The organism is Streptomyces xingningensis (assembly GCF_054957865.1).
In genome coordinates this window covers 1-56382 of the sequence record NZ_JBDJPF010000044.1, presented here as the reverse complement: position 1 = coordinate 56382, position 56382 = coordinate 1, and the positions used below count along the sequence as shown (strand labels likewise).

53 protein-coding genes and 1 riboswitch (1 of these 54 only partly in view) are annotated in these 56382 nt (G+C 71.8%); of the genes, 27 read left to right on the top strand and 26 right to left on the bottom strand.

Features of this window, described 5'->3' with window-relative positions; translation table 11 throughout:
- Together lipA and lipB are read right to left on the bottom strand one after the other, a co-directional pair.
- Nucleotides 1–341 carry the start of a lipoyl synthase gene (gene lipA, locus ABCR83_RS22145; protein WP_462696863.1) on the bottom strand. It extends 598 nt beyond the left edge of the window, so only the first 341 of its 939 coding nucleotides appear in the window; the start codon lies at nucleotides 339–341; its stop codon lies beyond the left edge, outside the window.
- A gap of 123 nt (nucleotides 342–464) precedes the next feature.
- Nucleotides 465–1247 (bottom strand): lipoyl(octanoyl) transferase LipB, encoded by a 783-nt coding sequence (gene lipB / locus ABCR83_RS22140; RefSeq protein ID WP_462696862.1) that lies wholly within the window; start codon nucleotides 1245–1247, stop codon nucleotides 465–467.
- Nucleotides 1248–1493: 246 nt separating this feature from the next.
- Here lipB and ABCR83_RS22135 point away from each other — a divergent pair, with 246 nt between their 5' ends.
- Nucleotides 1494–2945 (top strand): regulator, encoded by a 1452-nt coding sequence (locus ABCR83_RS22135; RefSeq protein ID WP_462696861.1) that lies wholly within the window; start codon nucleotides 1494–1496, stop codon nucleotides 2943–2945.
- Nucleotides 2946–3009: 64 nt separating this feature from the next.
- On the opposite strand, the gene ABCR83_RS22130 is transcribed toward ABCR83_RS22135, so the two are convergent.
- Both ABCR83_RS22130 and ABCR83_RS22125 read right to left on the bottom strand, forming a co-directional pair.
- A complete protein-coding gene (locus ABCR83_RS22130) occupies nucleotides 3010–4323 on the bottom strand; it encodes an NAD(P)/FAD-dependent oxidoreductase (RefSeq protein WP_462696860.1) in 1314 nt (437 codons plus the stop codon).
- Between the two features lie 153 nt (nucleotides 4324–4476).
- Entirely contained in the window at nucleotides 4477–5394 is a 918-nt protein-coding gene (locus ABCR83_RS22125) for a TIGR01777 family oxidoreductase (RefSeq protein ID WP_462696859.1), read from the bottom strand.
- A 43-nt stretch (nucleotides 5395–5437) separates the two neighbouring features.
- Between ABCR83_RS22125 and ABCR83_RS22120 the strand changes: the two genes are divergently transcribed.
- Complete coding sequence (locus tag ABCR83_RS22120; RefSeq protein WP_462696858.1) at nucleotides 5438–5929, top strand: N-acetyltransferase family protein; 492 nt, start codon at nucleotides 5438–5440, stop codon at nucleotides 5927–5929.
- On the opposite strand, the gene ABCR83_RS22115 is transcribed toward ABCR83_RS22120, so the two are convergent.
- Nucleotides 5919–6437, bottom strand: coding sequence for a DUF4240 domain-containing protein (locus ABCR83_RS22115; RefSeq protein WP_462696870.1), 519 nt, complete (start codon nucleotides 6435–6437; stop codon nucleotides 5919–5921). The two genes, ABCR83_RS22120 and ABCR83_RS22115, sit on opposite strands and share 11 nt — an antisense overlap.
- Nucleotides 6438–6593: 156 nt before the next feature.
- Here ABCR83_RS22115 and ABCR83_RS22110 point away from each other — a divergent pair, with 156 nt between their 5' ends.
- On the top strand, nucleotides 6594–7505 hold the full coding sequence (locus tag ABCR83_RS22110; protein ID WP_462696857.1) for an SDR family oxidoreductase: 912 nt from the start codon (nucleotides 6594–6596) through the stop codon (nucleotides 7503–7505).
- Here the strand turns inward: ABCR83_RS22110 and ABCR83_RS22105 are convergent.
- The 6 genes from ABCR83_RS22105 to ABCR83_RS22080 form a co-directional block, all read right to left on the bottom strand.
- Nucleotides 7496–8464 carry a helix-turn-helix transcriptional regulator gene (locus tag ABCR83_RS22105; protein ID WP_462696856.1) on the bottom strand — a complete coding sequence of 323 codons (969 nt, stop codon included), beginning with the start codon at nucleotides 8462–8464 and terminating at the stop codon, nucleotides 7496–7498. The genes ABCR83_RS22110 and ABCR83_RS22105 overlap by 10 nt on opposite strands.
- Before the next feature lie 253 nt (nucleotides 8465–8717).
- On the bottom strand, nucleotides 8718–9341 hold the full coding sequence (locus tag ABCR83_RS22100) for a GntR family transcriptional regulator (protein ID WP_462696855.1): 624 nt from the start codon (nucleotides 9339–9341) through the stop codon (nucleotides 8718–8720).
- Nucleotides 9342–9468: 127 nt separating this feature from the next.
- Nucleotides 9469–11229 (bottom strand): 2-oxoglutarate dehydrogenase, E2 component, dihydrolipoamide succinyltransferase, encoded by a 1761-nt coding sequence (sucB, locus tag ABCR83_RS22095; RefSeq protein WP_462696854.1) that lies wholly within the window; start codon nucleotides 11227–11229, stop codon nucleotides 9469–9471.
- A 49-nt stretch (nucleotides 11230–11278) separates the two neighbouring features.
- Nucleotides 11279–12667 (bottom strand): dihydrolipoyl dehydrogenase, encoded by a 1389-nt coding sequence (gene lpdA, locus ABCR83_RS22090; protein ID WP_462696853.1) that lies wholly within the window; start codon nucleotides 12665–12667, stop codon nucleotides 11279–11281.
- Between the two features lie 512 nt (nucleotides 12668–13179).
- Nucleotides 13180–14694: a leucyl aminopeptidase gene (locus ABCR83_RS22085; protein ID WP_462696852.1), complete on the bottom strand. Its 1515-nt coding sequence runs from the start codon at nucleotides 14692–14694 to the stop codon at nucleotides 13180–13182.
- A 306-nt stretch (nucleotides 14695–15000) separates the two neighbouring features.
- On the bottom strand, nucleotides 15001–15807 hold the full coding sequence (locus tag ABCR83_RS22080; RefSeq protein WP_462696851.1) for an adenosylcobinamide-GDP ribazoletransferase: 807 nt from the start codon (nucleotides 15805–15807) through the stop codon (nucleotides 15001–15003).
- Between the two features lie 90 nt (nucleotides 15808–15897).
- On the opposite strand from ABCR83_RS22080, the gene ABCR83_RS22075 reads away from it, so the two are divergent.
- Complete coding sequence (locus ABCR83_RS22075; protein WP_462696850.1) at nucleotides 15898–16635, top strand: hypothetical protein; 738 nt, start codon at nucleotides 15898–15900, stop codon at nucleotides 16633–16635.
- Here the strand turns inward: ABCR83_RS22075 and ABCR83_RS22070 are convergent.
- The 4 genes from ABCR83_RS22070 to ABCR83_RS22055 all read right to left on the bottom strand — a co-directional run bounded on the left by ABCR83_RS22070 (nucleotide 16602) and on the right by ABCR83_RS22055 (nucleotide 21466).
- Nucleotides 16602–17321, bottom strand: a complete 720-nt coding sequence (locus ABCR83_RS22070; RefSeq protein WP_462696849.1) for a hypothetical protein — start codon at nucleotides 17319–17321, stop codon at nucleotides 16602–16604. The genes ABCR83_RS22075 and ABCR83_RS22070 overlap by 34 nt on opposite strands.
- On the bottom strand, nucleotides 17318–19084 hold the full coding sequence (locus ABCR83_RS22065) for a phosphatidylglycerol lysyltransferase domain-containing protein (protein ID WP_462696848.1): 1767 nt from the start codon (nucleotides 19082–19084) through the stop codon (nucleotides 17318–17320). The genes ABCR83_RS22070 and ABCR83_RS22065 overlap by 4 nt, the downstream gene beginning before the upstream one ends.
- A gap of 51 nt (nucleotides 19085–19135) precedes the next feature.
- The gene (gene cobT / locus ABCR83_RS22060) at nucleotides 19136–20182 is read right to left on the bottom strand and encodes a nicotinate-nucleotide--dimethylbenzimidazole phosphoribosyltransferase (RefSeq protein WP_462696847.1); all 1047 of its coding nucleotides are present in this window, start codon (nucleotides 20180–20182) and stop codon (nucleotides 19136–19138) included.
- 84 nt (nucleotides 20183–20266) lie between these two features.
- Nucleotides 20267–21466, bottom strand: a complete 1200-nt coding sequence (locus ABCR83_RS22055; protein WP_462696846.1) for a bifunctional adenosylcobinamide kinase/adenosylcobinamide-phosphate guanylyltransferase — start codon at nucleotides 21464–21466, stop codon at nucleotides 20267–20269.
- Between the two features lie 114 nt (nucleotides 21467–21580).
- Here ABCR83_RS22055 and ABCR83_RS22050 point away from each other — a divergent pair, with 114 nt between their 5' ends.
- A complete protein-coding gene (locus ABCR83_RS22050; RefSeq protein WP_462696845.1) occupies nucleotides 21581–21790 on the top strand; it encodes a hypothetical protein in 210 nt (69 codons plus the stop codon).
- Between the two features lie 30 nt (nucleotides 21791–21820).
- Here ABCR83_RS22050 and ABCR83_RS22045 read toward each other — a convergent pair whose 3' ends face one another.
- The 3 genes from ABCR83_RS22045 to ABCR83_RS22035 all read right to left on the bottom strand — a co-directional run bounded on the left by ABCR83_RS22045 (nucleotide 21821) and on the right by ABCR83_RS22035 (nucleotide 24487).
- Nucleotides 21821–22906 (bottom strand): S1C family serine protease, encoded by a 1086-nt coding sequence (locus ABCR83_RS22045; protein ID WP_462696844.1) that lies wholly within the window; start codon nucleotides 22904–22906, stop codon nucleotides 21821–21823.
- 178 nt (nucleotides 22907–23084) lie between these two features.
- Entirely contained in the window at nucleotides 23085–23840 is a 756-nt protein-coding gene (locus tag ABCR83_RS22040; RefSeq protein WP_462696869.1) for a class I SAM-dependent methyltransferase, read from the bottom strand.
- Between the two features lie 41 nt (nucleotides 23841–23881).
- Entirely contained in the window at nucleotides 23882–24487 is a 606-nt protein-coding gene (locus ABCR83_RS22035) for a DUF3043 domain-containing protein (protein WP_462696843.1), read from the bottom strand.
- Nucleotides 24488–24782: 295 nt separating this feature from the next.
- Between ABCR83_RS22035 and ABCR83_RS22030 the strand changes: the two genes are divergently transcribed.
- From ABCR83_RS22030 to ABCR83_RS22015, 4 genes are all read left to right on the top strand, one after another.
- Nucleotides 24783–25577, top strand: coding sequence for a PspA/IM30 family protein (locus tag ABCR83_RS22030; RefSeq protein WP_462696842.1), 795 nt, complete (start codon nucleotides 24783–24785; stop codon nucleotides 25575–25577).
- A 76-nt stretch (nucleotides 25578–25653) separates the two neighbouring features.
- Complete coding sequence (pspAA, locus tag ABCR83_RS22025; RefSeq protein ID WP_462696841.1) at nucleotides 25654–25932, top strand: PspA-associated protein PspAA; 279 nt, start codon at nucleotides 25654–25656, stop codon at nucleotides 25930–25932.
- 80 nt (nucleotides 25933–26012) lie between these two features.
- On the top strand, nucleotides 26013–27290 hold the full coding sequence (locus ABCR83_RS22020; protein WP_462696840.1) for a sensor histidine kinase: 1278 nt from the start codon (nucleotides 26013–26015) through the stop codon (nucleotides 27288–27290).
- Nucleotides 27291–27353: 63 nt separating this feature from the next.
- Nucleotides 27354–28046, top strand: coding sequence for a response regulator (locus ABCR83_RS22015; RefSeq protein ID WP_462696839.1), 693 nt, complete (start codon nucleotides 27354–27356; stop codon nucleotides 28044–28046).
- Between the two features lie 69 nt (nucleotides 28047–28115).
- On the opposite strand, the gene nadA is transcribed toward ABCR83_RS22015, so the two are convergent.
- A complete protein-coding gene (gene nadA / locus ABCR83_RS22010; protein WP_462696838.1) occupies nucleotides 28116–29294 on the bottom strand; it encodes a quinolinate synthase NadA in 1179 nt (392 codons plus the stop codon).
- Between the two features lie 243 nt (nucleotides 29295–29537).
- On the opposite strand from nadA, the gene erpA reads away from it, so the two are divergent.
- Entirely contained in the window at nucleotides 29538–29894 is a 357-nt protein-coding gene (erpA, locus tag ABCR83_RS22005) for an iron-sulfur cluster insertion protein ErpA (protein WP_462696837.1), read from the top strand.
- A gap of 59 nt (nucleotides 29895–29953) precedes the next feature.
- On the opposite strand, the gene ABCR83_RS22000 is transcribed toward erpA, so the two are convergent.
- Both ABCR83_RS22000 and ABCR83_RS21995 read right to left on the bottom strand, forming a co-directional pair.
- Nucleotides 29954–31429: a hypothetical protein gene (locus ABCR83_RS22000; protein WP_462696836.1), complete on the bottom strand. Its 1476-nt coding sequence runs from the start codon at nucleotides 31427–31429 to the stop codon at nucleotides 29954–29956.
- 119 nt (nucleotides 31430–31548) lie between these two features.
- On the bottom strand, nucleotides 31549–31758 hold the full coding sequence (locus tag ABCR83_RS21995; RefSeq protein WP_462696835.1) for a hypothetical protein: 210 nt from the start codon (nucleotides 31756–31758) through the stop codon (nucleotides 31549–31551).
- A gap of 155 nt (nucleotides 31759–31913) precedes the next feature.
- On the opposite strand from ABCR83_RS21995, the gene ABCR83_RS21990 reads away from it, so the two are divergent.
- Entirely contained in the window at nucleotides 31914–32888 is a 975-nt protein-coding gene (locus ABCR83_RS21990) for a carbohydrate kinase family protein (RefSeq protein ID WP_462696834.1), read from the top strand.
- Nucleotides 32889–32936: 48 nt separating this feature from the next.
- On the opposite strand, the gene ABCR83_RS21985 is transcribed toward ABCR83_RS21990, so the two are convergent.
- Nucleotides 32937–34328 carry an aminotransferase class V-fold PLP-dependent enzyme gene (locus tag ABCR83_RS21985; protein WP_462696833.1) on the bottom strand — a complete coding sequence of 464 codons (1392 nt, stop codon included), beginning with the start codon at nucleotides 34326–34328 and terminating at the stop codon, nucleotides 32937–32939.
- A gap of 252 nt (nucleotides 34329–34580) precedes the next feature.
- On the opposite strand from ABCR83_RS21985, the gene ctaC reads away from it, so the two are divergent.
- The 4 genes from ctaC (at nucleotide 34581) to ABCR83_RS21965 (ending at nucleotide 39041) form a co-directional block, all read left to right on the top strand.
- Nucleotides 34581–35549, top strand: a complete 969-nt coding sequence (ctaC, locus tag ABCR83_RS21980) for an aa3-type cytochrome oxidase subunit II (protein ID WP_462696832.1) — start codon at nucleotides 34581–34583, stop codon at nucleotides 35547–35549.
- A complete protein-coding gene (gene ctaD / locus ABCR83_RS21975; RefSeq protein WP_462696831.1) occupies nucleotides 35546–37267 on the top strand; it encodes an aa3-type cytochrome oxidase subunit I in 1722 nt (573 codons plus the stop codon). Before ctaC ends, ctaD begins: the two co-directional genes overlap by 4 nt.
- Nucleotides 37264–37662 carry a cytochrome c oxidase subunit 4 gene (locus ABCR83_RS21970; RefSeq protein ID WP_462696830.1) on the top strand — a complete coding sequence of 133 codons (399 nt, stop codon included), beginning with the start codon at nucleotides 37264–37266 and terminating at the stop codon, nucleotides 37660–37662. Before ctaD ends, ABCR83_RS21970 begins: the two co-directional genes overlap by 4 nt.
- Before the next feature lie 137 nt (nucleotides 37663–37799).
- Entirely contained in the window at nucleotides 37800–39041 is a 1242-nt protein-coding gene (locus ABCR83_RS21965; RefSeq protein ID WP_462696829.1) for a L,D-transpeptidase, read from the top strand.
- Nucleotides 39042–39058: 17 nt separating this feature from the next.
- On the opposite strand, the gene ABCR83_RS21960 is transcribed toward ABCR83_RS21965, so the two are convergent.
- Nucleotides 39059–39460, bottom strand: coding sequence for a hypothetical protein (locus tag ABCR83_RS21960; protein ID WP_462696828.1), 402 nt, complete (start codon nucleotides 39458–39460; stop codon nucleotides 39059–39061).
- Between the two features lie 288 nt (nucleotides 39461–39748).
- Here ABCR83_RS21960 and ctaE point away from each other — a divergent pair, with 288 nt between their 5' ends.
- The 6 genes from ctaE to ABCR83_RS21930 all read left to right on the top strand — a co-directional run bounded on the left by ctaE (nucleotide 39749) and on the right by ABCR83_RS21930 (nucleotide 46847).
- Nucleotides 39749–40369 (top strand): aa3-type cytochrome oxidase subunit III, encoded by a 621-nt coding sequence (gene ctaE, locus ABCR83_RS21955; RefSeq protein WP_462696827.1) that lies wholly within the window; start codon nucleotides 39749–39751, stop codon nucleotides 40367–40369.
- Between the two features lie 68 nt (nucleotides 40370–40437).
- Nucleotides 40438–41247 (top strand): cytochrome bc1 complex diheme cytochrome c subunit, encoded by an 810-nt coding sequence (qcrC, locus tag ABCR83_RS21950; RefSeq protein WP_462696826.1) that lies wholly within the window; start codon nucleotides 40438–40440, stop codon nucleotides 41245–41247.
- Nucleotides 41244–42299 carry a cytochrome bc1 complex Rieske iron-sulfur subunit gene (gene qcrA / locus ABCR83_RS21945; RefSeq protein WP_462696825.1) on the top strand — a complete coding sequence of 352 codons (1056 nt, stop codon included), beginning with the start codon at nucleotides 41244–41246 and terminating at the stop codon, nucleotides 42297–42299. Before qcrC ends, qcrA begins: the two co-directional genes overlap by 4 nt.
- Entirely contained in the window at nucleotides 42296–43921 is a 1626-nt protein-coding gene (qcrB, locus tag ABCR83_RS21940) for a cytochrome bc1 complex cytochrome b subunit (RefSeq protein ID WP_462696824.1), read from the top strand. Before qcrA ends, qcrB begins: the two co-directional genes overlap by 4 nt.
- Before the next feature lie 136 nt (nucleotides 43922–44057).
- A complete protein-coding gene (trpD, locus tag ABCR83_RS21935) occupies nucleotides 44058–45122 on the top strand; it encodes an anthranilate phosphoribosyltransferase (RefSeq protein ID WP_462696823.1) in 1065 nt (354 codons plus the stop codon).
- An 81-nt stretch (nucleotides 45123–45203) separates the two neighbouring features.
- Nucleotides 45204–45321: riboswitch (SAM riboswitch) on the top strand.
- Nucleotides 45322–45479: 158 nt separating this feature from the next.
- Entirely contained in the window at nucleotides 45480–46847 is a 1368-nt protein-coding gene (locus tag ABCR83_RS21930) for an aminotransferase class V-fold PLP-dependent enzyme (RefSeq protein WP_462696822.1), read from the top strand.
- A gap of 5 nt (nucleotides 46848–46852) precedes the next feature.
- Here the strand turns inward: ABCR83_RS21930 and ABCR83_RS21925 are convergent, their stop codons facing one another.
- Together ABCR83_RS21925 and ABCR83_RS21920 are read right to left on the bottom strand one after the other, a co-directional pair.
- Nucleotides 46853–47134, bottom strand: coding sequence for an Lrp/AsnC ligand binding domain-containing protein (locus ABCR83_RS21925; protein WP_462696821.1), 282 nt, complete (start codon nucleotides 47132–47134; stop codon nucleotides 46853–46855).
- The gene (locus ABCR83_RS21920) at nucleotides 47131–47853 is read right to left on the bottom strand and encodes a rhomboid family intramembrane serine protease (protein ID WP_462696820.1); all 723 of its coding nucleotides are present in this window, start codon (nucleotides 47851–47853) and stop codon (nucleotides 47131–47133) included. Before ABCR83_RS21920 ends, ABCR83_RS21925 begins: the two co-directional genes overlap by 4 nt.
- A 146-nt stretch (nucleotides 47854–47999) precedes the next feature.
- On the opposite strand from ABCR83_RS21920, the gene ABCR83_RS21915 reads away from it, so the two are divergent.
- The 5 genes from ABCR83_RS21915 to ABCR83_RS21895 all read left to right on the top strand — a co-directional run bounded on the left by ABCR83_RS21915 (nucleotide 48000) and on the right by ABCR83_RS21895 (nucleotide 53586).
- Nucleotides 48000–48239 (top strand): hypothetical protein, encoded by a 240-nt coding sequence (locus tag ABCR83_RS21915; RefSeq protein WP_462696819.1) that lies wholly within the window; start codon nucleotides 48000–48002, stop codon nucleotides 48237–48239.
- Between the two features lie 22 nt (nucleotides 48240–48261).
- Nucleotides 48262–49629, top strand: coding sequence for an NYN domain-containing protein (locus tag ABCR83_RS21910; protein ID WP_462696868.1), 1368 nt, complete (start codon nucleotides 48262–48264; stop codon nucleotides 49627–49629).
- 212 nt (nucleotides 49630–49841) lie between these two features.
- Nucleotides 49842–50915, top strand: a complete 1074-nt coding sequence (locus ABCR83_RS21905) for a C40 family peptidase (protein WP_462696867.1) — start codon at nucleotides 49842–49844, stop codon at nucleotides 50913–50915.
- A 304-nt stretch (nucleotides 50916–51219) separates the two neighbouring features.
- On the top strand, nucleotides 51220–52293 hold the full coding sequence (locus tag ABCR83_RS21900) for a C40 family peptidase (RefSeq protein ID WP_462696818.1): 1074 nt from the start codon (nucleotides 51220–51222) through the stop codon (nucleotides 52291–52293).
- Between the two features lie 30 nt (nucleotides 52294–52323).
- The gene (locus ABCR83_RS21895) at nucleotides 52324–53586 is read left to right on the top strand and encodes a hypothetical protein (protein WP_462696817.1); all 1263 of its coding nucleotides are present in this window, start codon (nucleotides 52324–52326) and stop codon (nucleotides 53584–53586) included.
- 43 nt (nucleotides 53587–53629) lie between these two features.
- Here ABCR83_RS21895 and ABCR83_RS21890 read toward each other — a convergent pair whose 3' ends face one another.
- On the bottom strand, nucleotides 53630–54802 hold the full coding sequence (locus ABCR83_RS21890; protein ID WP_462696866.1) for a glycosyltransferase 87 family protein: 1173 nt from the start codon (nucleotides 54800–54802) through the stop codon (nucleotides 53630–53632).
- 278 nt (nucleotides 54803–55080) lie between these two features.
- On the opposite strand from ABCR83_RS21890, the gene ABCR83_RS21885 reads away from it, so the two are divergent.
- The gene (locus tag ABCR83_RS21885) at nucleotides 55081–56247 is read left to right on the top strand and encodes a glycosyltransferase family 4 protein (RefSeq protein WP_462696816.1); all 1167 of its coding nucleotides are present in this window, start codon (nucleotides 55081–55083) and stop codon (nucleotides 56245–56247) included.
- Nucleotides 56248–56382 lie beyond the last annotated feature (135 nt).

Below are 56382 nucleotides of genomic sequence, written 5' to 3'. Positions count from 1 at the left end.
ATGGCCTGGACGGACTCGGCCACCCGGCGGGGCTCGTCGCGGTCCAGCGCCTGCGGCTTGCCGGTGTCGATCTGGCAGAAGTCACAGCGCCGGGTGCACTGGTCGCCGCCGATCAGGAAGGTCGCCTCGCGGTCCTCCCAGCACTCGTAGATGTTGGGACAGCCCGCCTCCTGGCACACCGTGTGCAGGCCCTCGCGCTTCACCAGACCCTGGAGCTCGGTGTACTCGGGGCCCATCTTCGCCCGGGTCTTGATCCACTCGGGCTTGCGCTCGATGGGGGTCTGGGCGTTCCTGACCTCAAGGCGCAGCATCTTGCGTCCGTCGGGTGCGACAGCGGACACTCCGGCTCCCTATGGCTTCGATTCTTCGGCGGACACCAGGGTACGCCCGTTCGTTCACACGTTCTTACGCCCAGAGAACCTCTGAGGTCCGGGGCGCATTCCCGCCGCGCCGCCCGGGTCGTCCTAGCCGGCCCGGGGGAGCGGCTCCGCCGACTCCAGGACCGCCCGCAGGTGTTTCTCCACCAGGGGGAGCATTTCGGCGACGGGCACCCGGCGGCCCAGCTCATTGGAGAGCGAGGTCACTCCCGCGTCGCGGATGCCACAGGGCACGATCCGGTCGAACCAGGTGTTGTCGGGGTCGCAGTTGAGCGCGAAGCCGTGCATGGTCACGCCCTTGGCGATCCGGATGCCGATGGCGGCGAGCTTGCGGTCCTCGCGGCGCTGGCCCGCGTTGGAGGGGGCGTACTCCGGGCCGTTCAGCCGGGCGTCGAACTCCTCGTCCGCCAGCCGGGGGTCGAAGTCCAGGCCGAGCCCGCCAATGGCGGGACGTTCCGCCAGGGGGGCGCCCAGCACCCACACCCCGCTGCGGCCCTCCACCCGGGTGGTCTCCAGGCCGAGGTCCGCACAGGCGCGGATCAGGGCCTCCTCAAGGCGGCGGACATGCGCGATGACGTCCACCGGGCGTGGCAGCTTGAGGATCGGATAGCCGACGAGCTGGCCCGGGCCATGCCAGGTGATCTTGCCGCCGCGGTCCACGTCGACGACCGGGGTGCCGTCCAAGGGGCGCTCGCTGTCCTCAGTGCGCCGCCCCGCGGTGTAGACCGCCGGGTGCTCCAGCAGCAGGCAGGTGTCCGGGATCTCGTCCGCGAACCGCGCGGAGTGCACCCTTCGCTGCTCCTGCCAGGCCTCCTGGTACTCCACGGCGTCCGCTCCGAACCCCAGGTGGACAAAGCGCAGCTCACTCACGGCAGCTCCTCTTCGGACCTTCTCGAACCCTGCCACTGTACGGCGGTGCTCCGCGGGGGCTCCGGGCGAGGCCCAAGGCAAGATCGGAACAGTTGCCGGTGGTGCCGGTTTCCGTGCCTATTTGATCTGTCTTTGATCTGTCCTCACACGATCGGATGAATGCGGGGCGAAGGTCGCGTTCGGGGCGTTGGCTACCGCTAAATTCGCGCCGTTCCAGAATGGCGATCAGGGAGACCGGGCAGGTTGATGACGGAACGACCCCCACAGCGCATTCCCAACCGCCAGCTCGCCGCGCTCATCGCGGAGGCCGGCTTCTCCAACGCGGGGCTCGCACGTCGCGTCGATCAATTAGGGCTTGAGCACGGCCTCGACCTGCGCTACGACAAGACGTCCGTCACCCGGTGGCTGCGCGGCCAGCAGCCGCGCGGCACCACACCGGCGCTGATCGCGGAGGTCTTCACCCGGCGGCTGGGGCGGCGGCTGTCGGCGCAGGACCTGGGCCTCGACGCATGTGCGCCGGTGTATGCCGGGCTGGAATTCGCCGCTTCGCCGGCGGAGGCCATTGACATCGTCAGCGGGCTGTGGCGCAAGGACTCCGGCAGCCACACCGAGCTGCGGAAGATCGCGTTCACTCCGGCGGGACTGGTGGTGCCCAGCCGCGACTGGCTGATCGGGCGGGCGGACGACCGGGTGGCGCGCAGTGCCGGGCCCGGGCCGGAGCGCCCCGCGGGTCCGGCGGCCGCCGCCGGGCAGGCGCGGGGCACGGTGCCGCGGCAGCGTGCCGAGCGTGCGCCGGGCGGGCGGGTCTCGATGGGGGACATCGCGGCCCTGCGATCGGTGGGCGAGCTCTTCCGCACGCTCGACCACGCCTATGGCGGCGGGCACGCACGGCAGGCCCTGGTGCGCTATCTCGAGCACGAGGCCGAGCCGATGCTGCGCGGCACCTATGGCGAGGCCACCGGGCGGCGGCTGTTCGGCGCGGCCGCCGACCTGACCCGGCTGGCCGGGTGGACGTCGTACGACATCGCCGCGCACGGTCTCGCCCAGCGGTACTACGTGCAGGCCCTGCGGCTCGCCCAGGCGGCCGGGGACCGGGCGTACGGCAGCTATGTGCTGGTGACGATGAGCCGGCAGGCCGTCTACCTCGGGCACGGCCGGGAGGCGGTGCAACTGGCCCGGGTCGCCCAGCAGGGCGTCGGTTCGGGCGCCGCGCCCGTGGTGCAGTCGCTGCTGCACGCGGTGGAGGCGCGCGGGCACGGCGTGCTCGGCGAGGTACGGGCGTGCTCGGCCTCGCTCGCCCGCGCCGAGCGGGCGCTGGAGGCCGCGCGGCCGGGTGATGAAGTGCCGTACTGGATCCGCTACTTCGACGAGGCGCAGCTGGCCGACGAGTTCGGGCACTGCCATCGCGATCTGCAGCAGTGGCGGGCGGCGGCGCAGCACGCGGAGCGGTCGCTGCAGCTGCGGAGCGCGGGGTATGCGCGGAGCCGGCTGTTCTGCCGGGTGGTGCTGGCCTGTGCCCGGCTGGGGCTGGGCGAGTTGGAGCAGGCCTGTGCGCTGGGTGTGGAGGCGGCGCAGGCGGCGGTGGAGATGCGCTCGGTCCGGGCGGTGGAGTATGTCCGGGATTTCGAGCGGAGGCTGGAGCCGTACCGGGACGCGGGGCCCGTCCGGGTGTACCGGGAGAAGGTGGCGGCGCTGTAGGGGCCGGTGCCGCGTCGGGTGGACGGTCCTGGTGCCCCGTCCACCCGCCGGCCGAGCGCAGCGGTCATGCGGCGCGCAGCGCCGGTGCGCCGTAGCCCGGCCTGATGCCCAGGTCGCGCAGGAGCGCTTGGGCGGCCCGGCGGCCGGAGAACAGGGCCCCCTGGACCGTGCTGGTGTCCCGGTGGTCACCGCAGACATACAGCCCGGACAGCAGCCGCACCGGCCGTCGCACATCGTGCGGCGCCGGCATGGCCGGGACCGCGTCGGGGTCGTGATGCGCGGCGAGCAGGGAGAAGTCGCCGGGCTGCAGGTCGTAGACGCGCGCGAGCTGGGCCCGGGCCGCGCGGTCCAGCTCCGCGACCGGCGTGGCCGCCTCGGCGCCGAGGACGGTGGAGGTCACCAAGGCCCGCCCGGCGGGCGCTCGTTCGGGGTCCACCTCGCTGGCGACGGTGGTGTGCGCCACCGGACCGCCGCGGCCGGCGGTCAGGATCAGCGAGGCGTCCCGGGGCGGCGGTGCGTCCGTGGTGTGGTGCAGGACGGTCACCGGGTGGAAGCCGGGCAGCCGGAGCCCGGGGAGCAGTTCGGCCGCGGCCCGGGCGCCGGTGGCCACCACCACCGAGCGGCACCGGAACTCGCCGTGTGCGGCGGTGCTGACGGAGGTGGTGCACGCGGCGGTGGCGTGCACCCCGCTGCGGACCGTCTCCGGTGGCAGCAGGGCCGCCAGCAGGGCCGGGATGGTGCCCGCGCCGCCCGCCGGGATGCAGAGCCGGCCCCGGGCGAAGCCGCGCAGGACCAGGTCCGCGCACCGGCTGGAGGTGGTGAGTTCCGGGTCGGAGAGCAGCGAGGCGAGGAGGGGGCGGAGGAAGCCCTCGACCGTACGGGCGGGCAGGCCGCGGGTGGTGAGGGTGGCGGCCGTGGGCCGGTCGGGCCGGGCGAGCATCCGGTCGACGGGCAGCGCGGCGAGGCGGGCCAGTGCCGAGCCGAGCCGGGCCTGGTCCAGGCCCGCGGTGCGGGACGCGCGGGCGGCCGTGGCCAGGGCGCGGGCGGTGGTGAACGCCCGCTTGGCGCCCCGGGTTTCGCCGATGCGGTGGTTGCGGCCGTCGGCATGGACCAGCACACCCGGGATGAACGGGCGCAGGGTGAGCGCGCCCAGGCCGGGGGTGCGCAGGAGATCGGGGAACGAGGTATTGAGCAGCTGGCCCGAGCGGTCCAGCCGGAAGCCGTCGACCTGGTCCGTGGTCATTCGGCCGCCCGGCTGGGGGGCGGCCTCCAGAACCGTGACTGTTACGCCAGCGTTGGTGAGCTGATGCGCCGCGGAGAGGCCGGCGAGCCCGGCTCCCACAATGACGACATCGGCGTGGTGTGCGCTGCTGGCCACGTGCCCTCCCGGGGTGGTCGGTCCGCTCGCTCGGGGGCGTGATGCCCCCAACGGGCTGCGACGATGCGCGAGTTCGCCTCGACCGTAGAGAGAATTCCGGTCAATAACAGTCGCGCACGGGAAGAGCACGGTCGCACGGTGGTCGCACAATCATCAGCTTGAAGCGCGGCCCCCGGAGGACAGTGCCGCGCGTACGGCGCTTTCGATGTCGGGGAAGGCGAAGGAGAAGCCCGAGTCCAGCAGCCGCCGGGGCAGTACGCGCTGGCTCGCCAGCACCTCGGTGGCCATCTCCCCCAGTGCCAGCTTGAGCGCCGGAGCGGGGACGGCGAACGGGGTGGGCCGGTGCAGTACGCGCCCCAGGGCTGCGGTCACCTCGCGGTTGGTGGCCGGCCGCGGGGCGGTGAGGTTGACCGGGCCGGACAGCTCGGAGTCCAGGAGGTGGCGCAGGGCGGCGATGTGGTCGGCCAGGGCGATAAAGCTCCAGTACTGGCGGCCGTCGCCGAGCCGTCCGCCCAGGCCCAGCCGGAAGAGGGGGAAGAGCCGGGCCCAGGCTCCGCCGGTGCGGGCCACCACCAGGCCGGTGCGGGGGAACACGGTGCGGATGCCCGCCTGGACGGCGGGGCCCGCGGCCGCTTCCCACTCCTGGCAGAGGTCCGCCAGGAAGCCGTGGCCGGGCGGGGTGCGCTCGTCGGCCGGGCGGTCGCCGGTGTCCCCGTAGATGCCGATCGCGCTGGCGCTGACCAGGACCCGGGGCGGGGTGTCCAGGGCGGCCAGGGCCTTGGCGACGGCGGTGGTGCCCAGGACGCGGCTGTCCCGGATCTCCTTCTTGCGGGCGGTGGTCCAGCGGCGGTCGCCGACGCCCGCACCGGCCAGGTGGACCAGGGCTTCGCAGCCGGTGAGCCGTGGGGTGTCGACCCACTGGCGGCCGGGGTGCCACTCGATTTCGCGGTCGGTGCGCGGTGTGCGCCGTACGAGCCGCATCACCTGGTGGCCGTCCGCCTCCAGGGAGTGGACGAGCGCCGTGCCGATGAGCCCGGTCGAGCCGGTGAGTGCAATGCGCATGATCCTCAATTTCCCCTTGCCTGACAGTAGTTACTTTGGCAACACTGACCCCATGCAGTTGACGATTCGTGCCGCCGACCTTGCCGATGACGCGGTCCTGGCCGAGATGGACCGGCGGTGCTGGTCGCCCCTGCACGCCGTCGGCCCCCGGCCGGAGCCGCCGTACGAGCCGTTCTTCGGTGAACGGACCCGGCCCGAGCAGCTGCTGGTCGCGGAGCTGGGCGGGGAGATCGCGGGGTACATCCGGCTGGTGCGCTCCATCCCGATCCCCAGCAATGCCCATGTGCGGCAGATCCAGGGCCTGTTGGTGGACGACCGGTTCCGGGGCAAGGGGGTGGGGCGCGCATTGCTGCGGGCGGTGGCGGAGGAGGCCCGGCGGCAGGGGGCGTCGCGGCTGACGCTGCGCGTACTGGGGCACAACGAGGCCGCCCGGCGGCTGTACGCCACGGAGGGCTTCACCGAGGAGGGCCTGCTGCCGGGGGAGTTCCTGATGGACGGGGAGTATCTGGACGATGTGCTGATGGGGCGCGCGCTCACTCCCTGAACCGGTCCCACAGCCTGGGGAAGCGCTCCGCCAGCGCCGCGTCGTCCTCCGGGTCGAACGGTGTGCCCAGCGGCTCGGGCGGGGGAGCGGGCAGGCCCAGGTCGGGAGGCTCGGCGCCGGTGAGCTGCTCATACGCCTCGTCGGCGGCGAAGCCGAGGTCCTCGCCGTCCCCGTCCACCTCCTCGTCGAAGTCGTCGAGGAGGTCCGCCAGGCTGTCGGGATCGTGGACCGCGCCCTCGAAGACCTCCCGGCCCTGCCCGATGAGCCAGCAGCGGAAGAAGTCGAAGACATCGTCGCCGGCGCCGTTCAGCAGGACCGCCGCCGCCCCCCACAGTTCCCATAGATACGCCCGGTTGTAGCGCGCCTCGAAGTGCCGGGCGAAGTCCAGCACATTGTCCGGGTCGAGCTGCAGCAGCCGCTCGACCAGCAGATCGGCCTGGTCCTCGGAGTCACCCCCGGCGGCCTCGCGGGTGCCGTCGATGAGTTCCCAGAACTCCGTCTCGTCCATCACGCCAACAGCATCCGTCCTGCCCTCGGGGCCCGCACGCCGAAGGGTTCTTATGCGGCCGTGTCGTTATCCCGCAATACAGGACAAGAGATGTCCGGTATCGGTGACAGGGTCACTCGTGTTCAGGAACAGGCACGAGAGAACGGGCAGATACCCATGGGAAAACTGACGGGCAGAGTCGCACTGGTCGCGGGCGCCACCCGGGGAGCGGGCCGGGCCATGGCGGTCGAGCTCGGCAGGGCCGGTGCCGTGGTCTATGCGACCGGGCGCACCACGCGCGAGCACCGCAGCGAAGTCGGCCGGGGGGAGACCATCGAGGAGACCGCCGAACTGGTGACGGCAGCGGGCGGCACCGGCATCGCCGTACCCACCGACCACCTGGAGCCCGAGCAGGTCAGGGCCCTGGTGGAGCGCATCGACCGGGAGCAGGGGCGGCTCGATGTGCTGGTCAACGATGTGTGGGGCGGTGACCACCTGCTGGAGTTCAGCAAGAAGGTGTGGGAGCTCGACCTCGAGAAGGGGCTGCGGATGCTGCGGCTGTCCATCGACACGCACGCCATCACCAGCCACTACGCCCTGCCGCTGCTGATCCGGCGGCCCGGCGGGCTGGTGGTCGAGATCACCGATGGCAATGAGGAGTTCAACACCAAGCAGTACCGGGAGAACCTGCTCTTCGACCTCGCCAAGTTCGGGCCGATCCGGATGGCGTGGGGGCTCGCCCACGAGCTGGCGGAGTACGGCGGCACGGCGGTGTGCGTCAGCCCGGGCTTCCTGCGCTCGGAGGAGATGCTCGACCACTTCGGGGTCACCGAGGAGACCTGGCGGGAAGCGGTGAAACAGGAACCGCACTTCGCGATCTCCGAGTCCCCGGCCTTTGTCGGGCGGGCGGTGGCCGCGCTGGCGACGGATCCGGAGCGGGCGAGGTGGAGCGGGAAGTCCGTGTTCAGCGGGCAGTTGGCGAAGGTGTACGGCTTCAGGGACCTGGACGGATCGCAGCCGGACGGCACCCGGTACTTCGACGAGGTCGTCTTCGGGGGACGTGACGCGACGGCGGACGACTACCGGTAGAGCTCCCCGCTTCGCGCCGCCGCCTCGGCGAACCGCGCGCGCAGCTCCGGCGGCTCCAGGACCTCCGCCTCCGGGCCCAGCGACAGCAGCTGCTCATAGGCCACCGCCGGTGACTCCACGGGCAGGGTGACGGTGATCCGCCCCTGCCCGTCGGGCTCCCCGGCGGCCTCCACCGCCTCCCGCCCGGCGGTGAGCTCCGTCACCTGCGGCAGCCGCCGGGCGCCCTCCGGGGTGAGGCGCAGCACGACCCGTTCGCGCAGCAGGGAGCGGGTGAAGAGGGCGGCCTGGTCCGCCCAGAAGACGGAGAGGTCAAAGCCCTCCTCGCGGCGGAACCGCTGCTCGCCCACGGTCACCGCGGTGAAGCGGTCCGCCCGGTAGACGCGGAAGTCACCCTGCACCCGGGCCGCCAGATACCAGACGCCTGCCTTGAGGACGAGGCCGTACGGCTCGAGCTCGCGCTCCACTTCGCTGCCGTCGCGCCGCCGGTAGCGGGCGGCCAGCAGGCGGTCGTCCCACACGGCGTCCGCGATGGCGGGCAGCAGCGCGGGCGGGTCGGCCGGCTGCCACCAGCCGGGGGCGTCCAGGTGGAAGCGCTGGGCCGCGCCGGCGGGGGCGTCGCCCAGCTCCGGCGGCAGGGCCGCGGAGACCTTGAGCCGGGCGGCCGAGGCGGCGTCGGCCAGGCCCATCTCGCGCAGCGCGGTGGGCACTCCGGACAGGAACAGGGCCTCGGCCTCGGTGCGGCCCAGGCCCGTCAGCCTGGTGCGGTAGCCGCCGATCAGGCGGTAGCCGCCGGAGCGGCCGCGGTCGGCATAGACCGGCACGCCCGCCTCGCCCAGGGCGAGGACATCGCGCGCGACGGTGCGCTCCGAGACTTCCAGCTGCCGTGCCAGTTCGGCGCCCGTCATCGACGGCCGGGACTGGAGCAACAGCACCAACTTGATCAGCCGAGCCGCTCGCATGCCCCCCATCATGAACGGCGGCACCGGCGGCGGAACAGACTTGACGGAACAGACCCGGGGCGGACGACAGGACTCGGTGCGCCCAGCCAGGGCATGGTCGACGCACCGGGGCCTGCCGTCAGTCACCCCTGAGCCGCTCCCCGACACAGGACAGGGCGGTCGAGTGCGGCTCCGGCGGAGACGATACGCCCCTGATCGATGATCGATCAATCCTGGGTGAGGATTCTCTCGCCGGACGATCCGGCCGGACCTCTCAGATCTGTGGGGCGCAGCCCAGTACGTGGGCCCTGAGCAGCTCGCCGATGCGGGGGTCGCGCCGCCGGAAGGCGGCCACCAGCTCGGCGTGCTCCTCCGCGTGGGTGCGGGGCTCCGGGCTCAGCCAGCGGATCGACAGGGTCGTCCACACCTCGATGCCCAGCGACTCCCAGGTGTGCAGCAGCACGGAGTTGCCCGAAGCATGGACGATCTCCCGGTGGAAGGCCACCGTGTGCCGTACCTGCGCCTCGCCGTCGCCGGCCCGGTCCGCCGCATACAGCGCCCCGACCTCGCGCTCCAGCGCCGTCACATCCTCGGCCAGGGTGTCCGCGGCCAGCTCGGCGGCGACCTGCTCCAGGCCCGCGCGCACCGGGTAGCTCTCCTTGAGGTCGGCGGCGGTCAGGTCGCGGACCCGTACGCCCTTGTTGGGCGCCGACTCGATCAGCCGCAGGGACTCCAGCTCGCGCAGCGCCTCGCGCACGGGGGTCTGGCTGACCAGCAGTTCGGCGGCGATCCGGCGCTCGACGATCCGCTCGCCCGGCTGCCAGCGGCCGCTGACGATCCCTTCGAGGATGTGCTCGCGGATCTGTTCGCGGAGCGAGTGGACGACGGGTGGTGACATGGGGCGCTCCTTGGCGGCCTGGGTGGATCGAAGGTCATTATCGACCGCGGTGCGGAAAAGGGCGCGGCCCCGGCTCGTACGAGTACGAACACCGGGGCCGCGCCCTGGGAACTGCGGTCCGCGAGGATCAGAGACCGATCTCGGTCTCGAACTCGCCGGCCTCCAGGATCGCCTTGACCGTCGTCAGGTAGCGGGCCGCGTCGGCACCGTCCACCAGGCGGTGGTCGTAGGAGAGCGCCAGGTAGGTCATGTCGCGCACGCCGATGACCGTGCCCTCGGCGGTCTCGATGACCGCCGGGCGCTTGACCGTCGCGCCGATGCCCAGGATGGCGACCTGGTTCGGGGGCACGATGACCGTGTCGAACAGCGCACCGCGCGAACCGGTGTTGCTGATGGTGAAGGTCGCGCCGGACATCTCGTCCGGGCTGATCTTGCCGGTGCGGACCTTGCCGGCCAGCTCGGCGGTCTTCTTGGACAGGCCCGCGATGTTGAGGTCGCCCGCACCCTTGATGACCGGGGTCATCAGGCCCTTCTCCGAGTCGACGGCGATGCCGACGTTCTCGGAGTCGAAGTAGGTGATGGTGCCCTCGTCCTCGTTGATCCGGGCGTTGATGACCGGGTGGGCCTTCAGCGCCTGGACGGCGGCCTTGAGGAAGAACGGCATCGGGGAGAGCTTGACGCCCTCGCGGGCGGCGAAGCCCTCCTTGGCCTTGTTGCGCATCTTCATGATCTTGGTGATGTCCACCTCGACCACGGAGGTCAGCTGCGCCTGGCCGTGCAGCGCCTTCATCATGTTGTCGGCGATGACCTTGCGCATGCGCGGCATCTTGACCGTCTGACCGCGCAGCGGGGAGACCTCGAGCGCCGGGGCCTTCGCGGCGGCGGTACGAGCCGGAGCCGGAGCGGCGGCCGCGACGGCCTTGGCGGCCTCGGCCGCGGCCACCACGTCCTGCTTGCGGATGCGGCCGCCGACGCCGGTGCCCTGGACGGTCGCCAGGTTGACGTTGCTCTCGGCGGCGAGCTTGCGCACCAGCGGGGTGACATAGGCGCCGTCGGCCGCGGGGGCGGCCGGAGCCGGAGCAGCAGGCGGGGTCACCGGCGCGGGGGCCGGCGCGGCCGGAGCCGGGGCGGCAGGGGCCACCGGGGCTGCGGGCGCCGGAGCGGCGGCCGGGGCAGGCGCCGGAGCCGGAGCGGCAGCCGGGGCCGGGGCGGGCGCCGGAGCGGCAGCCGGGGCCGGGGCGGGCGCCGGAGCGGCGGCCGGGGCGGCGCCGGGGGCACCGATCACGGCCAGCTTGGCGCCGACCTCGGCGACCTCGTCCTCGCCGACGAGAACCTCCAGCAGCACGCCGGAGACCGGGGCCGGGATCTCGGTGTCGACCTTGTCGGTGGAGACCTCGAGCAGCGGCTCGTCCTCGGTCACCTCCTCGCCGACCTCCTTGAGCCAGCGGGTGACGGTGCCCTCGGTGACCGACTCGCCCAGTGCGGGCAGCACGACGTCGGTACCGGTGGCGCCGCCGGCCGGGGCGGCAGCGGCGGGGGCCGGAGCGGCGGCGGGGGCCTCGGCCACGGGGGCCGGAGCCTCGGCGACCGGGGCGGCGGGGGCCTCGGCGGCAGCGGCCGCCGGGGCAGGGGCGGCAGCGGGGGCACCGGTGCCGTCGTCGATGATCGCCAGCTCGGAACCGACCTCGACCGTCTCGTCCTCGGCCACCTTGATGGAGGCGAGGATGCCGGACGCGGGGGCCGGGATCTCGGTGTCGACCTTGTCGGTGGATACCTCGAGCAGCGGCTCGTCGGCCTCCACTCGCTCACCTTCGGCCTTGAGCCAGCGGGTGACGGTGCCCTCGGTCACGCTCTCGCCGAGCGCCGGCAGGGTTACGGAAACCGCCATGATTGCGGTTGCTCCTTACGAGTAGTGCGGATGATGGTGCGCTCGGGACTCAGTCGTGCGAGTGCAGCGGCTTGCCGGCCAGGGCCAGGTGGGCCTCACCCATGGCTTCGTTCTGCGTCGGGTGCGCGTGGATGAGCTGCGCGACCTCGGCCGGCAGCGCCTCCCAGTTGTAGATCAGCTGGGCTTCGCCGACCTGCTCACCCATGCGGTCACCGACCATGTGGACACCGACAACGGCACCGTCCCGCACCTGGACGAGCTTGATCTCGCCCGCGGTCTTCAGGATCTTGCTCTTGCCGTTGCCCGCGAGGTTGTACTTCAGAGCGACGACCTTGTCGGCGCCGTACAGCTCCTTGGCCTTGGCCTCGGTGATGCCGACCGAGGCGACCTCGGGGTGGCAGTACGTGACGCGCGGCACGCCGTCGTAGTCGACCGGCACGGGCTGGAGACCGGCCAGCCGCTCCGCAACCAGGATGCCCTCCGCGAAGCCGACGTGCGCGAGCTGGAGGGTCGGGACCAGGTCGCCGACGGCCGAGATGGTCGGCACATTGGTCCGCATGTACTCGTCCACCAGGACGTAGCCGCGGTCCAGGGCGACCCCGGCCTCCTCGTAGCCCAGGTCCTGCGAGACCGGGCCGCGGCCGATGGCGACGAGCAGGAGCTCGGCCTCGAACTCCTTGCCGTCGGCCAGGGTGACCTTGACGCCGTCGGCGGTGTACTCGGCCTTCTGGAAGAAGGTACCGAGGTTGAACTTGATGCCGCGCTTGCGGAAGGCGCGCTCCAGCAGCTTGGAGCTGTTCTCGTCCTCCACCGGGACGAGGTGCTTGAGGCCCTCGACGATGGTGACGTCGGCGCCGAAGGACTTCCACACGGAGGCGAACTCGACGCCGATGACGCCGCCGCCCAGCACGATCACGGACTTCGGGACCCGGTCCAGGGTCATCGCGTGGTCCGAGGAGATGATGCGGTTGCCGTCGATCTCCAGGCCCGGCAGCGACTTCGGCACGGAACCGGTCGCCAGCAGGATGTGGCGGCCGGTATAGCGCCGGCCGTCGACGTCCACGGAGGTGGGGGAGGACAGCCGGCCCTCACCGGTCACATGGGTGATCTTGCGGGAGGCGAACAGCCCCTGCAGGCCCTTGTAGAGGCCCGAGATCACGTCGTCCTTGTACTTGTGGACGCCCGCGATGTCGATGCCCTCGAAGCCGGCCTTGACACCGAACTGCTCGCTCTCGCGGGCCTGGTCGGCGATCTCGCCGGCGTGCAGCAGGGCCTTGGCGGGGATGCAGCCGCGGTGCAGGCAGGTGCCGCCCAGCTTGTCCTTCTCGATCAGGGCGACGTCGAGACCCAGCTGCGCTCCACGCAGGGCAGCGGCGTAACCGCCGCTACCGCCTCCGAGGATCACTAGGTCGAAAACGGTGCTGGCGTCGTTCGCCACGTCACGTCCTCCATGCATGGGTACGCCGTTGCCGGTCGTCGGTGACCGGGCGGCGGCTGTCGTTCGGCCGCTTTTGGTTCGGCCCTGTGATTAACGGGGGCCCTGTCCTGCCGAGACAACATCTTCGCACTTGTTGACGGATGGCGGGACGCCGGGCCGGGCTGAGCGACGACTGATGCGTCACCTTCTGGGGTTACCGGCGCGTATAAAAGCGTCGTTCGTTTAAAGCGAACACTGTCGTGAACACTCTCGTCGAGCGAACGTGGCGGGGGCCCCCGGGGGGGCCCCGGGCCCGCCCCCCGCCAGTTGGGCCCCCCCCCGCCCGCGCACCCCGGGGCGTGCCCCCGCGGGGGCCCCCCCCCGCCGCCCCGCCCCCCCCCACCCCGCCACGCCGTCCTCCCCCCCCCCCCCCCCCCCCGCCCCCCCACCCCCCCCCGCCCCCCGCGCCCCCCCCCCCGCCCCCCCCCCCCCCCCCCCCCCGCCACTGGACTGTACGGCCCGGCCGCGACTGCTCAGCCGAGGTCGCCGTCGGCGGTGCGCTCCGCGAGCCGGACGAGGGTACGGACGCCGGAGCCGGTCCCGCCCTTCGGGGTGTAGCCGTAGGGGGCGCTCTCGTGGAAGGCCGGGCCCGCGATGTCCAGGTGCGCCCAGGTGATGCCCTCGCCCACGAACTCCTTGAGGAACAGGCCGGCCGTCAGGCCGCCGCCGTTGCGCACGCCCATGTTGGAGATGTCCGCGACCGGGGAGTCCATGCCCTTGCGCAGCTCGGCGGGCATCGGCATCGGCCAGGCCTGCTCGCCGACCTCCTCGGCGATCTCGTACAGCGAGGTACGGAACGCGTCGTCGTTCGCCAGGATGCCGAAGGTGCGGTCGCCCAGTGCCAGGACCATGGCGCCGGTCAGGGTGGCGACGTCCACGATCGCGTCGGGGTTCTCCTCCGAGGCCCGGGTGAGGGCGTCGGCCAGCACCAGCCGGCCCTCGGCGTCGGTGTTGAGCACCTCGACGGTCTTGCCGCTGTACATCTTCAGCACATCGCCCGGACGGGTGGCGGTGCCGGAGGGCATGTTCTCCGCGAGGGCCAGCCAGCCGGTGACGTTGACCTTCAGGCCCAGCCGGGCGGCGGCCACCACCGCGGCGAACACGGCGGCGGCGCCGCTCATGTCGCACTTCATGGTCTCGTTGTGACCGGCCGGCTTGAGCGAGATGCCGCCCGAGTCATAGGTGATGCCCTTGCCGACCAGGGCCAGGGTCTTCTCCGCCTTGGGGTGGGTGTGGGCGATGCGCACCAGGCGCGGGCCGTTGGCGGAGCCCTGGCCCACGCCGATCAGGCCGCCGTAGCCGCCCTTGAGCAGCGCCTTGTCGTCCAGCACCTCGACCTTGAGGCCGTGCTCCTTGGCGGCCTCCTGGGCGAGGTCGGCGAAGCTGGCCGGGTAGAGGTCGTTGGAGGGGGTGTTGATCAGGTCGCGGGCGCGGTTGATCTCCTGGGCCACGGTGGCCGCGCGCTCGGCGGCGGCCTTGAACGCCTTGTCGCGCGGCTTGCCGCCGAGGATCGTCGCCTCGCCGAGGGGTTCGCCCTTGCCGTTCTTGCCGTTGCCGCGGTACGAGGTGAAGGAGTACGCGCCGAGCAGCGCGCCCTCCCCGATCGCGGCGGCGGCCTCCGCGTCCTCGACGGGCAGCGCGAACGCCGCCTTCTTCGAACCCGCCAGCGCACGGGCCGCGACACCGGCGGCGCGGCGCAGCGCCTCCTCGTCGAAGCCGTCGCCCTTGGCGGGGGCCTCGCCGAGGCCGACCGCCACCACGACCGGGGCCTTGACGCCGGAGGGCGCGGGCAGCTTGGTCACTTCACCCTCGTCGCCACCGGCGCCGAGGGTTTCCAGGACCACGGCCAGTTTCCCGTCGAACGCCTTGTCGAGGGCTTCGGCGCCGGGGGCGACGACGGGACCCTTCGGGCCCTTGGCGACACCGATGACGACGGCGTCCGCGCGCAGTGTCGCCGCGCTGGAAGTGCTGAGAGTGAGAGCAGTCACGGTGGTGGGTGTCCCTACTTCCGTTGAGATTCCTTGGCCGAAGAGTGGGCCGGCCGCGCCTAGGAGTGTGCTGGAGATCTGGGCCGGGCTCCCGGCGTCCGGCACGCACATCTGCCGCGTTGGCCGAATCCGCCGATAGAAACGCACTATCGGCGAATCCGTCCGCCTTGCAGCTGCACGCACCGGACGCCGCTCGCTGATCCGGCCCAGATCTCCAGCACACTCCCAGCGCATGGTATGCGGCGCGTTTGTGCCGTCGCGGCCGGGGTTGTTGGGTAATGCGAGAGCCTATCCCCGGGCCTGCCCTCAGCCCAGGGTCAGGGCGATCAGAGTGATCGTCAACGAGGTTTCCGCCAGGGCCCCGAAGACATCGCCGGTGACCCCGCCGAAGCGGCGCCGGCAGTGCCGCAACAGCAGCTCGGCTCCGCCCAGCCCGAGCAGCACCGCGCCGCCCGCGTGCAGCGCCGGGCCGGGGCCGTGCGGGGCCAACAGCAGGCCCGCGCCGGCGGCCGCGGCCACCACCGCCGCCGCCACGGCGAGCGCGGCGTGCACCGGCACCGCGCCGGCCACCGCGGCGCCCAGCCCCTCCGGGCGGGCCGCGGGTATGCCGGTGCGGGCGGCGAGCGTCAGCGCGCAGCGCGCGGCGAGGGCGGCGACCACCGCGGCGAGGGCGCCCCGGGCCCAGCCGGCGGTGTAGAGCGTGGCCAGCGCGGCCACCTGGCCGAGCAGGGTGAGCAGGAGGGTGAGCACGCCGAACGGGCCGATGTCGGACTGCTTCATGATCCGCAGGGCGTCCGCGGCCGGTTTGCCGCTGCCCAGCCCGTCGGCGACATCCGCCAGCCCGTCCAGGTGGAGCCCCCGGGTGAGCACCGCGGGCACCGCTACCGTGACCACGGCGGCCAGCAGCGGGCCCGAGCCCAGCAGCAGGAACAGCCCGCCGGCCGGCGCCGCGCAGCCGCCCACGGCCAGCCCGGCGAGCGGGGCCGCGAGCATCCCGCCGCGGGCCGTCGGCCGGTCCCAGCGGGTGAGGCGGACGGGCAGCACGGTGAGGGTGCCGAAGGCGAACCGGAGGGCATCGCCGGGAGTCGGCCGGGGGGAGGTCGTGTCGGTCACCGCGGGAGGGTATCCCGTGGAGGTAGGCAGGGATTTGCCGAGGAGTGTGCCGATAAGGTGCATTCCGGAAGAGGGGCGTCAAGGAGTTCCATGGGTCACTGGCTGGACCGCAACATCGTCGAGCCGGGCAAGCTGCCGCTGCTGCTGGCGCTGACCGCCTTTGTGCTGACCTTCCTGGTCACCCGGGTCATCACCCGGCTGATCCGCGCGGGCAAGGGCCCGTTCGGCAACATCAAACCCGGCGGACTGCATGTGCACCATGTGGTGCCCGGCATCGTGCTGATGGTGATCGGCGGTTTCGGCTCGGTGGCCGCCGACAAGCAGAGCTTCGGGGCGGCGGCCTCGGCGGTGCTCTTCGGGGCCGGTGCGGGGCTGGTGCTGGACGAGTTCGCGCTGGTGCTCCACCTCGACGACGTCTACTGGACGGAGCAGGGGCGCAAGAGCGTGGAGATCGTGGTGCTGACGGCCGCACTGGTGGGGCTGGTGCTGGCCGGCTTCGCGCCGTTCGGGGTGAACGAGCTGACCCCCGATGAGCTGCAGAGCCGCAGCATCGTGGTCACCAACACCCTGGTCAACTTTCTGGTGGCGCTGTTCGCGCTGGCCAAGGGCAAGCCGCGGATAGCGCTGATCGGCGCGGTGGTGCCGTTCGTGGCACTGGTGGGAGCGGTGCGGCTGGCCCGGCCCGGCTCGCCGTGGGCCCGGCGCTTCTACCGCCGCCGCCCCAGGGCCCGCCGCAAGGCCCGGGTACGTGCCTACCGGCACGACGCGCGCTGGGCGGCGGTGCGGAACCGGCTTCACGACCTGGTGGCGGGGGCGCCCGACCGGTGATCCCGGTCCCGGTAGAGGTCCTGCCGGGGCTTGCGCCGTCTGCGCAGCTCCTCCACCGTGCACAGGGCAAGGATCGCCACCACGGCCGCGATGTGCTCCTTGCCCGCCAGATTCGGCTTGATGACCACCTCGCCCACCATGGCGAGGACCACCCCGGCACAGGTCGCCCAGGCGCGGTAGCGCCAGGAGACGTACACCGCCAGCCCCACCACGGCCGCCGACGGCCCGGTGTCGATCACCTTGGCGGCCTCCGGAGGCAGGCCCAGCAGCCCGCCGGGGCCGAGGTGGACGGCCAGCCGTGCGTACATCGTCCCGGCGAGGGTGGCGAGGTAGGAGACGGCCAGGGTCCGCCCGCGGCCCAGGCAGATCTCGGCGATGCCGAAGACGATCAGGAGCTGGGCCAGCGCCCCCCAGACCGGCAGGTCCAGCGCCGGCACGAACAGCGACAGCGGGGTCCGTACCAGCGCCAGCCACCAGGGCAGCCGGGCCTGCACGGAACCGAGCACCTGGACGGGGTGGTACCCCCAGGACTGGTTCTGGACGATCTGGAAGACCGAGGTCAGAACGACCGCCGAGAGGGTCATCGGGATCGCTCGCCAGCGTTTGCGGGAGAGCGCGTGCCACACCGTCCCGAACAGCGGACCCCACTCGGTACGCGCGGCGCGTCGCAGCGCCGCGCGGTTCATCGTCGGCTCTCCAGATGCTTGCGGTTGAGCCACTTGGGCAGGCCGGGCGCCTCCAGGAAGCCCTCCGCACGGGCGCTGGCGATGCCGATCCGCAACAGGTCACTGCTCTTCTCGAACAGCATGAAACGAGGCTCCCAGATGGGGCGGTATTTCGCATTTGCTCGATAGAGCGACTCGATCTGCCACCAGCGCGAGAAGAAGGACAGCAACGAGCGCCACACCCGCAGCACCGGCCCCGCGCCCAGCCGGGAGCCCCGCTCGAAGACGGACCGGAACATCGCGAAGTTCAGTGACACCTGGGTGATGCCCAGCCCCCTGGCCTGCTGGAGCAGCTCGATGACCATGAACTCCATCAGGCCGTTCTCGGAGTCCCGGTCCCGCCGCATCAAATCCAGCGACAGGCCCTTGGGCCCCCAGGGCACAAAGCTCAGCAGGGCACGCAGTTCGCCGGTGCCGTCATGGCACTCGAGCATCACACAGCGCCCGTCGTCCGGGTCGCCGAGGCGGCCCAGCGCCATGGAGAAGCCGCGCTCGGTCGCGCCGTCGCGCCAGTCGTCGGCCCGCTTCAGCAGCCGGGTCATCTCCTCCTCGGGGATCTCCTCGTGCCGCCGGATGCGGACGGTGTACCCGGCGCGCTTCACCCGGTTGTACGCCTGGCGCACGGTGCGCATCGCGCGCCCGTCCAGGGTGAACTCGGCGGTCTCCACGATCGCTTCGTCACCGAGCTCCAGCGCGTCCAGGCCGTGCCGTGCGTAGATCGTGCCGCCCTCCTCGCCGGCGCCCATCACGGCCGGGATCCAGCCGTGCGCCCGCGCCTCGGCCAGCCACGGCTCGATGGCGCCCGGCCAGGCCTCGGGATCGCCGATCGGATCGCCGGAGGCCAGCGAGACCCCGCCGACCACCCGATAGGTGACGGCGGCCTTGCCCGACGGCGACCAGACGACGCTCTTCTCGCGGCGCAGCGCGAAGTAGCCGAGCGAATCCCGGTCGCCGTACTTCTCCAGCAGACCCCGCAGCCTGGACTCGTCCTCCGCGGTCAGCGGATCGGTGGCCCGCCGGGAGCGGAACGCCATGTACACCACGAGGACCAGCAGCACCGTGCTCATCACGTTGATGACCACATTGACCCAGCCCGGGGCGTCGATGCCCGCGAAGTTGGTGCCGTCGCCGCCGAGCGAGATCAGCCGCTTGACGCCATAGCGCCAGCGGTCCAGGAAGGTGGACTTGTACTCGTCGTGGGCGTCGTTGGTGACCGTCACCAGCAGGGCGGCGATCAGCGAGCTGACCAGCAGGCCGCCCACCGCGACGGCCGCGGCCAGCTTGGGGTTGGAGCGGTCGCCCTTGGCATAGAACTCGCGGCGGCTCACCAGCAGCGCGATCAGGAAGAGCGCGGTGATGACCGTGGAGAACCAGTTCTGCCCGTGCTCCCGGAAGTCCGGGTCGTACATCAGGCCGAGGATCACCGCCAGGACGAGCCCGGACAGGACCACATTGAGGATCCACGCGGCCCGCTTGCGCCGCCGCAGGGTGACCGCCATGAACAGCGACAGCACCGTCGCCGTGAAGCCCGCGTCCAGCAGGTACGGGGTGAAGTAGTCGTCGGTGCTGTGCCGGCGGATGCCCGCGCCGACGGACACCCACACCGCGCTGAGCAGGTTGATGAAGGTGACCACGCGCAGGTACCACACGGCGAAGGCAGCGGCGCGCCGTGGCAGGCTGCTCTGCCGCGCCTCGTCATCCGGAGTCAAGCGGACTTCTCCCATGGAAGGTGAACGTACGGGGTGTCGGGCACGACAGACCCGGCCCCGGTGGGCTCAGGAACGCTCGGGAAGCTCTGCCGCCAGAGCCGCGGCCGCCTGCACCAACGGCAGGGCCAGCAGCGCCCCTGTTCCCTCCCCCACTGTGACGCCGTGATCGAGCACGGGGTTGAGCGCGATCCGGTCGATTGCCTTCGCCTGTGCCGGGTCGCCGCTCGCCTGGCCGGCCAGCCACCAGTCCGGCGCCCGGAAGGCCACCCGCTGCGCGACCAGGGCACAGGCCGCCGAAACCACCCCGTCCAGGATGACCGGGGTCCGGCGCACGGCGCTCTGCAACAGGAACCCGGTGATCGCGGCGAGGTCCGCGCCCCCGCTCACGGCCAGCAGCTCCAGCTGGTCGCCGAGCACCGGCCGGGCCCGGCGCAGTGCGTCGCGGATCGCGGCGCACTTGCGCATCCAGGCCAGGTCGTCGATGGCGAAGCCGCCGCGGCCGGTGACCACCGAGGCGTCCGTGCCGCACAGGGCGGCGATCAGGGTGCCCGCGGCCGTGGTGCCGCCGACGCTCAGATCCCCCAGCACCACCAGGTCGGTGCCCGAGTCGGCCTCCTCGTCGGCGATCGCCATGCCGGCCCGGAACGCCCGCTCGGCCTCCTCGGCCGTCAGGGCGTCCTCGATGTCGATCCGGCCGGAGCCGCGGCGCACCCGGTGCCGGGTGACCTCCTCGGGCAGCCGCTCCGGGGCGCAGTCCACCGACATGTCGACCACCCGCACCGCCGCCCCGAACCGGCGGGCCAGGATGGCCGGGGCGCTCTCCCCGTCGAGGGCGGCCCGGACGAGTTCATACGCGCCGCCCTCGGGGCCGTCCGACACACCCAGCGTCGCCACCCCGTGGTCGCCCGCGAAGAGGACCGCCCTGGGGCGCTCGACGGGCTTGACGGGCACGGCGCCCTGCGCGGCGGCGAGCCACTCGCCGAGCTCGTCCAGCCGCCCCAGCGCTCCGGGCGGCGGGGCGAGCCGCTCCCGCCGCTCCTCGGCCTCGCGCCGCACGCCCGAGTCGGGGCGTTCGATCAGCGTGGCGAAGTCATCAAGATTCAGACCGCTCATCCGCGACACACTACCCCTGCGGGGGGCGGCTATCCGTGGCGCTGTACGGCTCCGGAGCCGACCGCGGGGCGTCGCGGGCCACCCCTAGCCGCGCAGCGGCAGCGCCTGGCCCGCGACGACCAGCAGCACCTGCTCGCACTCCGCGGCCAGGGCCGCGTTCAGCCGCCCCAGCTCGTCGCGGAAACGGCGTCCGGACGCCGTCGCGGGCACCACTCCCGCGCCCACCTCATTGCTCACCGCGACAACCGTGCGGGAGGTGTTCCGCACCGCCGCCACCAGCTCCCGCACCCGCTTGGCCAGGGTGTCCGCCCCGCCGTGCGCCCAGGTCTCCGCGGACCAGGCCCCGACGTCGTCCATCGCATCGGTCAGCCACAGCGCCAGACAGTCGATCAGCAGCGGCGGGCCGTGCGCGCTCAGCAGCGGGACCAGGTCACAGGTCTCGACGGTGCGCCAGGAGGCCGGCCGGCGCTCGCGGTGCAGGGCCACCCGCGCCGCCCAGTCCGGGTCGTCCTCCCGGGTGCCGCCGGTGGCCACGTACAGCACCTGGGGGAAGGACTCCAGGCGCCGCTCCGCCTCCCGGGACTTGCCCGACCGCGCCCCGCCCAGCACCAGGGTGCGGCGCGGCAGGTCCGGCACCGCGTGGTAGTCGCCCACGGTCAGCGCGGTGCCGTCGGGCACCGCCCGCGCACCCGCCGCCGCCAGCCGCCGGTGCAGCTCCCGGCCCGGCGGCACATCGTGGTCCAGGTGCACGGCGATCACATCGGTGGTGGCACCGACCGCACCGGCCTCGCGCAGCCGGGCCAGCGCCTCCGGCCGCCCGGTCACATCGAGCAGCACTATGTCGTACGGGCCCGCCACCGGGGCCAGCCCCGCCGGGGCCCCGCCCGGCGGCAGGTACAGCAGCCGGTCGCCCTCCGGGCCCTGCACCTCGTATCCGGTGCCCGGCGAGTCCAGGGCCATCGCCCGCACCCGGTGGCCGCTGATCACCGACAGCTCGCGCCCGTCCGGCACCCGCCCCGGGGCGGGCAGCCCGGCCGGGAACTCCACGGGGGGCCCGTCGTGCGGATGCGAGAGCAGCACCTGCCGCACCCCGGCCAGCGAACGCCCCGCGCGGGCGGCCGCGAACGCCGGGCCCGGGGTCAGGTCCAGCAGCAGCGCGCCGTCGACCAGCAGGGCGGTCGCGGCCCGCGCGTCCTCGCCCACGGCGGTGGCGCAGGCCGCGCAGGGGCAACCGGGGCGCGGCAGCCCCTCGGGGGCTCCGGTGCCGAGCAATGTCAGTTCCACGCCCCGATCGTCTCGCGTCCGGCCGCGGCAGGCGCGCGGGGCTCACCCTTTCTTGCCCGTGACGGGCCGTTAGGCTGCGCTCGGCAACAGCCAGCCGATACTCGGGAGGCGGACATGGCGTGGGTGTGGCGGTTCGAGAAGGCCGACGGCACGGAGGTCGAACCGGCGGTCCAGCCGGAGGAGTTCACGACCCAGGGGGACGCGGAGTCCTGGCTCGGTGAGGTGTGGAAGGAGCTGCTCAGCGGGGGTGCGGACCAGGTCCGGCTGTTCGAGGACAGCACGGAGATCTATGGGCCGATGAGCCTGCACGCGGACCTGGACTGACGGCCGGAGCGACGGCCCGGGCCGCGGGCGTCACATCTCGCCGAGGGTGACGTTCGCGGTCTGCTCCGCCCCGTCCCGCTCATAGGTCACTTCCGTCCGCTCGCCCGGCCGGAGCCCCGCGAGCGCCTCCGCCAGCGACTGCATGGTGGTGATGGCGGCCTTGCCGACCTTGACAATGATGTCGCCGGCCCGCAGGCCGGCCTTTTCGGCGGGCCCGCCGCCGCTGACCGCGGCCACCGCGACCCCGGCCGGGGTGTAGTCGGGGCCGACGACCGTCCGGCCGGTGATGCCCAGCGCGGCCCGGCCCGAGTCCGTCACCCGGCCGCTCTTGACGATCTGATCGGCGATCCGGCCGACGGTCGCGGCCGGGATCGCGAAGCCGATGCCCGGAGCGGCCCCCTCGCCGAGCTCCGGATCGGTGGCGGCCAGCGTGGGAATGCCGATGACCTGCCCGGCAAGATTGACCAGCGCCCCACCGCTGTTGCCCGGGTTGATGGCCGCCGAGGTCTGCACCATATTGGCGATGGTCGCCCCGGTGCCGCCGCCCCCACGGCCCTCGCTGACCGTCCGGCCGACCGCCGAGACGATGCCCTGGGTGACGCTGCTGGACAGCCCGAGCGGATTGCCCATCGCCAGCACGATCTGCCCGACCTCGACCTTGGACGAGTCGCCCAGCGTGGCGGGCCGCAGCCCCTTGGGCACCGAGTCCATCCGCACCACGGCCAGGTCCTGGTCGGGGTAGCTGGCGACCAGCCGGGCGCCGACCGTGGTTCCGCCGGTGGCCAGGGAGACCTTGAACGCCGTGGCGTCACCGACGACATGGGCGTTGGTGACGATGTCGCCCTTGCCGTCGTAGACCACGCCGGAACCCAGCCCCTGGCCGGTGGTGATCTGCACGACGGACGGCAGGACCTCCTTGACCACCTTCTCGTACGCGGCCTGCAGATCCCCCGCCGAACCGGAGAGCGAGACCGCCGAGGCCCCCGACGAAGCGGCCGGCGCCGGTCCGGCCGGGCCGCCGGACGAGCCGGAGCACCCGGCGAGCAGCGCCGCGCACACCGCGGCGGCCGCCGGGAGCAGGCGCCTGCGGGAAGGGTGACGTGGGAGGACGTCCATGCTCGAAGTATCCGGCCGCCGCCGACCGCTGTCCCGGCGTCCGGTCCGTACGGGTGTCGCGGTACCAAGTGGTCTTGCCGAAGTGCGGTGCGGTATCGCGCCCCGTAAGGGGCGCGGGGAACTGCGCGACCAGCCATGGACGGCCCGCAGTGACCGAACTGCACTTCCAGCGGAGCGCTTAGCCGCCCCGGACCCCGCACAGGTGCAACAGCGCCGCCACCGCGCGGTACGGGTCGGTGCGCCCGGCCCGTTCCTCGGCGGCCAGCAGCCGCCGCAGCTCCCCGGCCGGCGGCGGGGGTTGTCCGTCGGCGGCCAGATCGGTCAGCAGCCGTACCCCGTACCAGGCGGACAGCGGCGCCCCGATCCCGGCCAGGGTCGCGGTCAGCGCCTCCCGCCGGTCGGCGCGCACCGGCAGGCCGAGCCGGTTGGTGTAGGCGGGGGAGTCGAAGGCGGCCAGCGCGGTGTCCCAGTCGCCGCTCAGCCCCGGCCGCAGCGCCAGCGCATCGGCGTTGCGGACGACCAGCGAGAGCAGGCCGCCGGGGGCCAGCACCCGGGCCAGCCCGGCCAGCACCGGATCCGGCTCCGGTACGTACATCAGCACACCGTGGCACAACACGATGTCAAAGGCGCCGGGCAGGAAGTGCACCCCGGTGTCCCGGCCGTCACCCTGGATGAGCCGCACCCGCTCGCGGATGCCCGCCGGTTCCCCGGCCAGCACCTCGCGCACCGCGGCCACCATCCGGGGATCGGACTCCAGGCCGGTCAGCTGGTGCCCGGCGCGGGCCAGCCGCAGCGCCTGGGTGCCCTGGCCGAGGCCGACGTCGAGTATCCGCAGCCGCCGCCCGACCGGGAAGCGGGCGGATATCTGCTCGTCCAGCTGACGCGCCACCAGTTCCTGGCGGACGGTGTTCCTTAACCCCCCGAGGCCGCGCAGCCACCCCTCCGCGCCGCCGGTGAAGCCCGGGGCAACGCCGCTCAGGGCTTCTCTCCGCGCTTGACCTTGGGCTTCGGCAGACGCATCCGGCGGATCTGCAGGGTGCGCATCAGGGCGTAGGGCACCGCACCACGCAGGTTCTCGTCCGGGAACCGCTTCTTGAGGGCCCGCTTGAGGGTGGTGCCGAGGAACACCGAGTTGAGGGCGATGGCCAGGATCACGACCAGCCAGGCCAGCAGCACATACTGCTGGAACTGGCCGCGGTTGAACATGCTCAGGACCAGGATGGTCACCGCGAGCGGCAGGAAGAACTCGCCCACCGACCAGCGCGAGTCGATGAAGTCCCGCGCGAACCTGCGCACCGGACCCTTGTCACGGGCCGGCAGAAACCGCTCGTCCCCGTTGGCGAGGGCCTCGCGCTGCCTGGCCAGGTCCGTCCGCCGCGTCTCGCGCGCCCTCCGGGTGGCGTCCTTGCGGTTGGCCGGTGTGGCGGCCAGGGAACGGCGCTGCGAGGTGGCCTCGCTGCGCTTGGGGGTGGGGCGGCCCTTGGGGGCCTGCGGGTGACGGGTCTGCTGGGGCTGGTCCGCGGTCACCTTGGTGTCGGTGGCCTTGACGGACCGCTCTTCCTTCGAACGGCTTCGGAACACGGGACCCAAGGGTACGGGGTTCCGGGAGCGGACCCCAGCCTTCCCGGGAACGATCCCGCACGGATGTCCGTCTGAAGAAGTGCGGGGAGCCGGCAAAGGCCCCGGGGATCCCGCCCCGTGGGTCCCCCCGAGGTGCCGCCTACTCCTCGCGCCGGAGAGGAATGACCTTGTGATCGTCCTGGAGGAGGACCATATCCGCGCCCGAACAGTGCGGTAATGGGGACAGGGCCCGTACTGTGGGTTCTGTTAGATGGTGCTGGAGCCGAAGTCCGTCAGAAGGGGGCGCGCGAAGCCCATGAGCGGTGTCATGAAGCGTATGGGGATGATCTTCCGCGCGAAGGCCAACAAGGCCCTGGACCGGGCCGAGGATCCGCGCGAGACCCTCGACTACTCATACCAGAAGCAGGTCGAGCTGCTGCAGAAGGTGCGCCGCGGCGTCGCCGACGTGGCCACCTCCCGCAAGCGCCTGGAGCTGCAGCTGAGCCAGCTGCAGGGCCAGTCGTCCAAGCTGGAGGAGCAGGGCCGCAAGGCGCTGTCCCTCGGCCGGGAGGATCTGGCGCGCGAGGCGCTCACCCGCCGCGCCGCGCTGCAGCAGCAGGTCAGCGACCTGGAGACGCAGCACCAGACGCTGCAGGGCGAGGAGGAGAAGCTCACCCTCGCCTCCCAGCGGCTGCAGGCCAAGGTCGATGCCTTCCGCACCAAGAAGGAGACCATCAAGGCCACCTACACCGCCGCCCAGGCCCAGACCCGGATCGGCGAGGCGTTCTCCGGCATCTCCGAGGAGATGGGCGATGTCGGCATGGCCATCCAGCGTGCCGAGGACAAGACCGCACAGCTGCAGGCCCGCGCCGGTGCCATCGACGAGCTGCTCGCCTCGGGCGCGCTCGACGACCCGACCGGCACGGCCAAGGACGACATCACCGCCGAGCTGGACCGCCTCTCCGGTGGCTCGGACGTGGAGCTGGAGCTCCAGCGGATGAAGGCCGAGCTCGCGGGCGGCAGCAGCGCCAAGCCGGCGATCGAGGGCGGACAGGGCGGCCAGTCCCAGGCGGTGCAGCCGCAGGACCGGCCGCACTTCGACAAGCACTGACAAGCACTGACAAGCACTGACAAGCGCTGACAGGCACTGACGCCCGGCCCGCACTGAAACACATAGGGAGATCGTCATGATCGTTCGGATCATGGGGGAGGGGCAGGTAAAGCTGGCGGACAGCCACTTCACCGAGCTGAACGTGCTGGACGACGAGCTGCTCGCGGAGCTCGAGAGCGGCGACGAGCCCGGCTTCCGCCGCACCCTGGACGCCCTGCTCGACGCGGTGCGCCGGCTGGGCGAGCCGCTGCCCGACGAAGCCCTGGAGCCCTCCGAGCTGATCCTGCCCTCGCCGGACGCCACGCTGGAGCAGGTCCGCGAGATGCTCAGCGAGGACGGGCTCATCCCCGGCTGAACCCCGGCCACTCCAACACCCGCCGCGCCCCCGTCCCCGGATCCCCGGGACGGGGGCGCGGCGGTCCCGATGGGATCGCGATGACCTCCCTCGCCCGCTCCGGCCTCGCCCGTCCGCACTGCTGGCTGCGCGAGCACCCGCTCGCCGCCGACACCCTGGTGGCCGTCGCCGTCTTTGGATCCATCCTCATCGGCTCGGCCGTCGGCCGGCACGGTGGGAACGCGCTCGGCTACGGCCCCATCGGGCTGAGCGCGGCCGCCTGCGCCTGCCTGGTGCTGCGCCGCCGGGCGCCGCGCACCGTGCTGGCCCTGACCTGCGCCCTGACCGTGGTCGCGGTGGCGGCCACCGGGAACGGCGTGCCGCACACCCAGGTCGGGACGGCCGCGGTGCTCGCGCTGTTCACCGTCGCGGCCGGCACCGAGCGCTCCACCGCCTGGCGCATCGCCGTGGTGACGGCCACCGGTCTCACCGGTGCCGTGATGCTCTGCGGCCCACCGCCCTGGTACTCCCAGGAGTACTTCGGCCTGCTCGCCTGGACCGGCCTGGCCGCGGCCGCCGGTGAGGCCGTCCGCAGCCGCCGCGCCTTTGTCGCGGCGATCCAGGAGCGGGCCGTGCGCGCGGAGTGCACCCGCGAGGAGGAGGCCCGCCGCCGGGTCGCCGAGGAACGGCTGCGCATCGCCCGGGAGCTGCACGATGTGGTCGCCCACCACATCGCGCTGGTCAATGTGCAGGCGGGGGTGGCCTCGCACGTCATGGACAGCCGCCCGGACCAGGCCAAGGAGGCCCTGGCCCATGTCCGCGAGGCGAGCCGCTCGGCTCTGGAGGAACTGCGGTCCACCGTCGGCCTGTTGCGCCAGTACGGCGACCCCACGGCGCCCACCGAACCGGCCCGCGGCCTGGGCGCCCTGGGCCCCCTGGTGGACGGCTTCGCCCGGGCCGGGCTGCCCGTCGACGTGGCCCTGGCCGGCAGCCGGCCGGGCGGCTGTGGGACGGGCGCCGACCCCGCCGGGGCGGCGGAGGTCATCGGCCCCTTGCCCGCGGCCGTCGACCTGACCGCCTACCGGGTGCTCCAGGAGGCGCTGACCAACGCGCACAAACACGCGGGTCCCGGGGCGCGCGCCGAAGTCGCCATCCTGCGTGGCCCGTACAGCCTGGTGCTGACCGTCCAGGACGACGGCGCGGGCTGCGCCGGGTCCACGCCGTCGCCCTCCGGCGGCCATGGCCTGGTCGGCATGCGCGAGCGGGTCGCCGCGCTCGGCGGCAGCATCGAGACGGGGCCGCGGGAGGGTGTGCCCGGCTTCCGGGTCGAGGCGCGGCTGCCGGTGCGCGGGCGACTCGGGGCCGACCACGAGGCCTGAACGGGCCACCGACGGCCCGCCGTCGCGTGACCTCGCCTCCGGCGGAGCGCTTAGGCTGACCTCATGACGGACGAGCCCTGTATCCGCGTTCTCCTCGCCGACGACCAGGCGCTGTTACGCAGTGCGTTCCGGGTGCTGGTGAACTCCGAGCCCGGCATGCGCGTGGTGGGGGAGGCCGCGGACGGCGCCGAGGCGGTTCGGCTGGCCCGGGCCGAGGCGCCCGATGTGGTCCTGATGGACATCCGGATGCCGGGCATGGACGGTCTGGCCGCGACCCGGGAGATCTGCGCCGACCCCGAACTCGCCGGTGTGCATGTGGTGATGCTGACGACCTTCGAGGTCGACGAGTATGTGGTGCAGTCGCTGCGCGCGGGCGCCTGCGGCTTCCTGGGCAAGGGCGCCGAGCCCGAGGATCTGCTCGCCGCGATCCGGATCGCGGCCGCGGGCGAGGCGCTGCTGTCGCCCGCGGCGACCAAGGGCCTGATCGCCAGCTTCCTGGCCCAGGGCGACGGCCCGTGGCCGGGCGGGCCGGGCCGGGGCGCGGCCCGGCTCGATGTGCTCACGGGGCGGGAGCGGGAGGTGCTGGTGCTGGTGGCCGGGGGCCTGTCGAACGACGAGATCGGCGAGCGGCTCGCGGTCAGCCCGCTGACGGTCAAGACGCACGTCAACCGCGCGATGGCCAAGCTGGGGGCCCGTGACCGTGCCCAACTGGTCGTGACCGCTTACGAGTCGGGGCTGGTGCGGCCCAGAGGGTAGCGGTCACGGCTCCGGACCCGACGCGCCGGTGCGGCTCCGCCGCGCGGCGGAGCCGCACCGCACCATCCCCTACGGCAGTGCCAGCATCCGCTCCAGCGCGAGCCGGGAGAAGCCCGCCACCTCCGCATCGACCTGGATCCGGTTGACCACCTTGCCTTCGGCCAGCGACTCCAACGCCCACACCAGATGCGGCAGATCGATCCGGTTCATGGTCGAGCAGAAGCAGACCGTCCGGTCGAGGAAGACGATCTCCTTGCCCTGATCGGCGAAACGGTTCGCCAGCCGCCGCACCAGGTTGAGCTCGGTGCCGATGGCCCACTTGGTCCCGGCGGGCGCGGCTTCCAGGGTCCTGATGATGTACTCCGTGGAACCGACCTGGTCCGCGGCGGCCACCACCTCGTGCCGGCATTCGGGGTGCACCAGCACATTGACCCCCGGTATGCGCTCGCGCACCTCGCGCACGGAGTCCAGCGAGAACCGCCCGTGCACCGAGCAATGGCCGCGCCACAGAATCATCTTGGCGTCGCGCAGCTGCTCGGCCGTCAGCCCGCCGCCCGGCTTGTGCGGGTTGTAGACCACGCAGTCGTCCAGGGACATGCCCAGGTCGCGTACGGCGGTGTTGCGCCCGAGGTGCTGGTCGGGGAGGAACAGTACCTTCTCCCCCTGCTCAAAAGCCCAGTTGAGCGCGCGCTGGGCATTGGAGGAGGTGCAGATGGTGCCACCGTGCTTGCCGGTGAACGCCTTGATGTCCGCGGAGGAGTTCATATACGAGACGGGGACGGTGACTTCGGCCACCCCCGCTTCGGTCAGTACGTCCCAGCACTCGGCGACCTGCTCCGCGGTGGCCATGTCGGCCATCGAGCAGCCCGCCGCCAGGTCCGGCAGGACGACCTGCTGGCCGTCCGTGGTCAGGATGTCGGCCGACTCGGCCATGAAGTGCACACCGCAGAAGACGATGTACTCGGCGTCGGGCCGGGCGGCCGCGTCCCGGGCGAGCTTGAAGGAGTCGCCGGTGACGTCCGCGAACTCGATGACCTCGTCGCGCTGGTAGTGGTGGCCGAGGATGAAGACCTTGTCCCCGAGCTTGGCCTTGGCCGCGCGGGCCCGTTCCACCAGGTCAGGGTCGGAAGGCGCCGGCAGGTCGCCCGGACATTCGACGCCCCGCTCGCTCCGGGGGTCGGATTCCCGGCCCAGCAGCAGGAGGGCGAGGGGGGTGGGCTGGACATCCAAGGACTGGGCGGTGGTCACGACACGCACCCTTTCTGTTCTGCGGACGGCCGATGGGGCCTTGTCGTCAATTTGACGTTATTTATCATAACCGCTTCATGTCAGTTTGACGATGTCCATTGCGTCGATGTGACGCATTCCCGTTCCGGGAGCGGGTGTGCGAGCATAAAAGGCGGAAGTCACGCGCGAACCCGGAATGAATCCGGGGCGCCGCCGGTTGCAGCCGAGGGCAAGCAGTCCGCACAAAACCCGGGAGTGAAGCAGATGTCCGTTCAGGACGAGAAGACCACTGTGAGCGACGGCATCCTCCTGTCCGACGCCGCGGCCGCCAAGGTCAAGAGCCTGCTGGAGCAGGAAGGCCGTGACGACCTCGCCCTGCGCGTCGCCGTCCAGCCCGGCGGCTGCTCCGGTCTGCGCTACCAGCTCTTCTTCGACGAGCGTTCGCTCGACGGCGATGTGGTGAAGGAGTTCGACGGCGTCAAGGTCGTCACCGACCGGATGAGCGCCCCGTACCTGGGCGGCGCCTCCATCGACTTTGTCGACACCATCGAGAAGCAGGGCTTCACCATCGACAACCCCAACGCCACCGGCTCCTGCGCCTGCGGCGACTCCTTCAACTAAGCGCGTTTCACCAGAGCGTGAGGAGGGGCACCCCGGCCGGGGTGCCCCTCCTCACGCGTTCACTGCTTCGGCACGGTCCCACCGGTCGCGGAGTCCACGACCTTCCGCCCGTCCAGTGCCCGGTCCAGCCTCACCTCCTGCTCGAACCACTTGGCCATCAGCACACAGGGACGCCCCGGCTCCTTCTCCGTGCCGGTGACCTTGACCGTCACCGCGGCCGGGGACTGCCGGGAGGAGGCGGAGTAGTCCTCGCACACCCCGCCCCAGAAGTGCAGGGTGAGCTTGTTGCCGTCCACGTCGTACGAGGTCACCCGGGTCGCCGTGGTGCGCGGCGACCCGGACGGGCGGCCGCCGGCCGCCGGCGGGGAGCCCGGCCCGGCAAGGTACTTCGGGTCCACCGCGGGCTGGGTGACGGTGACCGTGCCGTCCGTGCCCGGCGTACCGGGGACCTGCACGGTGAACAGCCAGGACGGCACCAGGGCGGGCCGCCCCCCGACCGCGTACTGGGCCAGCGCGAACGACGCATCCCGCACCGGCACCGGATCCTGCCGCACCCGCCGGGCGCAGGGGAAGCCGGCCGGGGCCCGGGGGTCGCCCTCGGCCAGGGGAACGGCCGTCGCACAGCCCCCGATGGCCGGATGCCCGGTCCCGGCGCCCTTGTTGAGCTCGTCCAGCGCCCGGCTCGCCGAGATCAGCGGATACCCGGCGCCCTTCCCGGGCATCAGCAACTGCCCGCCGCCCCCGGCGAGTTTGCCGTCCGCGGCGATCTGGAGGCCGGTCTGCCAGCCATAGGTGGGCACCGAGCCCAGCACCGGGTCGGCCGTCACCAGCCGTACCGCCCCGAAGACCCGGTGCGCGTCCAGCTTCGCGCCGTCCTGACCGACCGCCTTGAGCACCGGGAGGGCGGCGCTCTTCGCCTTCTCCTCCGACACCGGCCGGGCCGCCGCCGGATCCGAGCCGCCGGGACGGTCCCGGAACGACGGACACGGCGCGTCCGGTTTCGTCCGCGGACCGGCGCCCGGCGGATGCACACACGGCTTGCCACCGGGCACGCCATACCGGGAGTACGACCAGTTGCCCGGCCCCTTCCGGCTCACCTGCAGCGTCGGCCCGGCGGCGTCGGGCGCACCGCCCACCGTCCACACCTCCGCCACCAGCCGGGGCGTGCCGGGCACCCCGAGCACCTTGGCCAGCGCCGCCACATCGCTCTGTGACACCTCGCGCCCGGACAGGTACACCGGGGCGCTGCGCGGCCCGTCCGGCAGTTTCCCCACGGCCCGGTAGCGCACGCCGTTGGGGTCCGGCTCACCCACCGCGATGCCCGGCGGGCCGCCGGTGCCCCGGTCGTCCAGGGCCAGCGGGGGCGGGGTTCCCCCGGCCGCCCCCGGCGGGCTCGCGGAATCGCCGCCCCCGGCCGTCGACGCCCAGTACGCGCCGCCACCGCCGGCCAGCAGCACCGCCGCCACGACCGATGCGACCACCGGCGGCGAGTGCTTCCGCCACCGTTTGCCGGGAGTGCCGCCCTCGGTGCCCACCGCATCGCTCCTTCACCGCGCTCCATGTGTGTACCGATCCATCCCCCGTGACAGGGGCGCCGGTTGGACGGAGTGCGGGAGCGAGCGGTTCCAGTGTTCCGCGAAGCCCGGGCGGTGACTCAGTCGCCGTACTCCGACATACCGTCGAGCAGCCGCGCCGACCGGGCGGGCACCGAGACCCCGTGAATCAGCGAGGGCGATGTCCGGCCCTGTGGAGCGTCCGCCGGGACCGCCCAGTGCGGTGCCATCCGGGCACAGTCCCTGCGCAGGTCGGCCAGCGACTCCGGTTCGGCGACGGCGGGAGCGGGGTGCTGCACGGAATTCGGCATATTCGCACCGTACTCATCGGGGGCTTCCCAGAGAAAGGCCTACTATCCGGTAGATCCAGCCACTCCTGGTGAGCCGACCCTGTAACGTGAGACGGCTTTTCCCGTCCGGCCCGTTTCTGAAATCTGTCACCTCACCCCGCTGGGAGCAGACCCCCGTGCGAATCGCTGTCACCGGCTCCATTGCCACCGACCACCTGATGACCTTTCCCGGCCGTTTCGCCGATCAGCTCGTGGCGGACCAGCTGCACACGGTGTCCCTCTCCTTCCTGGTGGACGACCTGGACGTCCGCCGGGGCGGCGTCGGCCCCAACATCTGCTTCGGAATGGGCGTGCTCGGCCTGCGCCCCATCCTGGTCGGCGCCGCCGGCCAGGACTTCGCCGACTACCGCGCCTGGCTCGACCGGCATGGGGTGGACACCGCCTCGGTGCACATCTCCGAGGTCCTGCACACCGCGCGCTTCGTCTGCACCACGGACACCGACCACAACCAGATCGCCTCCTTCTACACCGGCGCGATGAGCGAGGCCCGCCTGATCGAACTGCGGCCCGTCGCCGACCGGGTCGGCGGCCTCGACCTGGTGCTCATCGGGGCCGACGACCCCGAGGCGATGGTCCGCCACACCGAGGAGTGCCGGGCCCGCGGCATCCCGTTCGCGGCCGACCCCTCCCAGCAGCTCGCCCGCATGGACGGCGAGGAGATCCGCCGGCTGATCGACGGCGCCACCTATCTGTTCACCAACGAGTACGAGAAGGCGCTCACCGAGTCCAAGACCGGCTGGACCGGGGACGAGATCCTCACCAAGGTCGGCACCCGGGTCACCACGCTCGGCTCCCGGGGCGTGCGCATCGAACGGGCCGGCGAGCCGGCGATCGAGGTCGGCGCCGCACACGAGGAGGCGAAGGTCGACCCGACCGGCGTCGGCGACGCCTTCCGCGCGGGCTTCCTCGCCGGCCTGGTCTGGGAGCTGTCCCTGGAGCGCGCCGCCCAGCTCGGCTGCATGCTGGCCACGCTGGTCATCGAGACGCTGGGCACTCAGGAGTACGAGCTGCGGCGCGGGCACTTCATGGAGCGCTTCACCAAGGCGTACGGCCACGAGGCGGCGGTGGAGGTCCAGGCCCGCCTGGGCTGACGGCCTCCCGCCGGTGACCGGCCGGGGCGGGGATGCCACCCCGGCCGGTCACCTCAGGCGTCGCACCAGGTACGCGGTACCGCCCTCGGCCGGCTCCTCGCCCGCATACTCCTGGTTGCACATCTCGCACCACGCCGGAATGTCCAGCCGAGCCGCCGCGTCATCGGAGAGCACCCGCACCAGCCCTCCCACCGGCACCTCCCCAATCACCTTCGCCAGCTCGATCACCGGGATCGGACACCGCTTCCCGAGGGCGTCCACCACCAGCACCGAGCCCTCGGCGCCCTCGGCAACCACGGACCCCGCCCCCCTAGGCGCCCCCAACTGCTCGCGCACCGAGGCGACCGCACCGGGCAGCACCGCCAGGAACCGCTCGACATCCGCCTCGGCCGTCCCCGGCGGCAGCGAAACCCGCACATTGCCCTCCGTCAGCACCCCCATGGCCTGCAGCACATGGCTGGGCGTCAAGGTGCTGGACGTACACGACGAACCGGACGATACGGAGAACCCGGCCCGGTCCAGGGTGTGCAGCAGGGCCTCGCCGTCCACATACAGGCAGGAGAAGGTCACCAGGTGCGGCAGCCGCCGCTCCGGATCGCCGACCACCTCCACATCCGGCACCAGCCGCGGCACCCGGTCCCGTACCCGCGCCACCAACTCCCGCAGCCGCGCGGCCTCCTGTGCCGCCTCCTGCCGCACGGCCCGCAGCGCGGCGGCGGCCGCGACGACCGCCGGGAGGTTGGGGAAGCCGGGCGAGCGGCCCGACTCCCGTTCGTCCGCCGGGCCCTGGGCCGCGAAGCGCACGCCCTTGCGCACCGCCAGCAGCCCCACCCCGGGCGGCCCGCCCCACTTGTGCGCGCTCGCGGCCAGCAGCGACCAGTCCCCGTCGACCGGCCCCCAGCCCAGCGACTGCGCGGCGTCCACCAGCAGCGGCACCCCCACCGTCCGGCATTCCCCGGCCACTTGGGCGACCGGCTGCTCCGTGCCGACCTCGTGGTTGGCGGACTGCAGCACCGCCAGGGCGGTGTCCGGACGCAGCGCCCGCGCATACTCTCCCGGCCCGACCCGGCCCGTCCGGTCCACACACACCCGGGTGACGCTCCCGCCCGCGGCCTCCAGCGACTCGGCGGAGTGCAGGACCGCGGAGTGCTCCACGGCGGACACCACCAGGTGGCGGCCCACCCGGCGGCGCCCGGCCAGCGCACCGGCGATTCCGTCGTGCAGCGCGCGCGTCCCCGAAGGGGTGAATACCAGCTCGTCCGGCCGGCAGCCCACCGCCTCGGCCGTCGCCTCGCGCGCCGCGTCCAGCAGCAGCCGCGCGCGGCGCCCCTCCCGGTAGAGGCGGGCGGGGTCGGCCCATCCCTCGTCGAGTGCGGCGAGCAGCGCCTGGCGGGCGACGGGGTGCAGCGGAGCGGCCGAAGCGGCGTCGAAGTAGGGCACGTGACGAACGCTAACGCCCCAGGTGACGGCTGGCGGCCCGGGGGCTGACGATCCGCCGGACAGGGGACGGAGCCCTCGATTCCGTCCCTTCGGGGTGCGGTCCGGCGCGTTGGGCACCCTCCCCGCGCGACCCCAAATAGCGTCCAGTAGGGTTTGCTCCGCATAAACATCCAAACCCTGCCCGCAGCGGGCCGGCGACCGACCCGACGGCCGCAGCCGGCCGCGCGGGCGAGACTCTCGGGAAGGCGCTACGTGAGTCCCAACGGCTCCGACCGCTCGTCGCGGCGCCCGGTGCGGCGGAAGCTGCTGCAGGCGCTGGCCGCGGGCGCTGTCCTGGCAACCGCCACCGGTTGCACATCGAAGGACTTCCCCCGCCTCGGAATGCCCACTCCCGTCACGGAAGAGGCGCCGCGGATCCTCTCCCTGTGGCAGGGCTCCTGGGCCGCCGCCCTCGCGGTCGGCGTTCTGGTGTGGGGTCTGATCATCTGGAGCGTCATCTTCCACCGGCGCAGCCGGAGCAAGGTCGAGGTTCCCGTACAGACCCGGTACAACCTGCCGCTCGAGGCGCTGTACACCGTGGTACCGATCCTCATCGTGTCGGTGCTCTTCTACTTCACGGCGCGCGATGAGAACAAGCTGCTGACCAACCCCGAGAAGCCGAAGCACGTCGTCAACGTGGTGGGCTTCCAGTGGAGCTGGGCGTTCAACTACCTGGAGACCGCTCCGGACCGGCCGCAGGGCACCACGCCGCTGCGCCAGGTCAAGGAGCTGAACGCGATCCCGGACCGGTTCCTGAAGAAGGCGCCGGCCAATGCGGAGGGCGTCTACGACGTCGGCATTCCGGGCGACCGGAACCCGCAGAACAACAACCCGGGCCCGACGCTGTGGCTGCCCAAGGGCGAGACGGTCGAGTTCGTGCTCACCTCGCGGGATGTCAACCACTCCTTCTGGGTGGTGCCGTTCCTGATGAAGCAGGACGTCATCCCCGGTCACACCAACAGCTTCACGGTGACCCCGACCAGGGAGGGCACCTACCGGGGCAAGTGCGCCGAGCTCTGCGGCCAGGACCACTCCCGGATGCTCTTCAACGTCAAGATCGTCTCTCCTGAGCGGTACCAGGCGCACCTGAAGGAGCTGGCGGCGAAGGGCCATACCGGTTATCTGCCGGCGGGCATTGCGCAGTCGGATCACGCGAAGAACGCGGAGACCAAGAACAAGTGAGCATCCTCAACGAACCCCAGGGTGCCGCCGGGTCAGCCACGGCAGCACCGCCTGTACGCACCAAGCAACCAGGCAACCAGGTGGTCAAGTGGCTGACCACCACCGACCACAAGACCATCGGCACGCTCTACCTGGTCACATCGTTCGCGTTCTTCTGCATCGGTGGCGTGATGGCGCTGCTGATGCGTGCCGAACTCGCCCGTCCCGGCACCCAGATCCTGTCGAACGAGCAGTTCAACCAGGCATTCACCATGCATGGCACGATCATGCTGCTGATGTTCGCGACGCCGCTGTTCTCCGGGTTCGCGAACTGGATCATGCCGCTGCAGATCGGTGCGCCCGATGTGGCGTTCCCGCGGCTGAACATGTTCGCCTACTGGCTCTACCTCTTCGGCTCGCTGATCGCGGTGGCCGGCTTCCTCACCCCGCAGGGTGCGGCCTCCTTCGGCTGGTTCGCCTACGCCCCGCTGTCCAGCGAGGCCTTCTCGCCGGGCGTCGGCGCCGACATGTGGATCATGGGTCTGGCCTTCTCCGGCTTCGGCACGATCCTCGGTTCGGTCAACTTCATCACCACCATCATCTGCATGCGCGCCCCCGGCATGACGATGTTCCGCATGCCGATCTTCTGCTGGAACGTCCTGCTGACCGGTGTGCTGGTCCTGCTCGCCTTCCCGGTGCTGGCCGCCGCGCTGTTCGCCCTGGAGGCGGACCGCAAATTCGGTGCGCATATCTTCGACGCCTCAAATGGCGGCGCACTGCTGTGGCAGCACCTCTTCTGGTTCTTCGGGCATCCAGAGGTGTACATCATCGCCCTGCCGTTCTTCGGCATCATTTCCGAGGTCATTCCGGTCTTCTCCCGCAAGCCGCTGTTCGGTTACTGGGGTCTGGTCGCGGCGACGATTGCCATCGCCGGTCTCTCGGTGACGGTGTGGGCGCACCACATGTATGTCACGGGCGGCGTGCTATTGCCGTTCTTCTCCTTTATGACCTTCCTGATCGCGGTCCCGACCGGTGTGAAGTTCTTCAACTGGATCGGCACCATGTGGAAGGGCTCGCTGTCCTTCGAGACCCCGATGCTGTGGGCCGTCGGCTTCCTGATCACCTTCACCTTCGGTGGTCTGACCGGTGTCATCCTGGCCTCGCCGCCGATGGACTTCCACGTCTCGGACTCCTACTTCGTCGTCGCGCACTTCCACTACGTCATCTTCGGCACCGTGGTGTTCGCGATGTTCGCCGGATTCCACTTCTGGTGGCCGAAGTTCACCGGCAAGATGCTGGACGAGCGGCTCGGCAAGATCACCTTCTGGACGCTGTTCGTGGGCTTCCACGGCACGTTCCTGGTGCAGCACTGGCTGGGTGCCGAGGGCATGCCGCGCCGTTACGCCGACTACCTGGCGGCCGACGGCTGGACCACGCTCAACACCATCTCCACGATCAGCTCGTTCCTGCTCGGCCTGTCGATACTGCCGTTCTTCTACAACGTCTGGAAGACCGCCAAGTACGGCAAGAAGGTCGAGGTCGACGACCCGTGGGGCTACGGCCGTTCGCTGGAGTGGGCCACCTCCTGCCCGCCGCCGCGGCACAACTTCCTCACGCTGCCGCGGATCCGTTCCGAATCCCCGGCGTTCGACCTGCATCACCCCGAGATCGCCGCGCTCGAACTCGAGGAAAACCTCGCCGACAAGGCCCTCGTGGGTGGCAAGGAGGCCGGCAAGTGAAGATCCAAGGCCGGATGTTCCTCTGGCTCTCCGTCTTCATCCTCGCCATGGCGATCGTCTATGGCGTGTGGGCCAAGGAGCCCGCGGGAGCGACCGCGCTCTTCCTGGCCTTCGGCCTGTGCGTCATGGTCGGCTACTACCTGGCGTTCACCGCGCGCCGGGTGGACGCGGGAGCCCAGGACAACAAGAACGCGGACATCGCGGACGACGCCGGAGAGCTGGGCTTCTTCGCCCCGCACAGCTGGCAGCCGCTGTCCCTGGCCATCGGTGGCGCGTTCGCCTTCCTGGCCATCGCGATGGGCTGGTGGCTGATGTACTTCTCGGCCCCGCTGATCCTGGTCGGCCTCTTCGGCTGGGTGTTTGAGTTCTACCGTGGTGAGAACCAGAACCAGTAGCACCGCCCTCACCGGCTGTTCCGGGCCCCGCACACCCCCGTGGTGTGCGGGGCCCGGGCGCGTTCCGGCACCCCGCGCATGCCCCATTTGCAGTCACCCCGCAGGCCGTGCCCCCGGATCCTCCCTACGGTGTGACCATGAGCCACTCACCTCGACGCCGCACGGTGCTCGGCGGCGCGCTGCTGCTGTTCCCGTTGGCGTTGACGGTCGCGTGCGGCTCGTCCAACCCTCTGGCCGACCCGCCCTACGACGCCACCGAGCAGGTCTCGGTGGCGGGCATAGACGACGGCGGCAAGGCCGACCCCAGCAAGCCGCTGGAGGTGGAGGCGAGCGGCGGTGACCGGATCACCAACGTCATAGCCACAGACGCGACCGGGCGCTATCTGGCGGGTGAGCTGACCGCCGACGGATCGCGCTGGCACAGCACCGCCGCGCTCGCCGCCAACGCCCACTACACCGTGCGGGTCAGCACCGAGGACGAGGACGGCGCCCAGGGGCGCCGCACCATCGGCTTCGACACCGGCGCCGCCAACCGCCTGCTGACCGTCGCCTTCGGCCCGAAGAGCGGCAAGTACGGCGTGGGGCAGCCCATCACCGCCGAGCTCAGCACGCCCATCCAGGACCCCGCCTCGCGCGCCGTGGTGGAGCGCACCCTCAGGGTCGAGTCACAGCCCGCCGTCGAGGGCGCCTGGCACTGGGTGAACAACCGGGTGCTGCACTACCGCCCGCAGGAGTACTGGCCCGCCCACGCCATCATCGAGGTGCGCGCCACCCTGGAGGGCATCAAGGTCGGCGGCGGCCTCTACGGCGGCCCGTCCAAGCCGGTGACGCTGACCACCGGCGACCGGGTGGAGGCCATCACCGACGCCGCCGGGCACTACATGTCCGTCCTGAAGAACAGCCAGGAGATCCGCACCATCCCGGTCACCACCGGAAAGCCCGGCTACGCCACGCGCAATGGAGTCAAGGTGGTTCTCGGCCAGGAATCCTTCGTACGCATGCGCGGGGAGACCATCGGCATCGCGGAGGGCAGTTCGGACGCCTACGACCTGCCGGTCTACTGGGCGACCCGGGTCACCTGGAGCGGCGAGTACGTCCACGCCGCCCCCTGGTCGGAGGGGTCGCAGGGGTGGGACAACGTCAGCCACGGCTGCACCGGGATGTCCACCGAGAACGCCAAGTGGTTCTTCGACAATGTGCGCGTCGGAGACATCGTCAAGGTCGTCGGCAGCGCGGGCGCCACGATGACGCCCTTCGACAACGGCTTCGGCGACTGGAACATGCCCTGGAAGCAGTGGCGCGAGGGCAGTGCCCTCGCCGCCGGAAAGCGCGAAGGCACCACCCCCGCCGACTCCGCGCGCCTGCGGCCGCGGATCTGACGGGCCGGACCCGCGCCCTACGCGTCCACCGCCAGCCGCTGCCGCAGCAGCCCCGCCAGGGCGTCGGTCAGGGCCACCGGGTCCACCGGGTGCGTCACCGCGGCGTCGGCCCGGCTCCAGGTGGCCAGCCAGGCATCCTGCGGGCGGCCCATCAGCAGCAGCACCGGCGGGCAGTGGAACACCTCGTCCTTGAGCTGCCGGCCCACCCCCATGCCGCCCGCGGGCGCGGTTTCGCCGTCCAGCACGCACACATCGACCCGGTGCTCCTCCAGGGCCGTCAGCAGGGCGGGCAGCGTCGCACAATCCAGATACTCCACCGGTGGCAGATCGGCGGCGGGGCGCCGCCCGGCGGCCAGCCGCACCTGCTCCCGGGTGCTCGCGTCATCGCTGTAGACCAGCACCGTGGCCGTCGGCTGCATCGTTCCTCCAGGCTTGTCGACAAGGGGCGACTTCCCCCAGCTACCGCTGGGAGGTGCCCCCAGCGCGGGATGCTACTCCGCGGGAGCGGCCCCGGAGGAGGGTCCGGAGCACCCCCGATCCCCCCGACGGACCGTCAACACCGGCTCGGAAAGGGCACGCAGAGTGGCGCGGAAGCCGCGCTTCCCCCCTTTGGGGGACGTTCGCCATGGGCCGTACGAGCAGGGCATACGCTCTTGACACACCGAACGGCACCCCCCGGAGTGAGCGCGAGATAAGCGACCGACATAATGTCGGTCGTGGCGACAGCAACAGCAGTAGATACCGGGCACGCGCACCCCTCGGTCAATCGACCGAACCTCACCAGCGTCGGAACCATCATCTGGCTGAGTTCCGAGCTGATGTTCTTCGCGGCCCTCTTCGCGATGTACTTCACCCTTCGTTCGGTGACCGGCGCCGACCACTGGAAGGAGATGGCATCGTCGCTGAACGTCCCGTTCTCGGCGACGAACACCACGATCCTGGTGCTCTCCTCGCTCACCTGCCAGCTCGGTGTATTCGCGGCCGAGCGCGGTGATGTGAAGAAGCTGCGCACCTGGTTCTCGATCACGTTTGTGATGGGTGCCATCTTCATCGGCGGCCAGATCTTCGAGTACACCGACCTGGTCAAGAAGGACGGCCTTTCGCTGTCCTCCGACCCGTACGGCTCGGCGTTCTATCTGACGACCGGCTTCCACGGACTGCATGTGACGGGCGGCCTCATGGCCTTCCTGCTGGTCCTGGGCAGGACGTACGCGGCCAAGAGGTTCACCCACCACCAGGCGACGGCGGCCATCGTCGTGTCCTACTACTGGCACTTCGTCGACGTGGTCTGGATCGGCCTCTTCGCCACGATCTACTTGATCAAGTAATCGGTCCTGTTCCGCACCGGACCAACAGTCCCGCATCGACGCAGAAGATCCTGACACCGGGGTAATCCGTGAAAAAGCTCTCCGCACGACGACGCCATCCGCTGGCGGCGGTCGTCGTCCTACTCTTCGCGCTGGCGGTAACCGGGGGGCTGTACGCCGCGTTCGCGCCGGCGGACACGGCCAAGGCCGATGACTCCGCCCAGTCCCTCGCCATCGAGGAGGGCAAGAAGCTCTACTCCGTGGGCTGTGCAAGCTGCCACGGCACCGGCGCTCAGGGCACCACCGACGGCCCGAGCCTGGTCGGCGTGGGCGCCGCGGCCGTCGACTTCCAGGTCGCCACCGGCCGCATGCCGCTCCAGCAGCAGGGCGCCCAGGCGGTCCGCAAGAAGGTGGTCTACTCGCAGGCCGAGATCGACCAGCTCGCCGCGTACATCGCCTCCCTCGGTGCCGGCCCCTCGGTTCCCACCAAGGACCAGTACAGCCCGAACGGCGCGGACATCGCCAAGGGCGGGGATCTCTTCCGTACGAACTGCTCTCAGTGCCACAACGCCACCGGCAAGGGCGGTGCCCTCTCCAACGGCAAGTTCGCGCCGAGCCTTGAGGACGTCAACCCGAAGCACATCTACGAGGCCATGCAGACCGGCCCGCAGAACATGCCGTCCTTCCCCGACACCACGATGTCGCAGCAGAACAAGAAGGACATCATCGCGTACCTCGACGCGATCGACACCAGCAAGTCGGAGAGCCCGGGCGGCCTGGGACTGGGCGGGCTCGGCCCGGTCAGCGAGGGCCTGTTCGCATGGGTCTTCGGCATGGGGGCAATGATCGCCGTCGCCATCTGGGTCGCCGCCCGGACCGCAAAGGCCAAGAAGTCATGAGTAGCCAAGACATTCCAGAAGAGTCCCTGCCCAGCAAGCAGGATGACGCGCACGCGGGTGAGGTGGCTCCCGCCGCCGACCCGTTCGCGGACCCGGGGCTGCCGCCCCACGAGCACCGCATCCAGGACATCGACGAACGGGCCGCCAAGCGCTCCGAGCGCGTGGTCGCGTTCTTGTTCACGCTGTCCATGCTGGCCACGGTGGGCTTTATCGCCGCCTACCTGGCCATCCCGGTCGACCGGAACATCTTTGTGTTCCCGATCGGCCACGTCAGCGCCATGAACTTCACGCTGGGCCTCACCCTCGGCGTGGCCCTGTTCTGCATCGGCGCGGGCGCGGTCCACTGGGCCCGCACCCTGATGTCCGATGTCGAGGTCGCCGACGAGCGGCACCCGATCGAGGCCGCGCCCGAGGTCAAGGCCAAGGTTCTGGCCGACTTCGCGGACGGTGCCCGGGAGTCGGCGCTCGGCCGCCGCAAGCTGATCCGCAACACCATGTTCGGTGCGCTCACGCTGATGCCGCTGTCCGCGGTGTTCCTGCTGGGCGGCCTGGGACCGGCGCCGGGCACCAAGCTCCGGAAGACCAAGTGGTCCAAGGGCAAGATGCTGGTCAACCAGAACACGATGCAGCCGCTGCGTCCCGAGGACGTCATGGTCGGCTCGCTGACCTTCGCCATGCCCGAGGGCATGAAGGAGGAGGACGAGGACTTCCAGAACGAGATCGCCAAGGCCGCCCTGATGATCGTCCGGCTCCGTCCGGAGAACATCAAGGACAAGCGCGAGCTCGACTGGTCGGTCGACGGCATCGTCGCCTTCTCCAAGATCTGCACGCACGTCGGCTGCCCGATCAGTCTCTACGAGCAGCAGACCCACCACGTGCTGTGCCCGTGCCACCAGTCCACGTTCGACCTCTCGGACGGTGGGCGCGTGGTCTTCGGCCCGGCCGGTCACGCCCTTCCGCAGCTGCGGATCAAGGTCAATGACAAGGGCTACCTCGAGGCGATGGGCGACTTCCCCGAGCCTGTGGGTCCTGCCTACTGGGAGCGCGGATGAGTACTGCAGCAGACACCGGACGCAAGGCGCCCGCCGGTGAGCGGGTGGCCGACTGGGCCGACGGCCGGCTGGGGATCTACAGCCTGGCCAAGGCCAACATGCGGAAGATCTTCCCGGACCACTGGTCCTTCATGCTGGGCGAGGTCTGCCTCTACAGCTTCCTGATCATCATCCTCACGGGTGTGTATCTGACGCTGTTCTTCCACCCGAGCATGAACGAGGTCGTCTACCACGGCTCCTATGTCCCCATGCAGGGCATGCGGATGTCCGAGGCGTTCAAGTCGACGATGGACATCAGCTTCGATGTGCGGGGCGGTCTGCTCATCCGGCAGATCCACCACTGGGCGGCGCTGGTCTTCCTCGCGGCCATGATGGTGCACATGATGCGCGTCTTCTTCACGGGCGCGTTCCGCAAGCCGCGCGAGGTCAACTGGCTGTTCGGCTTCCTGCTGCTGGTGCTGGGCACCTTCACCGGCTTCACCGGCTACGGCCTGCCGGACGACCTGCTCTCGGGCACCGGTATCCGCATCGCCCAGGGCCTGATCATGTCCATCCCGCTGGTCGGGACGTACATCTCGATGTTCCTGTTCGGCGGGGAGTTCCCGGGCACGGACTTTGTGGCCCGGTTCTACTCGATCCACATCCTGCTGCTGCCGGGCATCATGCTCGGTCTGGTGGTCGCCCACCTGATCCTGGTCGTCTACCACAAGCACACCCAGTACCCCGGCCCCGGCCGGACCGAGAAGAACGTCGTCGGCATGCCGCTGATGCCGGTCTACATGGCCAAGGCGGGAGGCTTCTTCTTCCTGGTCTTCGGCGTGATCGCGGGCATCGCGGCGATCGCCACCATCAACCCGGTCTGGGAACTCGGCCCCTACCGGGCGGATCAGGTCTCCACCAACGCCCAGCCCGACTGGTATCTGGGCATGTCCGAGGGAATCTTCCGGGCCATGCCCGGCTGGGAGATCAATATCGCGGGCCATACGCTCGTCCTGGGCGTGTTCATCCCGCTGCTGGTCTTCGGCCTGGTGCTGACGGCCATGGCCGCCTACCCCTTCATCGAGTCGTGGGTGACCGGCGACAAGCGCGAACACCACCTCTTGGACCGGCCGCGGAACGCCCCGACCCGCACCGCCTTCGGCGTCGCCTGGCTGACCTTGTACGGGGTCGGGCTGATGAACGGCGGCAACGACCTGTGGGCGACGCACTTCCACCTGTCGGTCAACGGCGTCACCTGGTTCGTCCGGATCTCGTTCTTCGTGGCCCCGGTCCTCGCCTTCATCGCCACCCGCCGCATCTGCCTGGGGCTGCAGCGCCGGGACCGGGACAAGGTGCTGCACGGGCGGGAGTCCGGCGTCATCAAGCGCCTGCCGCACGGTGAGTTCGTCGAGGTCCACCAGCCGCTCACGCAGGAGCAGCTGCACACGCTCACCGCGCACGAGCAGCCCAGGCCGCTCGAGCTCGAGCCGGAGGTCGACGAGAACGGCGTCGCCCGCAAGGCCGGTGCCGCGCAGAAGCTGCGGGTGAAGCTCTCCAAGGGCTACTACGGCGAGGGCACCCACATCCCCAAGCCCACCGCGGAGGAATACCAGGAGATCACCAGCGGCCACGGCCACCACTGATCCCCGCACCGATCACTGACAGCTGATCGCCACGGCGAGAGCCCCGTCCATGCTCCGGACGGGGCTCTTTGCCGTCCCGGTCCGTGGATAGGCTGGACGCCATCAGCGGGATGCCCGAATCACAGGAGTGTGGACCATGAACGTTGCGACCCCGGCAGGCGGCGACGGCACGGTGGCCCTCTCCTGGCCGGGCGTGCTGGAGGCGCTGCTGAACCGGGTGGACCTGAGCGCGGACGTCACCGCCTGGGCCATGGACCGGATCATGCGCGGCGAGGCCACCGACGCGCAGATCGCCGGCTTCGCGGTGGGGCTGCGGGCCAAGGGCGAGACGGTCGCCGAGATCTCCGGCCTGGTCCGGACGATGTACCAGCACGCCCAGCTCATCGAGGTGCCGGGCCCCAGCGTGGACATCGTGGGCACCGGCGGCGACGGCGCGAGGACGGTCAACATCTCGACCATGTCCTCGATCGTGGTCGCCGGCACCGGGGCGAAGGTCGTCAAGCACGGCAACCGGGCGGCATCCTCCGCCAGCGGGGCCTCGGATGTGCTGGAGAAGCTGGGCGTCAACCTCGACCTGTCCCCGCGAAGGGTGGCCGAGGTGGCCCAGGAGGCGGGGATCACCTTCTGCTTCGCGGTGCGGTTCCATCCCGCGCTGCGCCATGTGGCGCCCGCCCGGCGCGAGTTGGGCATCCGCACCACCTTCAATGTGCTCGGCCCGCTGACCAACCCGGCGCGGGTGCGGGCCCAGGCCACCGGGGTCGCCGACGCCCGGATGGCGCCGATCCTGGCGGGGGTGCTGGCCGAACGCGGCTCCTCGGCGCTGGTCTTCCGCGGTGACGACGGGCTGGACGAGCTGACCACCACCGCGACTTCGCGGGTGTGGGTGGTCCGGGACGGCGCGGTGCGGGAGGAGGCCTTCGACCCGCGGGAGGTGGGCATCGACCTGGTGCCGGTGGAGGCCCTGCGCGGCGCCGACGCCTCGTACAACGCGGATGTCGCACGGCGGCTGCTGGCCGGGGAGACCGGGCCGGTGCGGGACGCGGTGCTGCTGAACTCGGCCGCGGCGCTGGTCGCCCTGGCGCCCACCGGGGCTTCGCTGCCGGAGCAGATCCGCGCCGGGATGGCGCGGGCGGCGGAGTCGGTCGACTCGGGGGCCGCGAAGCGGGTGTTGGAGCGCTGGGTCGCGGCCAGCAACGGGTGAGGGCTGCACCTCCACCGGGGCGCGGTCCAGGATCCGGACCGCGCCTTGCGCATCAAAGATCGTGTGGCATGATGCTGCACAGGTCACGAGTGACAGCGACACAGGCCCCGGCCCGCTGTCCGGCAACCCTCCTTCCGTGGCGGGGTGCCCCGGGTGATGACCGGGTCGCAGGCAGTGAGGTCTGCGGCAAGCGCGGATCCCTCGCCAGGGATCCTGGTCGTCGAGGGAGTTTCTTCCGTGGTTCAGCGAATGCGCTAGGGCTCTGCCGAGCCCCTTTTCCCGCACCCTTTTCCCTTCCCGCGTCGGCGTGTTGACCGCCGCGCGGTTGAATTCGCCTGCCTGTTACGGGAGTTCGTCATGTCTGTTGCCACCGTCGCCGCCGTTCCCTCGCTCTGCCCGCCGCTGCCCGTGCTCGGCCGGGATGTCCTGGTGCCGCTCGTCACCGGGGGTGAGGTCGGCTATGCGGCACTCGACTACGCGGCCAGCGCGCCGGCCCTCCAGCGGGTGTGGGACGACGTGGCCGCCTACGCCCCGTACTACGGCAGTGTGCACCGGGGCGCGGGATACCTCTCGCAGCTCTCCACCGACCTCTTCGAGAACAGCCGCCGGACCGTCGCGGAGTTCCTCGGCTGCCGTGCCGGGGACCAGGTGGTCTTCACCCGCTCCACCACCGATTCGCTCAATCTGCTGGCATCCGTACTCCCGGCCGGCACCCGGGTGTTCGTCTTCGAGACCGAGCACCATGCCGCGCTGCTGCCCTGGTCGCGGCGGGGTGACACCGAGGTCGGCTACCTCGACGCGCCCCGGACTCCGGGGCAGGCCGTCGAGTCGCTGGAGCGGGCCCTGGCGGTGCGTGACCCCCACCGCCCGGCCCTGGTCTGTGTGACCGGCGCGTCCAATGTGACGGGCGAGCTGTGGCCGGTAAGGGAGTTGGCGGCGGTCGCGCATGCGCATGGTGCCCGGATCGTGCTGGACGCCGCACAGCTGGCGCCGCATCATCCGGTGGACATCGCGGAGTTGGGCGTCGACTGGGTGGCCTTCTCCGGACACAAGCTCTATGCGCCGTTCGGCGCGGGCGTGCTGGCCGGGCGCGCCGACTGGCTGGGGGACGCCGAACCCTATCTGGCGGGCGGCGGCGCGAGCCGCAAGGTCTCCCGGGCCGCCGGGGACGAAGTGCGGGTGGAGTGGCACGACGGTGCCGCCCGGCACGAGGCGGGTTCGCCCAATGTCATCGGTGCCCATGCGGTGGCCTCGGCCTGCCGGGCGCTCACCGAGGCGGGCTTCGACGGCCTGGTCGCCCGCGAGCGGCAGTTGGTGGCGCGGGTGCGGGCCGGGCTGGCCGAGGTGCCGGAGGTCAGGGTGCTCTCGCTGTTCGGCGAGGACGCCCCGAGGGTGGGCGTGCTCTCGTTCGTGGTCGAGGGCTGGAACAGTGCGCACTTCGCGGCGGCGCTCTCCGCGGAGTATGGCATCGGGGTGCGCGACGGGCTGTTCTGCGCCCATCCACTGGTCCGCACGCTGCTGGGCGGCCGTGCCGATGAGCCGGGGGAGTGCGGGGTGCCGGGCGAGGGGCAGTCGCTGAACGCGATCCGGGTCAGCTTCGGCGCCGGGACGCCGGACGAGCACATCGAGCGGTTCCTGCGGGCGGTGCGGGAGCTGGTGCAGGACGGCGCACGCTGGAAGTACCGCACGGAGGGCGGGCGTTGCGTGCCGGTGGACACCCCCTAGTCCGGTCAGTTGTCCAGCCCGATGGCGAAGGCCGCCTCCAGGTCGTGCTGGGAGTAGGTGCGGAACGCGATGTGCGTCTCGGTCGAGACCACCCCGGGGATCTTGCTGATCCGCCCCGGGATGACATCCGCGAGGTCATCGTGCCGGGCCACCCGCACCAGAGCGATCAGATCGTAGGTGCCGGTGACGGAGTAGACCTCGCTGACGCCTTCCAGGGCGGCGATCCGCTCGGCGATCTCGGGGATCCGGTCCACATCCGTCTCGATGAGCACGATCGAAGTGATCACGTCGCTTTGTCTCCTTCGGTGGACCCGGTCGCTCTCCTCACTCTAACCGCACGGGCTCTGACCGCCCACGCGAAGCCGAAGCCCAGCGAGAAGCCGATGACATGGGCCAGATATGCGACGGTGGGCCGGTCGGCCGGGTTGCCGACGCCCGGCCACTGGAGCGCGAACCAGAAGAGCAGCACGGCCCAGGCGGGGAAGCGCAGCGGCAGGAAGAAGAGGAACGGAAAGAGGCTGGTGACCCTGGCCCCGGGGAAGAGATGAAGGAACGCGCCGAGCACCCCGGAGATCGCCCCGGACGCGCCGACCAGGGACTGGGCGGAGTGAGCGTGCGCGGCCGCGTAACCGAGCAGCGCCAGACAGCCGGTGGCGAGGTAGCACAGGGCGAAGGTGGTGTGGCCCAGGCGCTCCTCCGTCATCGCTCCGAAGACCTGGAGGAAGAGCATGTTGCCCAGCAGGTGCAGCCAGTTGCCGTGCACGAACAGTGCGGTGAGCGGGGTGAGGAGGGCGAGGAGCGGGCCGTGCCACAGTTCGTCGGGGACCACTCCCCAGCGTTCGAAGTAGGCGGTCTGCGCGGCGAGCAGCTCGGTCCTGGTGCCGTAGGCGGGGTTGAGGCCGGAGGCCGGGCCGAGGAGGAAGATCACACAGCAGGCGCCGATGAGGGCGTAGGTGACCCATGGGGTGCCACCGGACCGCCCGGCGCGCGCCGCTTTTACGATCATGACCAGATCATGGCGTACCGGGACAACCCGCGCGGAGCGCCTCGCCGGGTGGACCGGCCGGGGCCGGTGCCACCGCGCCGCCCGGCCGTCAGGCCGTAGGGTTACGGGGAGCACTTCGGCACCCCACGAACAGGACGGACGACACCATGGGCGTTCCTCAACCGACGGCCGGGACCCGGTGGCGGTGCGGCCAGTGCGGAAATCTCACGCGGTTCGATGTGACCCGTACGGTCAAGGCCGTGGAATACGTACACCTCGACCTGGCCGGAGAGCCCACGGTGGAGGAACGCGACGTGGTCAGTGAGACGATCGAGTCCGTGCGTTGCCGTTGGTGCAACGTGGTCGACCAGATCGAGCTGGTCGACCGGCCGGGCGCGAGCGCCTGAGGAACGGAGCGATACAGCGGTGGTGGAGCACACGGACGGTGTGGAGGCGGCCGGTGACGCCGGCGGGGCCGACAACGTCAGCGAGGTGCTCGACCGTCCCCTGCCGGAGGGCATCCGGCGCCGGGTGATCGGGCTGGTCGCCGAGGCCTTCGGCGGTCTTACGGTGGCCGAACTCCCGCCGCAGCTGCGGCAGTACGCCCGTTTCACGCCCAGCCGCCGGGCCAAGTTCGCGGGCAATGCGATGGCCGCGGCCGTGGAGGGCGACACCGCCTTCCGCCGGCGGATCTCCGCGCGGCTGCGCGAGACGGGCTCGGAGCTGGCCGAGGCGCTGGACGCCGGATCGCCGCCGGCTGCCGCGGATCCGGAGGACGTGGCGGCCATGGCCTTTGTGCTGCGGCCGGCCGGCTGGGTCAAGCTGGTCACCGCCGCCGGTGAGGAGGCGCAGCGGGCGAGCGCGGAGCGGGCCGGCGAGGAGGCGCAGCGCGAGCTGCGGCAGCTGCGTGCGGAGCTGGCCGGGGCGCGGGCCGAGGCCCGGGCGGATGCCGAGCGTTCCCGGGCCGAACTGGACGCGGCGCGCAAGGAGTCGGAGGCGCTGCAGCGCAAGCTGCGCAGCGCGCTCAGCGATGTGCGGCGGGGCGAGGCGGCGTTGCGCAAGTCCCAGGCCGAGCTGGAGACGCTGCGGTCGGGTGCGGCGGCGGAGCTGGCGGCCGCGCTGGGGGAGACGCGGCGGGTCAGGGCACGGCTGTCGGAGGCCGAGTCGGCGCTGGAGGCGAGCCGCCGGGCGGTGCGCGAGGGGCGCAGTGTGGAGGACATGCGGTTGCGGCTGTTGTTGGACACGGTGCTGGACGCGGCGCAAGGGCTGCGCCGTGAACTGGCCCTGCCGCCCGCGTCCGTGCATCCGGCGGATCTGGTGGACGCCGTGCAGCCGGACCGGATGACGCCCAGGGACATCGCGGCGCGGGCGCTGTCGGAGACCGATCCGGCGCTGCTGGACCAGCTGTTGGCGCTGCCTCAGGTGCATCTGCTGGTGGACGGCTACAACGTGACCAAGACCGGGTATCCGACGATGCCGCTGGACAAGCAGCGGCTGCGGCTGCTGGGCGGGCTGGCGATGCTGGCCGCGCAGACCGGCGCGGAGGTGACCTGTGTCTTCGACGGCGCCGAACTGGCCGCGCCGGTGCTGCTCGCACCGCCGCGCGGGGTGCGGGTGTTGTTCAGCAAGCCGGGGGTGACGGCGGATGAGCTGATCCGTCAGCTGGTGCGGGCCGAGCCGCCGGGGCGTCCGGTGGTGGTGGTCTCCACCGACCGGGAGGTGGCCGACGGGGTCGCCAAGGCGGGGGCACGGCCGGTGGCATCGGCCTTGCTGCTCAAGCGACTTGCTCGTACCTAAGCGTCAATTGGCCATTACTGACTGTGTCATATTGGTAAAGGATGTACCCATGAGCGAGATTTTTCGCAAGGGGATTTGAACGGATCACTTTCCGGTCACTAAGGTCGGGCCTCGAACCTTCGCGCGGTGATCATCCATTCGGGATGGCGGTGAAGGTCCCGCCGGCCGGCGCGGTCAGCGCGACGGCGGCCGAGAAGAAGGAGCTCGACTCCGTGGCGTCCCACCGTCGTCCCAAGCAGCCGAGCCGCACTCGGGTGACCGTGCTCACCGCGACCGCCGCCGCGGCCGTCGCCATCTCCGCGCAGGCCGCGCACGCCGACCCCAAGCCCTCCAAGGGCGAAGTCAAGGAGAAGGTCGACAAGCTCTACGAAGAGGCCGAGCAGGCGACCGAGAAGTACAACGGCGCCAAGGAACAGCAGGCCAAGCTGGAGAAGCAGGTCGGCGAGATCCAGGACAAGGTCGCGCGCGGCCAGGAGGACCTCAACAAGCTGCGCGACAGCCTCGGTTCGATGGCCACCGCCCAGTACCGCTCCGGTTCCATCGATCCCTCCCTGCAACTGCTGCTCTCCTCCGACCCGGACACCTATCTGGAGAAGGCCTCCACGCTCAGCCAGGTCAGCGGACACCAGGCCCAGACCCTCCGGCTGATAGCCGACAAGCAGCGCACGCTCAAGCAGGAGCGCCAGGAGGCCACCGGCAAGCTCGCCGACCTCGAGTCGACCCGCAAGTCACTGGCGGGCAAGAAGACGGAGGTGCAGGGCAAGCTCTCCGACGCCCGCGACCTCCTCAACTCCCTCACCGAGCAGGAGCGCGCCCAGCTCGCGGCCGAGGAGGCCAAGAGCAGCGGCAAGAACGACGGGCGGGCCGGCGGCGACCGGGCCGACCGCTCCGGCGGGCAGGGCCGTCAGGACCCGGGCAAGCAGGTCCCCGAATCGGGCCGGGCCGGCGCGGCGCTCGCCGCCGCCCAGTCCAAGATCGGCTCCCCCTATGTCTGGGGCGCGACCGGGCCGGACTCCTTCGACTGCTCGGGGCTCACCTCCTGGGCCTACTCCCAGGCGGGCGTCACCCTGGACCGCACCTCGCAGGACCAGGCCAACAACGGCACCCGCATCTACGACCAGAGCCAGCTGCGCCCCGGCGACCTGGTGCTCTTCTACGGCGACCTGCACCACATAGGCCTCTACGCGGGCGACGGCCAGGTGCTGCACGCCCCGCGCACCGGCACCGTGGTCCGCTATGAGGCCATGAGCAACATGCCCTTCCAGTTCGGGGTGCGCATCGGCTGATCCGCCCCCCCGCGACGTCCGGCGCCGCACCCCTCGTTCGAGGGCGCCACTCGATCGAGGGAATTGCCGGGACCGAGGCTGACTCCACGCCCCGCTGATGACCTGGGTCTGAGGCGGGGCGTCGGGTTTTCCGCCGCTCCTTCCCCGCCGATGAGGTCTTTGAACCCGAGGTGACCGCCCCGCTACTGTCTGCCGCGCGGTGCCCTCCCCGATGGCCTCAAGGACATGGAGGTGCCCCCCTGTCGTCCGCCCGTTGCGGGCGGCAGCGGCGCCGCACCTGGAGTGGAAGGGAGTGCGGCCGCCCGTGGCGTCCCATCGTCGGCCCGACCGGCCCGGTCTCCACCGGACCGTCCGGGTCACCGTTCTGTCCGCCGCCATGGCCACCGCGGCGGCCGCCCTGACGGCGGTTCCGGCGAGCGCCGACCCCGGGGACACCGCCGCCGGCGACGCCAGGTCGGCCGGGACGGTGAAGGCCCGGATCGACCGGCTCTACGAAGCGGCCGAGCGGGCCACCGAGAAGTACAACGCGGCCGGTGAACGCGTCGGCGCGCTGCGGCAGAAGGTGGAACAGGCCGCCGACCGGGTCGCCCGCGGCCAGGAGAGGGTCAACCGGATGCGTACCGCCCTCGGCATGATCGCCGCCGCCCAGTACCGGTCCGGGGCCATCGACCCGGCCATCGAGCTGCTGCTCTCCTCCAATCCCGATGGCTTCCTCGACCGGGCCGCCACCCTGGACCGGATCAGCGGCCACCAGGCCGGGCAGCTGCGGGCACTCCAGGACGCCCAGCGCACGCTGCGCCAGGAGCGCGCGGAGGCCGCCCGCACCCTGGGCGAGCTGGAGGAGAACCGCCGGGCCGTCGAGCGGCACAAGCGGGAGGTCGAGCGCAAGCTGTCCGCCGCACGCCGGCTGCTCAACTCGCTGCCGCAGCAGGAGCGCGAGGCATACGGGCGGGCTTCGCGCTCCGGCAGCGCCTCCCGGCAGGACCTGTCGCTGCCCGGGCTGAGCGGGCTGCCCGCACCCTCCGCCACCTCCTCGCGCGGTGCCGCCGCCGCGATGGCCGTCCGCTCGGCCGTCGGTTCGCCCTATGCCTGGGGGGCCACCGGCCCCGGCTCCTTCGACTGCTCGGGGCTGATGCAGTGGGCCTACGGGCGGGCGGGGGTCGGCCTGCCGCGCACCTCACAGGCGCAGCGCCACGCGGGCCGGCGGGTCTCGCTGTCCGAGGCCCGGCCCGGCGACCTGGTCATCTACCGGGACGACGCCAGCCATGTGGGCATGTATGTGGGCAACGGGCAGGTGGTGCACGCTCCTTACCCGGGAGCCAGGGTGCGCTACGACCCGGCCAATATGATGCCGATCTCCTCGGTCACCCGCCCCTGACCGCCGGGCTCCCGCGCCCCGCCTCGTACCATGCGGGGCGTGAGCGGCCGGAGAGCGTGGAGTGCGTGCGGGTGCCTGGTGGCGGCGCTGCTGGCGCTGCAGGCCCTGGTCGGCTGCGGCTCCTCCGGGGCCGGCCCGGTGGCGCCCGGTGGCGACCGGGCGTCCGTGCAACGGCTGCTGGACGGCTGGGCCGCGGCGGTCCGGGGCCGGGACGAGGCGGCGTATCTGGCGGCCGTGGACCCGGCGGCCGGGAGCTACCGGGACGGGCAGCGGCGGGTTTTCGCCAATCTCGCGACCGTCCCGCTGTCCTCCTGGGAGTACCGGCTCCAGCGCACCGGCGGTTTCCGGCCCGCGCCGGGCGATGGCCACCGGGTCGCGGTCGAGGCCGAACTCCGCTACCGGCTGGCCGGATATGACACCGCGCCGGTCACCGCCCCGGTGCGGCTGACGGCCGTCCGACGGGACGGCCGGTGGTACCTGGCCGGGGAGGACACCGCGCAGGGTGCGCGGCAGCTGTGGGAACAGGGCGCGGTCACGGTGGTACGCGGCAGGCGCGGCCTGGTCCTCGGCGTGGGCCAGGACGAGGCACGGCTGCGGGCCGTCGCCGGCCTCGCCGACCGGGCGGTGCCGGCGGTGGCCGGGGTCTGGAAGAGCGGCGACTGGCCGGGGAAGGTGGTGATCGAGATGCCCGCGTCACTGGAGCGGATGGGCGCGCTGCTGGGGGCTCCCGCCGGGAACTACCGCGGCATCGCGGCCGTGACCACGGGCGAGGTGGGGGTGGGGAGCGGGGCCCCGGCCGACCGGATCATCGTCAACCCCGAGGCGTACGGCGGGCTCAGCGACTTCGGGCGGCAGATCGTGCTCACCCATGAGACCACCCATGTGGCCACCCGGGCGCGGACGTCCGCGGCCACTCCGCTGTGGCTCTCCGAGGGTTTCGCCGACTGGGTCGCCTACCGCGCGAGCGGCCGTACGGCCCGGGAGGCGGCCCCCGAACTGGCGCGTGCGGTCGCGGCCGGGGCCGCGCCGCAGCGGCTGCCGGACGATGCGGACTTCGGCTTCACCGGGGAGGCGGGGCGCTTGGCGAGAGCCTATGAGGGGGGCTGGCTGGCGTGCCGGATGATCGCGGACGAGTGGGGCGAGGGGAAGCTGGTCGCCTTCTACCGGGCGGTGGGCGGGCACGGCAAGCGCGCGGGGGCGGTGGAGGCGGCGCTGCATGAGGTGCTGGAGGTGGGGATGGCCGACTTCACGGGGCGGTGGCGGGACTACGTGGCGGGGCAGTTCGGCCGGTGACGGCCGGGGAGGAGACTCCGCTGCCGCCCCCGGCCGACGCCGCTCAGCCCGCGGCCAGCGCGGTGGCGCGTTCCGTGGGTGGGTCCGGCTCGTCCGTCCGCCGGGCCTCGGTCACCGTTTCGCGCCACAGCCGGGCGCAGGACACGACCGTCGCCACCACCAGCAGCGTATTGCGCAGCACCAGGGTCGCGATGCCCAGCTTGTCGCTGGCCACCACGTGCGAGAACCAGATGGGGAATTCGAGCTGGGTGAGCGGCGCGGCCACCAGCATCAGCAGCACGGGCAGTCCCTGCCGGGTGGTCCGCCGCGTCGCGCACACCGCGCCCAGGCCGATCAGCCAGATCACATACTGCGGGCTGATCACCCGGCTGGTCGTGGTGAACAGCAGCACCGCGGTGAAGGCCGCGTCCGAGGGGGTGCATACGGTGAATCTCCGGGCCCGCACCCGCCACAACACCAGCCAGGCGAAGGCCAGCAGGCTCAGTCCGAGCGCAAAGGCGCTCACCGCATGGACATGTCGGCCCAGGAACTCGACCGAGCCGTAGTGCAGTCGGGCCCGGCCGTGCCAGCCGAAGTGCCGGCCGAGGTGGAAGACCAGCGATCCCAGTGACTCGACCTCCGTACCCCGGTCGCGCTGGAAGGTCAGGAAGGCGAGCGCACCCGGCATCGCCGCCGCGAGCAGCATCGCCAGCACCACCGCGGTGACCAGCGCCGAACTCCAGGCGGACCGGGTGCGGGGACCCCGGGGCACACCGACCAGCAACAGCACCGGCCAGACCTTCAGCAGCGCGCCGAACCCGGCGAGCGCCCCCGCCATCCGGGTGCGCCGACCGAGCGCCAGCAGACCCGCGACGGCCACGGCCGTCACCATCACGTCATAGCGGGCATAGACGATCGGACCCAGCAGCGGCACCCCGACCACCCAGACCCACGCCCCGTAGGCGCTGCGTCTGCCGCCCCGCACCGTGTACAGCAGCATGGCGAAGACCGCCGCGTCCGCCAGGAAGCACACCACGAAGAACGCCTTGGCGTAGTCGAGGAACGGCAACAGCCCGGGGGCGAGCACGGCGAACGCGGCGGCCGGCGGATACTGCCAGGTCACATCGTCGAACGGAAAGATGCCGGTGCGCAGTACGCCGTACCAGCCCCGGTAGATCACCTCGATGTCGACCGCGACATCGGACCCCGGCATGACCCACACACGGAACACGCACATCAGCAGAACGGCCCGGGTGACGGCCCACACCACGATCGAGAGCCGCGGTCGAGAGCCCGTCCTGGAGCTCGCCATCATTCACCTCGTCCCTTCCGGGCGGCACACGGCGGGACGCTCCACGCACCGTACACACACCGTCACTGGAAGGCATGATGCCTGCCGGGGCGGCCCGCGCGCGTGACGTCGCGGGACGTGGCGCCGCCCGGTCGCCGCCCGGAGGGTGCCGGCGGAGAAGCCGGCGGCGGGGGGCGCCGGGGCAGCGGGTACTGTCGGCGGCGATGCACAAGACCCCGCACGAGACCCCGCGCAAGACCCTGATCGTCACCAATGACTTTCCGCCCCGGCCCGGCGGCATCCAGGCGTTTCTGCACAACATGGCGCTGCGCCTGGACCCGGAGCGCATCGTCGTCTACGCCTCCACCTGGAAGCGGAGCCGGGAGGGCATCGAGGCCACCGCGCGCTTCGACGCCGAGCAGCCCTTCCCGGTCGTACGCGACCGTACGACCATGCTGCTGCCCACTCCCCGGGTGACCCGCCGGGCGGCCGGGCTGCTGCGTGAACACGGCTGCTCCTCCGTCTGGTTCGGGGCCGCCGCGCCGCTGGGGCTGATGGCCCCGGCGCTGCGCCGGGCGGGGGCGGCCCGGCTGGTGGCGACGACCCATGGGCATGAGGCGGGCTGGGCGCAGCTGCCCGGCTCCCGGCGGCTGTTGCGGCGCATCGGCGAAGGCGTGGACACGATCACCTATCTGGGTGAGTACACCCGGTCCCGCATCGCGACCGCCCTCACGGATGAGGCGGCGGCGCGGATGGTCCAACTGCCGCCCGGGGTGGACGAGAAGACCTTCCACCCCGGTTCGGGCGGTGATGCGGTCCGGGCCCGGCTCGGCCTGGCGGACCGCCCGGTCGTCGTCTGTGTCTCGCGGCTGGTGCCGCGCAAGGGCCAGGACACCCTGATCCGGGCCATGCCCGCCGTGCTGGCCCGGGTGCCGGACGCGGTGCTGCTGATCGTCGGCGGCGGGCCGTATGCGCCGGACCTGCGGAAGCTGGCCGGGGAAACCGGGGTGGCCGGCGCGGTCCGCTTCACCGGGCCGGTGCCCTGGGAGGAACTGCCCGCGCACTATGGCGCGGGGGACGTCTTCGCGATGCCATGCCGTACCCGCCGGGGCGGGCTGGATGTCGAGGGGCTGGGGATCGTCTATCTGGAGGCCTCGGCGACCGGGCTGCCGGTGGTGGCCGGAGACTCGGGGGGTGCGCCGGACGCGGTCCTGGACGGCGAGACGGGGTATGTGGTGCGGGGCGGCTCGGCGGAGGAGTCCGCGGACCGGATCGTCGCTCTGCTCGAGGACGCGGAGTTGCGTCGTCGGATGGGGGAGCGGGGGCGGCAGTGGGTGGAGGAGCGGTGGCGCTGGGATCTGCTGGCGGGGCGGCTGCGGGAGCTGTTGTGAGGGGGGTTGGCCCCGGCCCCGGGGCACCCCCCCCCCCCCCGGGGGGTGGCCGCGAAAAACGGCGGCGAGGACGTGGCCCCCACCAAACGCGTAAGCGTGAGCGCCCGCGGGCACAGCCCCCACCCCCCCCGGGAC

Coding starts and splice junctions, on each gene's coding strand:
- ABCR83_RS22105 (WP_462696856.1), bottom strand. CDS start 8,464: ATGCGAGCGGCTCGGCTGATCAAGTTGGTGCTGTTGCTCCAGTCCCGG.
- ABCR83_RS22065 (WP_462696848.1), bottom strand. CDS start 19,084: ATGGGAGAAGTCCGCTTGACTCCGGATGACGAGGCGCGGCAGAGCAGC.
- ABCR83_RS21995 (WP_462696835.1), bottom strand. CDS start 31,758: ATGCCGAATTCCGTGCAGCACCCCGCTCCCGCCGTCGCCGAACCGGAG.
- ABCR83_RS21885 (WP_462696816.1), top strand. CDS start 55,081: ATGCACAAGACCCCGCACGAGACCCCGCGCAAGACCCTGATCGTCACC.
- ABCR83_RS22115 (WP_462696870.1), bottom strand. CDS start 6,437: ATGGACGAGACGGAGTTCTGGGAACTCATCGACGGCACCCGCGAGGCC.
- ABCR83_RS21895 (WP_462696817.1), top strand. CDS start 52,324: ATGCGGGGCGTGAGCGGCCGGAGAGCGTGGAGTGCGTGCGGGTGCCTG.
- ABCR83_RS21915 (WP_462696819.1), top strand. CDS start 48,000: ATGGGCGTTCCTCAACCGACGGCCGGGACCCGGTGGCGGTGCGGCCAG.
- ABCR83_RS21960 (WP_462696828.1), bottom strand. CDS start 39,460: ATGCAGCCGACGGCCACGGTGCTGGTCTACAGCGATGACGCGAGCACC.
- ABCR83_RS21965 (WP_462696829.1), top strand. CDS start 37,800: ATGAGCCACTCACCTCGACGCCGCACGGTGCTCGGCGGCGCGCTGCTG.
- pspAA (WP_462696841.1), top strand. CDS start 25,654: ATGATCGTTCGGATCATGGGGGAGGGGCAGGTAAAGCTGGCGGACAGC.
- ABCR83_RS22070 (WP_462696849.1), bottom strand. CDS start 17,321: ATGAACCGCGCGGCGCTGCGACGCGCCGCGCGTACCGAGTGGGGTCCG.
- ABCR83_RS22120 (WP_462696858.1), top strand. CDS start 5,438: ATGCAGTTGACGATTCGTGCCGCCGACCTTGCCGATGACGCGGTCCTG.
- ABCR83_RS22075 (WP_462696850.1), top strand. CDS start 15,898: ATGGGTCACTGGCTGGACCGCAACATCGTCGAGCCGGGCAAGCTGCCG.
- ABCR83_RS22015 (WP_462696839.1), top strand. CDS start 27,354: ATGACGGACGAGCCCTGTATCCGCGTTCTCCTCGCCGACGACCAGGCG.
- erpA (WP_462696837.1), top strand. CDS start 29,538: ATGTCCGTTCAGGACGAGAAGACCACTGTGAGCGACGGCATCCTCCTG.
- qcrA (WP_462696825.1), top strand. CDS start 41,244: ATGAGTAGCCAAGACATTCCAGAAGAGTCCCTGCCCAGCAAGCAGGAT.
- ABCR83_RS21890 (WP_462696866.1), bottom strand. CDS start 54,802: ATGTGCGTGTTCCGTGTGTGGGTCATGCCGGGGTCCGATGTCGCGGTC.
- ABCR83_RS22100 (WP_462696855.1), bottom strand. CDS start 9,341: ATGTCACCACCCGTCGTCCACTCGCTCCGCGAACAGATCCGCGAGCAC.
- ABCR83_RS21920 (WP_462696820.1), bottom strand. CDS start 47,853: ATGATCGTAAAAGCGGCGCGCGCCGGGCGGTCCGGTGGCACCCCATGG.
- sucB (WP_462696854.1), bottom strand. CDS start 11,229: ATGGCGGTTTCCGTAACCCTGCCGGCGCTCGGCGAGAGCGTGACCGAG.
- ABCR83_RS21930 (WP_462696822.1), top strand. CDS start 45,480: ATGTCTGTTGCCACCGTCGCCGCCGTTCCCTCGCTCTGCCCGCCGCTG.
- ABCR83_RS22135 (WP_462696861.1), top strand. CDS start 1,494: ATGACGGAACGACCCCCACAGCGCATTCCCAACCGCCAGCTCGCCGCG.
- cobT (WP_462696847.1), bottom strand. CDS start 20,182: ATGAGCGGTCTGAATCTTGATGACTTCGCCACGCTGATCGAACGCCCC.
- ABCR83_RS22020 (WP_462696840.1), top strand. CDS start 26,013: ATGACCTCCCTCGCCCGCTCCGGCCTCGCCCGTCCGCACTGCTGGCTG.
- ABCR83_RS22030 (WP_462696842.1), top strand. CDS start 24,783: ATGAGCGGTGTCATGAAGCGTATGGGGATGATCTTCCGCGCGAAGGCC.
- trpD (WP_462696823.1), top strand. CDS start 44,058: ATGAACGTTGCGACCCCGGCAGGCGGCGACGGCACGGTGGCCCTCTCC.
- ctaE (WP_462696827.1), top strand. CDS start 39,749: ATGTCGGTCGTGGCGACAGCAACAGCAGTAGATACCGGGCACGCGCAC.
- ABCR83_RS22050 (WP_462696845.1), top strand. CDS start 21,581: ATGGCGTGGGTGTGGCGGTTCGAGAAGGCCGACGGCACGGAGGTCGAA.
- ABCR83_RS22045 (WP_462696844.1), bottom strand. CDS start 22,906: ATGGACGTCCTCCCACGTCACCCTTCCCGCAGGCGCCTGCTCCCGGCG.
- ABCR83_RS22110 (WP_462696857.1), top strand. CDS start 6,594: ATGGGAAAACTGACGGGCAGAGTCGCACTGGTCGCGGGCGCCACCCGG.
- qcrB (WP_462696824.1), top strand. CDS start 42,296: ATGAGTACTGCAGCAGACACCGGACGCAAGGCGCCCGCCGGTGAGCGG.